The organism is Bacteroidia bacterium, assembly GCA_039924845.1.
Classification (GTDB): Bacteria; Bacteroidota; Bacteroidia; order DATLTG01; family DATLTG01; genus DATLTG01.
In genome coordinates this window covers 1-56,330 of the sequence record JBDTAC010000028.1, presented here as the reverse complement: position 1 = coordinate 56,330, position 56,330 = coordinate 1, and the positions used below count along the sequence as shown (strand labels likewise).

Genomic DNA, 56,330 nt, shown 5'->3' with positions numbered 1-56,330 from the left:
AAATCAGCATCTGCTGGAGAAATCATCACCACAGGAAACAAGCCGATATGATCCGCTAAACGCGTGTATTCTTTTTTATTCCGTTTAAATTGTTTTTTATGATTGCGTTTTTGAGCACAATAAATTTCATCGCGCTCCTTGTTCGCAACAAATGCACCTTGAATCATAAAAAAAGATTCTTCGTGGCGAATATTCTGGCTATCAATCGGATTAAAAAAACTTTTACAAAACGATAAATAATGAATGGCATCCAACAGATTTGTTTTTCCTTCTCCGTTATTGCCCGAAAAACAGTTGATTTGCGCTGAAAAAGTGAATTCCGCTTCAGCGTAATTTTTAAAATTGAGTAAGGAAAGTTTTTCTAAATACATACGAGCGCGAAGGTCGGAAAATAAATTTTCATCCTTGCAATTTTAGAAGAAATATAAAAATGAGAATAATAGATAATTAGCAAAAAAGCGATAATCCTAAGTAAATACGCTCGAAAAATTATTTTTTTGAGTTCACTTTTTAGTATCTTCGGGCTTTAAATTTTAAAAATGGAATTGAATCAATTAACTGCTATTTCGCCTATTGACGGACGATACAGAAATACAACGCAAGCTTTTTCCGACTATTTTTCGGAGAGCGCTTTGATGAAATATCGATTGTTGGTAGAGGTAGAATATTTTATCGCGCTTTGCGAATTGCCGCTCGAGCAATTAAAATCGTTTCAAAAAAATAATTTTTCGGCGCTCCGAAATCTGGTTAAAAATTTTTCGAAGGAAGATGCGCAAAAAATAAAAGACATCGAAAAAATTACCAATCACGATGTAAAAGCAATCGAATATTTTTTGAAGGAAAAGTTTGATGCGCTTGGGTTTTCGGCGTACAAAGAATTTATTCATTTCGGATTAACCTCTCAAGATATTAATAATACAGCCATTCCTCTTTCGTTGAAAGACGCAATGAATACGATTGTTTTACCGATTTTACAAGAAATAGTTTCACATCTAAAAAAGAAATCGGAAGAATGGAAACACATTCCGATGTTGGCTAAAACACATGGACAACCTGCTTCTCCAACTATTCTCGGAAAAGAAATTGCTGTTTTTGCAGAACGAATCGAAGCACAATTGGAACAATTAAATCGGATTCCGTATTCTGCTAAATTTGGTGGCGCAACAGGAAATTTTAATGCACATCATGTGACGTTTCCGGAAATAAATTGGAAAAATTTCGCAAATACTTTCGTGAATAAAACGCTTGGTTTACAACGTTCTCAATACACCACACAAATTGAACATTACGATAATTTTGCTGCTTTTTGCGATGCAATGAAACGAATCAACACGATATGTATTGATTTGAATAGAGATGTGTGGATGTATATTTCGATGGATTATTTCAAACAAAAAATAAAAGAAGGCGAAGTGGGATCGTCAGCAATGCCGCACAAAGTGAACCCAATTGATTTTGAAAATTCGGAAGGAAATTTAGGTGTTGCAAATGCACTTTTCGAACATTTTGCAGCAAAATTGCCTGTTTCCAGATTGCAACGTGATTTAACCGATTCAACAGTTTTGAGAAATACGGGAGTTCCATTGGCGCATTCGTTCATCGCGTATCGCTCGTTATTAAAGGGTTTTGATAAATTAATTTTAAATACAAGTGCACTCGAAAAAGATTTAGAAAATAATTGGGCAGTGGTAGCAGAAGCGATACAAACTATTTTGCGCAGAGAAGCGTATCCGAATCCGTACGAAGCGTTGAAAAGCTTGACGCGTTCCAATACTAAAATTACGCAAGAATCCATTCACACATTTATCGAGGGCTTGGATGTGAGTGAAAAAATAAAATTGGAATTGAAAAAAATTTCTCCGCACAATTATACCGGCATTTAATTTCAGATGAAAGTCAGCGGTTTTACGATTGTGCGCAATGCCATTAAATTTGATTATCCCATTGTAGAAGCGATTTTATCCATTTTGTCGATTTGCGATGAAGTGATTGTGGCGGTTGGAAAATCCGATGACGACACGCTTGCGCTGATTAAATCCATTTCATCTCCTAAAATAAGAATTTTAGAAACCGTTTGGGACGACACCTTGCGTGAAGGTGGAAAAGTATTGGCGGAAGAGACAAATAAAGCATTTCACGCAATTTCAAAAGACAGCGATTGGGCTTTTTACATACAAGGCGATGAAGTGATTCACGAAAAATATTTGCCTGAAATTAAAGCGGCAATGGAAAAATATAAAGACGATAAAAGTGTGGAAGGTTTGCTTTTTGATTATGTTCACTTTTATGGATCGTATGATTTTGTAGGCGATTCAAGAAGATGGTATCAAAAAGAAATTCGTGTTGTGCGAAATGATCTTTCGATTTCGTCTTATAAAGATGCGCAAGGTTTTCGGAAAAACGGAGAGAAATTAAAGGTGAAACAAATTGCGGCATCTGTGTTTCATTACGGTTGGGTAAAGCCGCCAGAGCTGCAACAAGCAAAACAACAATCGTTTCATAAAATGTGGCACGACGATCAATGGCTCGAAAAAAATATTTTTCAAGCAGCAGCATTTGATTATTCGGAAATCGATTCCTTGAAAAAATTTGAAGGCTCGCATCCTACAGTAATGAGCAAAAGAATCAGTACTAAAAATTGGAAATTTAATTTTGATCCAACGAAAAAAAAATTTTCTGCTAAGACAAAAATTATTTTTTTGATTGAAAAGATAATCGGTAAGCGTATCGGAGAGTATAAAAATTATAAAATACTTTAGAAAAAACAGAATTCAACTATCAAAATATTTTTTTCAAAAAGCTTATGTAACAAAGAGAATACTCGCTTTTCAATCATTCTTTCATCGCCTTTATGAACAAATCTTTGTTTGTAAATACTTCAAAGCATTCGATTAAAAGTTGAGATAAGGAATACTTTTGAATTCAGTGAATGGTTGTTTTTTTGAATTGGTATTAAAAAAAGTATTTCGGGTATAAAAATTTATCTTACTTTTATTGCCATTAGTCGAAATTTAATAGGCAAATTTAAGATTTAGAATATGAAGACGAAAAATATACTATCACTCATAATTTGTTTTGCGGCAATAGCGCTGAACTCTTATGGACAAGATCAGGTAAGTAGTAAATTACCTTCTGTATCCTTAGGTACGGGCATTTTGTCTTTTTATGGGAATATTGGACAAGGACAAAATTTAGGTACAGAAAATAGAATCAGAGCGGGATACAATTTAACGGTAGAAGAGCGTTTCGGTAGCTTTTTAGGAATATCTCTCAACGGAATTTATGGTACACTTGCACAAAGCCAGAGTTCGATTATTCCCTCTCAAAATATAAATTTTCAATCCCAAATTATGCAAGGCGATGTAAATTTTATTTTTCACTTTGACAATAATTTTATCTTTCACAAGAGTTCTTCTTTTGCGCCATTTTTATCAGCAGGATTTGGCTTTTTAAATTTCAATTCCTACACTGATTTAAGAGATAAAAATGGAAATAAATACAATTATTGGACAGATGGAAGTATTCGAAATGAGCCGCAAACAGCTGGAAATATTACTACAGCACAAATTATTCAGCGCGATTACAATTACGAAACAAAGTTGGACAGTACAGGCTATGCGAGTCACACTTTCTCTATCCTGCTTAGCGGTGGTGTTAAATTCAAATTAACACCGCATTTGTATGCAAATGTTTTTGCAACGTATTATCTTACTTTAACAGATAAAATTGATAACGTTAGTGGAATTACTGCCAACGATAAATATTTATATACTGGATTTTCCATTCAATATCATTTTGGAAAAAGTGAAGATGATAACGATGCTCAATATCAAGGCGTAAATTTTAGTGCTTTGGAAAATGCGGACAGTGATGGCGATGGTGTAAAAGATATAGATGATCAATGCCCGAACACGCCTAAAGGCGTTAAGGTTGATTCTAAAGGTTGTCCGTTAGATAGCGATGGAGACGGTATCCCCGATTATTTGGACAAAGAACCGCATTCTAAAAAAGGAGCAGTTGTAGATGCCAATGGTGTTACGATGTCGGATTCCTTAATTGCTGCAAGACAAAGTAGTTATGATTCCTTAGCGACACAACGCAGTCAGATTTTTGACCAAAATCCGAATATACAAACTTTACAAAGTATGGATGCGCAAGCGGCGCAAAAAAGAAGTGCAGGAGGAAATACTTCAAAATCAAAAATTCCAGCAGAGTTTTTATCTGCGGATATCAATCACGATGGATATATTTCTTCAGACGAAATCACGAAACAAATTGATATGTTTTTTGATGGAACAAATGATTATACGGTAGATAAAATTAACCGCTTAATAGATTACTTTTTTGAACAATAAAACGTTAACAAAAATTATATGATCAGATACTTCATACTTCTTTTTAACATGCTCGGGTTATTAGTTTATCATTTGTTTCTACCCGATCCGATTACAGCCACTCAAACAATTCCCACTAATGTAAAACCCGGAGATTCCTTTACTGTACAAGTTACGGTTACCAAAGGTAGTACTGGCGGTTTTGCAAAATTGCAAGAAGATTTACCAACTGGTTTTACGGCAACAGCACTCGATTCTAAAGGAGCAACTTTCTCATTTGCGGATCATTCTGTGAAATTTATTTGGATGTCACTTCCTACCGACAATTCATTTGTAGTAACCTATCAGATTACGGTTGATGCTTCGGTCTCTGGACAACAATCATTTGGCGGAAAATTATCTTATGTGGTAGACAATAATCGTCAGTCTGCTCTTATCGCATCTTCAAACATTAATGTAGCTACTGATAATGCACCTGTTGCTTCCAATGCAGATGCTACAAACGCAACTACAACAAGCACAACAACTGCGAATAATAATTCTACAAATACGACAAGTTCAGTTACCGCGAATCCAACGAATACGACAGCTACAACTTCTTCTAATTCGACAACGTCTGCGGCAAACATAACATCTGTGAGAGTAGTTCCTACAGGAGATGTATCTGGGAGTTTTACTGTTTCACTTAGCTTAAATCGTTCGAATGTTACTGGTTTCGCTAAGTTAGAAGAAACATTGCCAATTGGTTTTACGGCTACTGCAATTGATAAAGATGGAGCATCTTTTTCTTTTTCAGATCAAAAAGCAAAATTTATTTGGTTGTCTTTACCGAGTGATTCGGTATTAAAAGTTTCATATAAAGTAACTGTTGATAATTCCATTTCCGGTTCGCAAAGTATTAATGGAGTATTTGCGTATGTGCAAGATTCTACTAAAAAGTACATCATCCCAGCAAGTACGGTTTCTATTATAAATACCAATTCAACACCGATAGCAGCAAATACTTCCACGACAAATGCTACGCCAGTTGATAATTCAACAAACAATGCTTCAGCTACAAATAGTAGTACTTCTTCAAATTCAACAAATAATACATCAGCTACAAATAGTGGTTCTAATATTGTTACGTCTGCACCAAGCACAAATACTGCGGCGAATCAAATAACATCTAATAGTACACCAGCGCCCGATAATAATTCTGTTGCAACTCCAACCAATGCTACTTCCACGAACACGGTTGCGAATATTCCTTCTGGAAGTTCTGGTGTTTCCTATAGTGTACAAATAGCAGCGCTTCACAAAGCGGTTCAAACAAGTTATTTCACATCTACCAATAAAATAAAAGAAAATATTCGATTGGAAATGATGGACGGTTACACCAAATACGTGGTAGGTAATTTTACCGAATATAAATCGGCAAGAGATCACCGTGAAGATGTGCGCGGTAAAGGAATTGTTGGTCCATTTGTAACGGCTTATAATACTGGAAAAAGAATTACAGTTCAGGAAGCGTTGATGGTTAGCAATCAAAAATGGTACAAATAATTGTGGAACAAAAAAGAGTTGAGTATCGTACAAGTGCGATTAGTGGGAGTACTCCTAATGATTAGTTCGTCTATATGACAAAAAAATATTTTTTCGTACTATTATTTTTGTGTTCCGCTGTATGCGGATATTCTCAAATCAAAAACGACAGTACGAGTACAAATAAATCTGATTCTGACGACTTTGTTTTTAGGCCTACTATTGGTTTTGGAACTGGACTTTTTTCGTACATCGGACATATTTATGCCAATGAAAATCATCATTTTCAAAATCCATTGGTTGGTAGGATTGCTTACGAAATGGACGTTTCTGAAGCTTTAAATCCTTATTTCACCTTAGATTTCTATACTTTGTTTGGGAAATTAGGCGTGAATGAAAATTTACCTCAATTGGGATTGGATCGCAATTTTGAATCCCAAATTCGACTTGGTGGCCTTCATATAGAATATAATTTTGATAATTTTTTACCCAAAAAGAGAAAAGTAAGTCCGTTTATAGGTACAGGCTTTGAGTCTTTCGAGTTTTTATCGAAAACAGACCTTTATGATAAAAACGGAAATCAATATTATTATTGGCAAGACGGAAGTATCCGAAATATGGCGCAAAATAATCCAAATGCAGGCAATTCAATTATTATTCAACGCGATTATACATACGAATCAGATATTCGTACGATGAATGTAAACGGATACGGAAAATATACCGAGCAATCCTTTGCAATACCTATAAGTGTAGGTGCTATTTTCCATTTGTCGGATCGTACTTTTTTGAAAATAGGTACTACTTTGCATTATACATTTACCAATTACATAGATGGAGTAGCACCGCAAGGAAGCAAATTGAACGATATGTTTGTGATGTCTTCTTTTTCCTTGCATTACGATTTATCTTATTTAGGACGCCGCAAACGCAATGCAGGCGATACGCTGGATGCACATCATTTTGATGATGTTGATTTTTACGCCTTGGATAAAGAAGATGCTGACAAGGATGGCGTTCCAGACATTAAAGATTCTTGTCCAGGAACACCTGCTGGTGTAGCTGTTGATAAACACGGTTGTCCTTTGGATTCAGATCACGATGGCGTTCCGGATTATTTAGACAAAGAACCGAATACACCTGCCGGTTCCTTTGTAGATGCAGACGGTGTGGCGATTAGCGATTCTACTTTCAAAAAAGATTATTTGATTTACATGGATAGTACTGGAGAATTTGCTCAAGTAATTGTACGAAACCATGAGGCAATAGGTAATTTTCCAAAAGAAAGCACGGCATCCAACAAAGAATATACTGTCGAATTAGGAACGTATAAAAACGGAATTCCTACCTCTTTAATGACAAAATTATTAAGTATTAGTGATGTGAAAGTGAATAATATGCCTGATTCTACAACAGTTTACACAGCAGGTAATTATTCTAATTATTTGGATGCTGAGCGAAGAAAAAAACAATTAACAGATGAAGATAGCATCAACAATACAAAAATTGTTTCGATAGAAAACGGGATATTTGTGGACGCCACAGCAGCAACAGCTTCGATGGGTACTAATAAAGAGACGCAAAATACTAACTCAAGTGCAACAAAGGGCAATTCAAGCAATTCTTCCGCTGCTGAAAACAATAATCCGGATAAAACCTCAAAAACGTCTGTAACAAATACGGCAGAAAATACGCATCCAAAAAATAATTTTTCAGAAGGTGCAAATTCAAGTAATTCTGCTGTAGGATCAAAAACGAGTGGAGCAGTTGTTTTTCGAGTTCAACTGGGCGCATACCGAAAAAAATTATCAAAAAATGTTTTTCGAGGCGTTCCAGATTTGTTAGAAATCCGCACCGACGATGGTTTGTACAAATACATGACGGGCTCTTTCAGCACTTTTGAACAAGCGGCGCAACACAAAGTGGATATGTTGGTAAAAGGTTATCAAGGTGCATTTATTACAGCTTACAAAGATGGAAAACGTGTTTCATTGGATAAAGTAGGAGCAACGCCTGTTAAAAATGAACCCATTGAAAATCCTCAAGATACCAGTAGTTCTGCGGTAAATACAGTAGATAAAAAATTAGTGATATTTAAAGTTCAATTGGGCGTGTTTAAAAATGATCCTCCAGCTGAAATTGCCGCTAAATTCAGTCAAATTAAAGGATTGAAAAAAGAAGTAACTTCGAGTGGCTTAAATAAATACGTGGTGGGAGAATTGAATGATTACAATGCCGCCTTAAAACTAAAAAGTGATTTGGTAAGCAAATTTGGAATCAAAGATGCTTTCGTAACAGCCTTCTTTAACGGGCAATACATTACCATCCCCGAAGCTTTGGAATTGATGAAAAATTAATTTTTAGAGTCGCTTTTTTAACACTCCGAAAAATTATTTTTTTGAAAGACAAAAACAATGACAATAATTTCATCCATTAATATAAAAAATAGAAGAGCTTCGTTCGACTATTTTTTTCTCGACAAATACCTTGCGGGAATACAACTTACTGGAACGGAAATAAAATCTATTCGCGAAGGAAAGATAAACATCAACGATGCATTTTGTTCTTATATCAACAACGAATTATGGTTGGTAAATGCTCATATTGCAGAATACACAGAGGAAAAACATTTTAACCACGCACCTAAACGCAACCGGAAATTATTGTTGCAGAAACAAGAGCTCAAAAAAATATTTTTGAAATTGAAAGATGCTGGATTGACAATTATTCCAATACGTTTTTTTATCAATGAAAAAGGATTTGCAAAAGTGGAAATTGCCTTAGCAAAAGGAAAAAAGAATTTCGATAAACGAGACAGTATTAAGAAGAAAGATGTGGAGCGAGAAATTAGCAGAAAGATAAAATAAAAAAGCCCCGAATTTCGGGGCTTTTTTATGAGATTCAAATTCTAAAAACTTAGAAATGAAGGTTTAAAACGATAGAACCTGTTCCAGTTAAACCAGTATTAATACCAGTATCTACACCAAAACTGCTTGCTCCAGCTGTTTTCATTGTAGATGATTTTATGGTAGTTCCATTCCAAACTTCGTCCGTTGCTGAACCATCACCTGTGCTTGAAAACATTACACCCCAATCGTATTCAGCTCCGATAGAAATTTTTGGAAAGATGAAATACTCAGCTCCGATAATTCCACGAACGCCAATTCCAAAAGTAGAACCTGCATTGGCTTTATCTAACCAATCACCACCACCCAAATTGTTTGCTCCGCCATTGAAATTTGCACGAATTGGCGCCGAGTATGTTGCAGAAATTGCATTACCATAAGTATAAGTATCGCTAGAACCGGAAAGCATAATCATGGCTTCTCCACCATAATATCCTTGCAATCTGGTTTTCCCCATTCTTTTTTCGATACCTGCACCCAATACGATGTTGTGGTAACCATGTTTCCAAGAATCTTTTACTGTTGCTGTTGGATCAGGAGTTGTTTGGTCTAATTCGCTATATGCGTTTTGAGTAGTAGAACCCATACCAATTCTCAAAGTAGCTCTGTAAGCTGTTGTAGCATCTACATAATACTTACCTACAATGGTTTGATCTCCGTTTAACCAATTAGCAGTTGGGTTAGCGTTGGCAGTAGAAAACATTGTTCCTACATAGTGGAAAAATGGACTTGCATCAAATCCAATTGACCAATCGCCTGATTCTGGAAGAATAGTTTCTCCCTTTTTTGATGTTAAAGTTTGTGCAAAAACACTGGATGCTCCAAATGCTAATGCCATTACGATGACTGTTTTTTTCATGTTTTTTTTTTAGTTTAAAATTCATTTATTAAAACAGGACAAAGATAAAAAATATTTTTAGGCTAAGTAGTTATTAACAATACGTTTATTTTTAACACATATTTGTTAATAACTTGCCTATGGGTCAAAAAAAAGGTTAAGTTTGCAGGATACTAACTAAAAAAACAGATATGAAAAAAACAATCTTAATTGCATCAGTTTTACTGATGGGAACAATCGGTGCATCACAAGCTCAAGGACTTTATGCAGGTGTAATGGGTGGATACGGACTTGCAGCAGTAGGACAGTCAAATCCTTCTACTACGCAATCTACTACTACTAATAATAATATGCAAACAGGAGTAAACACCACCAGCAGTACAAATGGGTTTACGAGTGCGAAATCCTCTTTAGGAAAAGGGGTAAACATTGGTATTTATGGTGGTTACATGTTTAGCAAATACTTAGGCGCTGAGTTAGAAATATCTGACGTAATGGGAGGAACTTCTACGAGCACTAGTACAAACACAACTGCTACTACAACAACTGATCCTACTGGAAACGTAAGTAATTCGGCATCCAGTGATGATAATACTTACACATATAAAGGAAGCATGATTCGCATTACACCAGCGATTCGTCTTCAAGTGGGAGATGGAAACATTCATCCATATATGGTAGCCGGAATTATCATTGGCGTTTCACCAAAATATACTTCGGAGGATGTTGAAACTACTACTGCAACAGGTAGTCCAAGTACTTCATTTGACGAAATAACGACCTACAACGGGGGATCATCTATGGGATTTCATTCTGCTTTAGGTGTTAGTTATCAGTTGAACGATAAAATTTCTATTTTCGGAGAGATTTCAGCAAATTATCAAAATTATGCTGCATCCAAAGGGATTATTACTACAGCTACATACAATGGTGCTGACCAACTTCCGGGTATGACAACATCTCAAAAGGAAACAGATTATTCAAGTTCTGCGAGTACAACTACCACCAATGGTAATCCAGCTTCTCCTGCTTCTCCTCAAACAGCTGCATACCAATATCAAGCTTTCAGCTCATTGGGATTTAACGTTGGATTAAATTTTAATTTCGGCGGAGCAAGTAAATAAAAACTTGATTTCGAAGATTTATTATAAGCCAAAACAAGAAATTGTTTTGGCTTATTTTTTATTCCATTCTTTTTCTTCCAGTAATGGGACAAATTTAAAATTGCCGAATTCGGTTTTGATAAACTGATTTTCGGGATTTTTTACCACTTTAATCATTGTTTGGGTTCCGTTTTCGCCTACAGGAATCACTAAAATACCTCCCGTTTTTAATTGATCCAACAAAGGTTGCGGAATAAATGGTGCGCCTGCGGTAACCAATACTTTATCGAATGGCGCAAATGGAACTAAGCCTTTATAGCCATCTCCATAAAAAAAACGAGGATTGTAATTTAATGCGGGCAAACTATTTTTGGTGCGATCGTACAATGTTTTTTGTCGTTCGATGGTAAATACTTTTGCGCCCATTTCAATTAAAACGCTGGTTTGATAACCCGATCCAGTACCAATTTCCAATATTTTATCGCCTTTGTTTATGTCCAATAGTTCGGTTTGAAAAGCGACCGTATAAGGTTGCGAAATAGTTTGTCCGGCGCCAATCGGAAAGGCTTTATCTTGATACGCATATTGCAAAAAAGCATTGTCTAAAAATAAATGGCGCGGAACGGCTTCGATGGCTTTTAAAACAGTTTCGGATTTAATACCTTTCTCGCGTAATTCCTCTATTAATTTCTTGCGTAAACCTTTGTGGCGATAAGTATCCATTTATAAAAAATAATTTTCCGTAAGGGAACGCAAATGTAAAAAATCCATCTCGTAAAATCAGAATTTGTTTTTTTACGTTTGAAAAAATATTTTTTCGACAGCGTATTTTTATCAGAAATCCTAAAAACAAAATTGCTACTATTGTAACATGATTTCTCTTTTGGTACCTTTATTTCTTACTTTTTCTTGGCTGGATGCAGTGGATATTCTACTGGTGGCGGTACTTTTATATCAATTATACAATTTAGTAAAAGGAACGGTTGCCATCAATATTTTTATTGGAATTGCGCTGCTTTATTTATTGTGGATAATTGTGAAAGCACTGAATATGCAGCTTTTCAGCACTTTGTTGGGTAAATTTATTGACGTTGGCGTAATCGCTATTATCATCGTTTTTCAACCCGAATTAAGACGTTTCCTTTTATTTATAGGCACCAGCGAGTTTTTCGGAAAAAATCAAACTGGAAAAAAATTTTTCAGTATGCGCTGGAAAAATAAAAAACACACTACGCCTTTGGATATCACATCGCTGGTGAAAGCGTGCCAAAATATGGCGGAAACAAAAACGGGTGCCATCATTGTTTTAACAACCAAATCCGAATTAAAATTTTACGCCAATACAGGCGATTTTTTAGATGCGAAAATTTCTGTGCGAATGATTGAAAGTATTTTTTATAAAAATAGTCCTTTGCACGACGGCGCTATTATCATTACAAACAACCGTATTCAAGCCGCCAGATGCGTTTTACCAGTGTTAGAAAATGTTGATTTTCCTGCACATTTAGGAATGCGTCATCGTGCTGCCGTTGGTATTACTGAAAATTCAGATGCCTTGGCGATTGTAGTTTCCGAACAAACTGGAGAAATATCTTTCGTAAAAGAAGGCGAATTAAAATACGGAATTACGTCAGAGCAACTAAAAGGTTTGTTGGAAAAGGAATTCGATTAAAAAAAACCGCTAAAAAGCACGTCCGAAAAAATAATTTTTTGAAGCCTCTATTTTGAAAAATTATTTTTTGTAAAGTCCATCTGCTCTCGTAGGTGCCGTTTTAATTCCTGTAATCATCGCCGAACTAAAACCTTCGTGTTCCATTTCGTTTAATCCAGCAATGGTGCAGCCGGGCGGTGACGTTACTTTGTCAATTTCACTTTCAGGATGCGCGCGATTCAACAATAAACCTGTCGTACTCAAAGCAGTGGATTTTTGAAGATGTTACTCGTGTTCTTAAATAACATTTTTCAGTTTCTTGAAATCAAATTCCGGTATTTTACAGACTTTGCACAAATCGCATTTGTTGTATGTAATCCAGTGGTCGCGTTCGTTGAAGGGATATTTGTTGACATAAGGACGCAGCGTAATTTTTTGCTTTATCCATAAATTAGTTAGTGCCGGATTGGTGAGGTAGTATTTTAGAATCCGTCCTGAGTGTTGTAACATATCATCTTTGAATATCGGAAATCTTGAAATGAGCCTGACGCAGACTATATCGAGATTTTTTTCTAAGGTCAATTCTTCGAAAACTTCTACATCCACACCATAACCGATTGATAACAGATCACCTCCCCAAGGCTTTTCAAGATTTATTGCCAATAAAGATGCTTTTATAGTTATGATTAGTCTGTCTGCTGACGTTGGCTTGTCTGTGCGCTTTACTTTCAATTCATTTCCATCAGGAAAAATGTGAAAATAATTTTCTTCGGCAATATCTTTAAAACGAATGCTGAAAAAAACATCTTGAATAACATTGGGATGATATAGCCGCTTGTTATTGTTCATGCATAATTCCAGCTCTTTTATGAGAGTTGGAATTTTATTTTCTTCCATCCATTCAATGCTATTGGCTTGTTTGATTTCATCGCTGAATACTTCATCCACTTGTTTATAAATTGTTTCATCATCACTTTTGTGATAGTCAGATATCGGATGAAATGTTTTGTGAATAAAATAATCTCCGGGATAAGTAACTGGAAATTGGATGTGTGTTTCTTTATCAAAATTGTCGCGATAATATTGCTCTATAATGCCGCGCGGAAATTTGATATTGTTGATCCAGCGGTTTTCATCACTCAGTAGTACAAAGCCAGGTGCAAACGGAATGGCAATTTCGGGCTGCAGGTATTTCGTAAACTTACAAAAGTTGTCGGCAAAAAATTGTTCTCTGATACGAGCCACTTCTTCATCATTTTTACCTGGATAATGGACTTTATTTGGGAAATAGCCAGCACCACTCCATCCGGAGAGAAGGAAATCAATTTTCTTCCAACGTGATTTGATTTCTTTCAACAGGAAGTCAACCGCTGTTTCGTGGTTGGAATTAAGTGCATCATTGATGTTAACAACGACATAATTATCACATTCAACCACAATAACACTTTCCATTGAATAACCCAAGTAAGTTATTTTAACATCTTTGTGCTGATACGTTTTGAAGCTGAGTGCTTCTGTAATATGTTGAAACTTTAGATGTTTTAAATAACTGACAATGCCTGCCCGCCATTGGAAAGGAAAAAAGATGTGTGCATCCTTGTTGATTTTTCTTAATGACTTGTTATTAAAATGGTCTTCGTGGCCGTGACTAATGAGAATAACATCTGCATTTACAACGGGAGCGATGTCATGGGGTTGTGGATATAAATACCATTGATTTTGATAAGTAGAGCCTGTAATCCAGGGGTCGAATGCAAGAACTGTTCTACCTGTATTAATTACAAAACAAGAATGAGAAATATATTCTATTCGCAAGTTGGGTTTATTAAGATTTAATAAAAACAGATGCTATAACGAGGAGTTTAATAAAATATTGCGTATAAACTATTTTTTATAAAGCCCATCCGCTCTCGCAGATGCCGTTTTAATTCCTGTAATCATCGCCGAACTAAAACCTTCGTGTTCCATTTCGTTTAATCCAGCAATGGTGCAGCCTCGCGGCGACGTTACTTTGTCAATTTCACTTTCAGGATGCGCGCCATTCAACAATAAACCTGCCGCACCCAAAGCTGTTTGCATCGCCATTTTTAGTGCTTCATCTGCATGGAACCCAATTTCAACACCGCCTTGAGAAGCGGCTCTAATAGCACGAAGAAAAAATGCGATTCCGCAGGCACACAAAGCCGTTGCGGAGGTCATTAATTCTTCTTTTATAATCGCTGTTTTTCCTACCGAATCAAAGAGTGATTGGGCTAATTCAAGTTGTTCTTTATTTGAATTGTTTGATGCGATACACGTCATGGATTGATTGATGGCAATAGCTGTGTTCGGCATTGCGCGTACAATATTTAATTTTTTTTCGAAGTGATTTTCGATGTCAGAAATAGTAACGCCAGATACGACTGAAATAATTAATTGTTCTGAACGAATGTGATTTTTTAATTCATTCAATAAAATATCTAACTGTTGTGGAAGTACTGATAATACAATGATTTTAGCGTCTTTTACAGCTTCATAATTATCGCTTGTAACTTCAAATCCGGATTGCTTTATTTTTTCAAGAGCAATCGTATTTCTACGTGTTAAAATGATTTCGTCTTGTTGGAATTTCTTCGCATTAACGAGACCTTTGGCAAGCGATAAGCCAATATTACCGCCTCCCAGAATAGCAATTTTTTTCATGATAATAAGTATAAATTAAATGAGAATATTGAATGATATTGGAAAATTAAATTCGGAAAGCTGCGCGTAGCAAGAAAATAGAATTATACCCAAAAGGGCAATTTTCCTTTGGGAGAAAAGGAAATAGTCTTCAAAGAAGAAAGTATAGAAATCAAAAAAATATTTTTGCGATACATTTTTTCTGCATTTTTACTTGCGACAACAAATGTATGCTAATTTCGCTTTTGAAAAAATAATTTTTTGAAGCCTCTATTTTGACGAAGAAAAAGCACACCATTTTATTTCTTTCCAGTTGGTATCCCAATCGATTGTTTCCAGCATTGGGAAATTTTGTGCAAAAACATGCGGAATGCGTTGCATTTTACTCCAATGTGGCCGCACTTCACGTGCGCTCCGATTCGGAAATGAGTTCAGTTTACGACGTGGTTCAGGAAACTAAAAACAATGTTTTTACAGTAAATGTTTATTACAAAAAAAACAATTTTTTACCTGGATTATCCACCATTATAAAAGCACAGCGTTATTTAAAAGGACATTTTATCGGCTATAAAATCATTAAAAAACATTTCGGTAAACCGGATTTAATTCATCTAAATATCATCAATACGGCAGGAATTATTGCGCTATTGTGGAAATTTTTTTTCAAAATTCCCTATATTATAACTGAACATTCAACATCCTTTTTAGATCAGAATCAATACAAAAAAAACACATCTCATTTTTTCACAAAAATCTGTGCGGCTTATGCCGAAAGGGTTTGTCCGGTTTCGGAAGATTTGGCAAATGCGATGAAAGCAAAAGGCATGAAAGGAATTTATACCGTCGTTCCGAATGTTGTGGATACGCAATTGTTCCAAATTTTTGGAGAAAAACAAAATATAAAATTTCAATTTATTCATATTTCCACATTGAAGGAGGAGCAAAAAAATATTTCTGGAATTATTAGAACAGTTGCAAAATTATCGTTGCAACGTTCGGATTTCGAATTGCATATTGTTCACGAAAATGAAAATGCGTTAGAAGCAAAATCGCTATCAAAAAAATTTAAAATACTCGATGAAAAAATATTTTTTGAAGGACCAAAATCTACTTCAGGAGTGGCGGAAATTTTAAGCAAATCGGATTGTTTATTGCTTTTCAGTAATTATGAAAATTTGCCTTGCGTGATTGTAGAGTCGATGGCTTGCGGAATTCCTGTCATATCAACAAATGTAGGTGGAATTTCAGAGCATGTAAACGCTAGTAACGGAATTTTAATTGAGCCGAAAGACGAAGAAAAATTGCTAAACGAGATGAATGAAATGATGGAAAAATCGAAAAAATATTCTGCTGTAAAAATAAGAAAATATGCTATTGAAAATTTCAGTTATGAAGCTGTTGGAAAAAAATTTCAGGAAATTTATCAGCAAATAAAACCGCTTTGAAAAAATAATTTTTCGAAGTCGATTTTATCTTACCTCAGCAAAGCCACGTTTCCGCGCTGTTCCACAATTTTATAATTGACCAAAGTTGCTTTTACATAATATGAAAAAACAGCTGTGTTCATTGGCTTTCCTTTGTAAGTGCCATCCCAACCAATTCTTGGATCGGTACTTTCAAAAACTTTTTCTCCCCATCGGTCGAAAATTAAAAAATCCATGCTAAGCAAACAATTGCCACGCACGTACAACACGTCGTTTTCTCCATCTCCATTTGGCGAAAAAGCGTTGGGAACAAATAGTTGTCCACAATTTACATCTACTTTTACTAATATGGTATCGAAGGCAGTACAACCATTTGAATCAGAAATCATAGCAACATAAAATGTGCTTGCCATAGGGTTTGCTTTCGGGTTTTGACACGTGTTGCAATCTAATCCAGCAGAAGGTGTCCATAAAAAATTAACACCACCCGTGGCAATCAATTGTACCGTTTCACCAATATTGATGGTGGTATCTTCTACCCCCGCTTTCTCGCCTACAATTCCAACTTCTACAAAAGGTGCAGGTTCTGATTTTACGGTTACAGAATCTTTTACAAAACAATTTCCGTTGGAAACAGTAACGGTATAAATAGTGGTGGTTGCTGGGGTTGCTATTGGATTAGCAATAGTAGTACTACTCAATCCCGCTGCCGGACTCCATGAATAGGTTGTACCACCACCTGCTGTCAGTTGTACTGGTGCGCCTGAGCAGGAAACAGTATTGGAACTCACAGTAGGAACAGGAATAGGATATACGCTTATCTTTGTATTGATGGAATCATAGCAAGAACCATTGGAAATAAGCACCCAGTAATTAGTAGTGGTAAAAGGTGTTACATTAATGGAAGGTGTAGTAGCTCCTGTATTCCAAATATAATTTGTGCCTCCACTTGCTATTAGTGTAGTAATAGCTCCTTGGCAGATAGAAGTATCACCGGTAACGGTTCCTACAGGAGATGGATTAACGGTAACGGTTGCACTTGTTGTACTAAAACAAGTTCCATTAGATACAGCAACGGAATAGGTTGTGGTAGTTGTCGGACTTACTGTAATAACTGCAGTAGAAGCACCAGTACTCCAAGTATAAGCAGATCCTCCGGAGGCAGTTAGTGTAATGGTTTTACCGCTGCATATAGTAGCACTTGAAGGAGTTATAACTGCTGTCGGACTGGCATTTACAATTACATAACCTGTTTTTGTAAGCGTATTTGATCCACTTCCGTTTGTGGCAGTGAGGCTTACATTGTATGTGCCAGGCGTATTGTAAACAACTACAGGGTTTTGTAAGGTGGACGAGTTGGGAGTTCCCCCGGCAAAAGTCCAGCTCCAACTGGTTGGAGAGTTAGTAGATAAATCTGTAAATGAAACACTTTGTCCCGCACAAATAGTTAAAGGCGTACCTGAAAAATTAGCAACTGGGATAGCTGTAGAACTTAGCGTAACACTATCTATGGCAACGGAAGGATCAACACCAGCTGCCGTAGCGGTGTTTTGCCAATTGAATCCGATTTGAACACTTGGGTTGTTATTAGCACTTGCAGGTAAGGCAACTGAATAATAAGTCCATTTTCCTTGTACTCCACACAATGCAGTTATTGGAGGACTTACAAGTGTCGTCCAAGTTGCTCCATTAAAGTAACAAACGGATGCATAATCGCTTCCAGCAAATCCTCCCATCATATAATTAAATGCTAAGGTTATGTTGGTTTTTCCAGTGCAATTAATTACTGGAGAAGTAGCTCGTTGATTGGAAACAATCGTAGCTCCATCTCCAGCGTCGTACGCTGCACCACAATCTCCTGTTGGGCAAAAAAGAGAGGCTGCTGGAGAAGTACTAACATTTGCGATGTGAAGCGAGGCATCACTTCCGCTGGTTCCACAAGCACCTCTTCCTAATCCTGATTCTGTTTCACTTACAAACCACGTATTTGCCGAAGTTCCATTGGTGCCAGTTGAAACCATTGTCCATGTTCCATTTGGGCTAGTAAAAGGTAGGGTGCAAAGACTTACACACGCAGAGGTATAATCTTCTGTCCAAAAAACTTGGGCAAATGAAGTGTTTCCAATTATCAAAAAAAACAACGTAGATAAAAAAAATGTCCGCGAAAAAGAGAATGTATATTTTCTCATACTTTTTGTTAGGTTAATGACCTCGCAATAATAGGAAATATTTAGATACGAAGCAATTTCTATTTAGGAAAAATATTTTTATAGCTTTCAAAGATTGCCAACTCTAATTTATAATGATTTTTTTTGTAATGATTCCGCTCAAGGTTCGAATTTCTAAGAAATAAATTCCTTGAGAGTAAGTTGATAAATCTATTGTTTGAAGTTCCTGAATGTTTTTATCGGCAACAGCTTGATGAAAAATAATTTGTCCTAAAACAGTATAAACATTTATGTTCTGAACCGTTTTTTCCATCCCATTCGCAAATTCTAAATTAAAACTTCCTGAAGTAGGATTCGGATAAATGGAAATATTTTTTTCATCAGTGCCGGTACACGTAATATTTATTTCGTTAAAAGAACGCGAATCTCCGTCAAAATCGGTTTGGCTAAGCCGATAATAGAGAGGAGCGTTCGATGCGGGATTTATTTCTGTAAATGTGTAATTTTTTATTTCGGTAATGTTGCCTGCTCCTCTTATTTTCCCTGCCAATTGCCAAGTTGCGCCATCTGTTGTACGTTCAATGCTGAAATAATTATTATTGGTTTCGCTGGCGGTACTCCAATTAAGTGTAACGGTATTATCCACACAATTACCTGTGAAATCTATTAAATTAATGGGAAGCCCTTTGGCTGCACTTAAGGTTACATTGTCTATCGCAACAGAAGGGTCGGTACCTAAACCATCATCATTGTTTACCCAACGGAAACCAATTTTTACATTTGCATTATTGTTGGCACTTGCTGGTAAAGCAATTGAATAAGCTGTCCATTGTCCTTGTCCACTTCCGCAAACTACTGTTTGTGCAGGAGTAGCAATTTGTGTCCAAGTAGTTCCGTCATAATACCAAACGGTTGCATAATCGGAACCGGCTTGTCCATTTTCTATGTAATCAAAAGCGAGTGTAATGCCTGTTAATCCTGTACAATTAATGGTGGGTGATTCCGCTCGCTTATCTGTTTTAACACAAATGCCCAAGCCACACAATCCTCCTGCATCGTAAGAAGCTCCTGCGTCTAATACAAAACCATCATGGGCGCCAATATGCAAACTGGCAAGTGTTGCCGTGGCACTGGCAGGTTTGCAGCCCGTGCCACATACTCCCGCAGTATGCCCATTTTCAGCACAACTTACATACCAACGATTGGCTTGTGCTGCATTTGCACCTAATGAAGTATTATCTGTCCATGCGCCATTTGTACCAGCATAAAAACTAACATCACAACCAGCTGTACAACTGTTATTAAAAGTTTCCGTCCAAAAAACTTGCGCCTTCAGTTGAGTGCTAAAGATTAAAAACAAGAGCAGGGTTGTAATTTTTGACATCATTGAAATTAATTAATTGATAATCAGCTATACAAATAGAATCTTTATTTTTTAGAAAAGCAAATAATTTCTCGTTAGACTTTAAACAAAAATTAAATTATACTTTTTCCATCGTTTCTTTTTCGATGTAAAAAATATATTTTTCGATGTTTTTGTAACCCATTTCCGTTAAAGCATCGGCATATTTTTCAATTTGTTTTTCGTATTTTTCCGATACTTCACCTGTTTTATAATCCATTACGATGGTTTTGCCTTTTTCTAAAATGATTCTGTCTGGTCTATAAACAGTACCATTTCTCAAAATAATTTCCATTTCGGATTTAATAGTTAATCCTTCTTGAAAAAATATTTTTACGTGCGGGAGTTGCAACATTCTGTTTAATTTTTCTTCGAGGATCTCTAATTCTTCCTTCGATAGCAAGGCTTTTGTTGCTAATTTTTTTATTGCTTCTGGAATATCGTTTAGCGTTTTAATTTTCGAAAGCGCATAATGCACCGCAATTCCGTAATTTTTTCTGTTATTATTGTCATTTGTACTGGTTCTTATTTTAATATTTTCACGCCAATTTTGAGTATTGAATGAAGGAATCGGATACAAGTCGTTTGAAAAATTATTTTTTTGAACCTCATTTTCTGAGATGAAATTTCCATATTCATAAACGGTTTTATCGCTTTGCCATTGGTTTGTTTGCTGTAAATAATATGAAAACATATCTGCTATGTTTTTAATTTCTTTTACGTTTTCCTTACCAGAAGAAGTAAGTACAAAAAGTTTTTTTTCAGCGCGAGTTAAAGCAACATAAACGAGATTCAAATTATCGAGTAAAATTTTATTTTTTTCTTCGATGTAATTTTCTGCATAAGCTGTTTTTTCAAGCTTTTGAGAAACCGGAAGAATCGCTGCCGACAAACCTTCTAAACTATTTTTTTCGTCGATATCTACCCAAATTTCATTTTTGTTTTCGCTCAAATTCCAATTTGCAAAAGGAAAAATAACGGCTTTAAATTCCAAGCCTTTCGAATGATGAATTGTCATGATATTTACGGCTTCGCTTCCTTCCGAAACAACTATGGATGGCTGATTTTGCTCTTCTTCCCACATTTCGATAAATGCTTCAATTGTGGCATTTTGTTGGATCGAAAATGTAAAAACTTCTTCCAGAAAAAAATGTACGTAAGTATTATTTTTTGCAATAAAACCTGGCTGACGAATAATCTCTTCGCACAATTCATACAAAGGTAATTTCAGGAGAAAATTTCGGTTTAAATCGAATCCGTTTTCCGATAAAAAATGAGAAAAATTTGCTTCTGAAAAAATAGTTTTTGAAATAGTTTCATGGAAATTATTTTTCGAATTCTTTTCCAATATATAACACAACATACTTGTTTTGCTGATGGTATCGTTCGAATTTTGTAAATAATTAAGTGTTGAAAAAATAAAATTTACGTCGCTAGATTTTTTTAATAAAAGAGAATCGGACGAAATAATGTTGATTCCTTTTTCATTCAAATACTGCGCGATGAGGCTTCCGTGCTTGTTTTTCCGAACCAATATCGCCACTTCGCTGAACGGAATTTTTTGTTCTTGAAGTTGCAAAATCAATTCATATATGCGCTCCAAATTTAACTCGTCAAACGTTTTTTCTTCTTTTTTCAGAAATTCGATCGACACAAAACCACCTTCGTTTTTTTCGTCAAATTCTTGTTCTGAATTTTTATAAACACCTTGATAATTCTCAGAAAGAGTAGTGGAAAGTGTTTTGAAAAAATCATTGTTGAACTGAATAATTTCTTTTTTACTTCTAAAATTTTTCTTTAAAAAACGTTCCTCGTAACCTCTTATCAAGGCTTTTTCGCGCTGCTTTAACAATAAAATATTTTCATGCTGAATGTGCGGCAAATCAGAAAACTGTTTTACATCGCCTCCGCGCCAGCGATAAATAGCTTGTTTCCCGTCGCCGACAAGCATGTTGAACTGATTTTCAGAAAGGGAATTTTCAAATAAAGGCAATAAATTCCGAAATTGAATGACGGAAGTATCTTGAAATTCATCAATCATGTAATTCGTATATTTTTCTCCCAAACGTTCATAAATAAAAGGAACTGGCTGTTCGGAAATTTCTTTCGAAATAATTTTTCCGAATTCAGAAATATGCACAATGTTATTTTCTGTTTTTATTTCTTCCAATAATTTTTCCACTTCACTCAGCAAAGCCATGGAATACATATTTTTTTGCAACAAACTGTATAAGAAAATTGTTTCTAAATCCCTTTTAATGAGTTCTTGAATCTCTGAATACGCTTGCGTAATTTTATTTTTTATGGATTCAAAAATTATTTTTTCATCTGGTTTTGCAGTATTTGAAAACCATTTGTCTTGCTCGATTGTTTTCGTTACATAACTGTTCGGTTCACAATTATCAAGTTCAATTTTTTTATCAGATAATTTCTTGAAATAGCCATAAATTCCACTGTTTTTATAATAAAAAACATCTTCATTTAATTGCTTTTCTTGGATTAATTTAAAAGCTGAATGTGCTATTTCTTGGAGTGAATTTTCAAACTTTTTAATGTCAAATTCAATCTTTTTTTTGATCGAAAAAAAATTTTCGAGCGGGGTATTTTTTAATTTTTCAATAAAGACTAAATCATTTTCTCGAAATAATTTTTTTGAAAATTGTAATAGGTCCTTTTCGATGTGCCAACTTTTTTCTTCGCTCGCTTTTGTTTCTGCAAAATCAAGCAATATTTTACTAATTAAATCGTCTGTCCCAGCTTTATTAATGAGCTTATTAACGGCAAGCGAAAGAATTTTTTCATCATTCATTTCGATTTCAAAATCAGTTGAAAGTTTTAAATCGCGTGCAAAGGCGCGTACAATTTTATGCACAAAACTATCAATAGTACTGATGCCAAAATCAGAATAATTATGTAAAATACTTTTTAATAAAAGTGTTGATTTCTCATTAATTTCCGACACTTTTAATCCGGTTTCCTCACACAATAATTGAAGCATCATTTTGGAACTTTCGGAAATCTTATTTTCATCGCTAAGCGAAAATTCTCTTAATGTTTTCAATACGCGCTCCTTCATTTCGGAAGCGGCTTTATTGGTAAATGTGATGGCAATTATTTTTCTGTAAGACGTTGGAGGTACTGTATTATCAAGCAATGCAAGTCGTAAATATTCTTTCACCAAAGTGAACGTTTTTCCCGATCCAGCAGAAGATTTATAAACAATAAACGACATTTGGTAAAGATATAAATTATTTGAAACGTTTATTTTAGCACTTCAAACATCGCTGTTGCTTTCAATAAACATTCTTCGTATTCCTGCTCTGGCATTGATTTTTCAGTAATAGCTCCGCCAGCCATAAACGATAAATAATTATTTTTTTCATTGTACAAAATACTTCGAATAACCACGTTAAAATCAACATCTCCGGAAGGCGTAATGTATCCGAGAGCACCAGAATACAAACCTCTTTTGGTACTTTCTAATTCTTCAATTAGTTGCATCGCTTTTATTTTTGGCGCGCCAGTCATCGAGCCCATCGGAAAAGTATTTTTTAAAATTTTCGTAAAATTTACTTTTTCAGAAACAGTTGCACTTATTGTCGAAATCATTTGATGCCAATAACTAAATGTGTAAATGCCGAAAAGTTCTTCCACTTTTACGCTTCCGCGAGATGCTATGCGTGATAAATCGTTGCGAACTAAATCTACAATCATCACATTTTCGTTGCGTTCTTTTTGGTCGTTGAAAAGATTCTTTTTCAATTCTTCATCTTCTTGTTCATTCGCACCGCGCTTTATAGTTCCTTTTATTGGTTGAGAAATTAGTTGGTTTCCAATACGCTTTAAAAACCTTTCCGGACTTGCTGATAGCAAATATTTATTTTCTAATTTATAAAATACAGAAAATGGATTAGGAGCAATTTTAGTTAGCTTTTCATAAATCTCTGTCGGATTTATGTGTGCATTTTCTGCATAAAATTCTTGACAAAAATTAAGTTCATAAACATCGCCTCTGCGAATGTGTTGCTGAATTATTCGAACCGTTTTTAAATATTCTTCGCGATTTATTCTTGATTTTATTTCGAGTTGCTTTTCATTCTTTGAAAAATTATTTTTTTGAAGAGCTGAAATTTCATTGAACAAATCAGCCACTTTTTTATCCGAAAAATTATTTTCCAAAAATCCAATTTTCAAAATATTTTTTTCGAGTATAAAAATAAATTCTGGCTGAAAAAAATGGAGTAGGGGAAAGCCCAAAAAATCAGGATTATTGGAAGTTAAGTCTTCTATTTCATTTTTTAAATCGTAAGATAGAAATCCGAAAAGCCAATCTTTTTTTTCGTCGTGAAACTTCTGTAATGCATTAAAGCATTCGCCTTGCGAAGGAGTAATTTCTGCAACAGCGCCCACGGCAAGACTAAAATCAAATGAAGAATAATTTTTTGTTAGAGAATCGTTGCTATTTAAATAACATACTTTATCGAATTGCTGCGCCCATTGTAAGAGTTTTAATTTAAACTCCGGAACATTTTGTAAAGTATGAGTACTGAATTTTCGCACAGACAAACTTACGAATTAGAGGTAAAAAGAAACGCTCGAAAAAAATATTTTTTCGAGCGTCAAAAATTCTATTAAAACTAAGCTAAAACGGATCGAGAAATAACGATTTTTTGTACTTCGGAAGTACCTTCGTAAATCTGCGTTATTTTCGCATCACGCATTAAACGTTCCACGTGATATTCTTTCACATAGCCATATCCACCATGAATTTGAACAGCTTCCGTTGTTACCCACATCGCCACTTTCGATGCAAAAACTTTTGCAATTGCGCTTGCTGCGCCATAATCCAAATGTCTGTCTTTTAGCCAAGCTGCTTTCAAACACAATAAGCGCGCGGCTTCTATCTCCGTTGCCATGTCGGCTAATTTGAATTGTATTGCTTGATGTTCTGAAATTGGTTTACCGAATGCTTTCCGCTCTTTGGAATAGGCCAACGCTAATTCGTAAGCTCCTGCTGCAATTCCGAGAGCTTGAGAAGCAATTCCGATGCGTCCGCCAGTTAAGGTTTGCATCGCGAATTTGAATCCAAATCCATCTTCGCCAATTCTATTTTCTTTCGGAACTTTTACATCAGTAAACATTAATGAATGCGTGTCGCTTCCGCGGATTCCTAATTTATTTTCTTTCGGTCCAACTACAAATCCGGGCATTCCTTTTTCAACAATAAAAGCATTGATGCCGCGATGCCCTTTTTCAGGATGTGTTTGCGCGATAACGAGATAAACAGAAGCAGAACTTCCGTTGGTAATCCAATTTTTTGTGCCATTCAATAAATAACAATCGTCTTTTTCAACAGCCGTTGTGCGTTGCGAAGTAGCGTCCGATCCAGCTTCCGGTTCCGACAAACAAAACGCTCCGATAATTTCGCCTTTTGCTAAACGCGTTAAGTATTTTTGTTTTTGTGCTTCTGTTCCAAATGTTTCCAAACCCCAGCAAACAAGCGAGTTATTTACTGACATTACTACTGAAACAGATGCGTCAATTTTTGAAATTTCTTCCATTGCCAACACGTACGAAATTGCGTCCATTCCGCCACCTCCGTATTTCGGATCAACCATCATTCCCAGAAAACCTAATTCTCCCAATTGTTTTATTTCTGCCGCAGGAAATTTTTGATGTTCATCACGTCCTATTACGCCTGGTTTTAATACATCATTAGCGAAATCTCGTGCCGCTTTTTGAATCATTAAATGTTCTTCTGATAATTGAAATTGCATAACTCTTGTGTTTAAAAAATATTTTGCAAAGATAATTAAATATGCAGAATTAGTTGAGGATGAAAAACGCTCTCAAAAAAATATTTTTTTGAAACACAATTGAATCAAATTTCTTATTTCTTTTTAGTCGTAGTTTCTACGGAAGCAATTATATGCATCGGCTTAAAATAGCTGCCCAATTCAATAACAATGTGCCAAGTTCCATCGGCAGGAATAGTAAATAGAACGGGTGATTTTTCTGTATGTCCGCCCATGTAGCGGTGCGTGTGATGATCTTGATATTTTAAAAAATCGAAATGATGCAAGAGCATTATCTTTGCTGGTTTATCAAATTTTACCGTAACCACCGTGCCTTCGTGTGCCTTTACGATTTGGTGTAAGTATTTCATAATTTTGGAGTTTTAGAAAGATTATTTTTAAAAGAAAAGAATCTGATTATAAATGTATTATAAAAATATCGCAAAGTCAAATTTTATTATTATCCTATGAACTTTAACGAATTAAAATCTTTTTTGGATGAAAAAGTGGAAAAATACAATGCCTCCTTTTTTATTGAAAGTGATCCTATCAGCATTCCACATCTTTTTTCGAAGAAGGAAGACATTGAAATTTCAGGATTTTTAACTGCTACCATTGCTTGGGGAAAGCGTAGCATTATTATTAATAATGCCAATAAATTAATGCAATTAATGGATTTGGAGCCACATCAATTTGTGATGTCCGCGCAGAAAAATGAATTAAAAATGTTGGAAAAATTTGTGCATCGAACATTTAACGGAATGGATCTTATTTATTTTATAGTTTCGCTTCGAAACATTTATCAACAGCATCAAGGACTCGAAAATGCGTTTGTAAAAAATTTAAAAAAGACAGATGAAGATTTGGAGAACGCAATTATCGGCTTCCGAAAATTATTTTTTCAAATCCCTCATCCCGAAAGGACAGAAAAACACATTTCGAATGTCGAAAAGAATGCTGCTGCGAAACGTCTCAACATGTTTTTGCGTTGGATGGTTCGGAAAGATAAATGTGGCGTGGATTTCGGGATTTGGAATAAAATTAAAATGAGTCAATTATCTTGTCCTTTGGATGTACATTCGGGCAATGTGGCGCGTAAATTAAACATTCTCAAACGCTCTCAAGACGATTGGAAAGCAGTCAAAGAATTGGATGCTTTTTTGAGACTATTAGACGCGAAAGATCCTGTGAAATATGATTTCGCCTTGTTTGGCTTGGGCGTTTTCGAAGGCTTTTAAAAGCCTTCGAAAAAATAATTTTTCAAATACAATATTTCGTAAAAAGCACCGCACTGTATATATACCGTCGAATATTTTAGTACTTTTGTCGAAAATAATTTTTCAAAACCCAACCCAAAAAAAATTCAAAACTCAAAAACATGAAAAAAATCGCAATCGTTGTATTACTCGCAATGCCCTTTTTACACGCTTGCAAAGGTGGCGGAAGCGGCTCCAATCCACTGGCAGATAGCTTGAGTGAAGCCAATAAAAATTTAGAATCATCTGTGAATACAAAGGATTCTATCAACAAAGCCTTTGTCAATTCCTTTAATGTGATTGAAGATAATTTGGATAAAATAAAGGAAAAGGAAAAAATTGTTACTCTGAATTCGAAAGACGGAGAAACTGCGAAAAGTAAGCAAGACGAGATTGTGGATGAAATAAAAGCCATCAACGATTTGATGATAAAAAACAAAAGAGAAATTTATAATTTACGTAAAAGATTAAAAAGTTCTAATAGCAAAAATGAGGAATTACAAAAAATGATTGAACATTTGACGGAACAGTTGTCGGAGAAAGACGATGAAATTAATTCGTTGAAAGATCAATTATCGAAAGCAAACAGTTCATTAACAGATTTGATGAAACAATTTAGCGACAGTGTGGCGGAAATTCAGGAAGAGAAACAAGTAATTAACACTGCTTATTACGCTTTTGGAACCGCAAAAGAATTGAAAAAACAAGGAATTATTGTGAAATCTGGCGGAATAGTTGGCATCGGTGGAACAGAAACTTTGAAATCGGATTTCAATAAAGATTATTTTACAAAAATCGACATCACTAAAAATACAGCGATTCCGATGTATAGTAAAATAGAAAATATTGTAACCGTTCATCCTTCTGGATCTTATAAAATTACAGGAAACGCTAAAGTGGATACCTTAAATATTATAGATTATAAATCTTTTTGGAGCGCTTCTAAATATCTTGTTGTTGTTGTAAAACAGAAAAAATAAAATTATTTTTAAACGGAAACGTTTTTGAAAAAATCCTATCAATTTTGGTAGGATTTTTTTATTTATTAAAAATGCACTGTTTATAATTGTAAAAAAAAAGACTTTTAATTATCCGATCAAATGTGCACTTTTGGTCGATTTTAAAATGTAAGAATGCAAAAATCATATCTCATCATTGGTGTTTTTGCTGTTGCTTTATCTTGCAATCAACGGGATAACGTGCAACAATCGGTAGCTAATTATAGTCCAGCGAATACTATGGTTGCGGCTTCGCAACCAAAAGATACAGTTAGTGCATTACTCGAAAAATTAGATGCCAAAGACAAAACACATCAAATAGATTCTTTTTTTACAAAACTTTCTCAAAAAAATCATTTTAACGGTGATGTGCTTGTAGCGCAAGAAGGACAAATTTTGTACGAAAATTCTTTTGGCGTCGCCGATCGCAAAACAAAAGATTCTCTAAAAATACAATCCGATTTTCAGTTGGGTTCCGTATCAAAACAATTTACAGCGGTTGCGATTATGATGTTGAAAGAGCGCGGAAAATTAGATTATTCAGATACCATTCAGAAATTTTTTCCTGAATTTCCATATCCTGGAATTACCGTACAAATGTTGTTGACGCATCGTTCAGGTTTGCCCAATTATTTGTATTTCTGCGATCAATATTGTACCAGCCGAACCGGCGCTATTTCCAACATGGATGTCATTCATCTCATGACGCAACACAAGCCCGAAAAATATTTTAAACCCAATCGTCGTTTTCAATACAGTAATACTGGATATTGTGTATTGGCGGCTATTGTAGAGCAAGTTTCTGGTATGCCGTTTGCAGATTTTATGAAGAAAAATGTGTTCGATCCTTTGCAAATGCGCAATACAATGGTTTTTAATTTGCCGAACGACACGCTGATTCCGAATCCCACAACAGGCTACGATAAAAACGGACGCAAAGCAGGTTTTGATTATTTGGATGGAGTAGTGGGCGACAAAGGAATTTATTCCAATTTGGGCGATTTGTTTAAATGGGATCAGGCATTGTACACCAATAAACTGATTAAACAATCTACGTTACAAGATGCTTTTCAGCCTTATAGCAAGGAGTTTAGAGGAGATAAAAATTATGGTTTCGGTTGGCGGATTTTAAAAACCGACGAAGGAAAAGTAGTTTTTCACAGCGGTTGGTGGCACGGTTATAATTGCGTTTTTATTCGCCGATTGAGTGATAAAAGTACGATTATTGTATTGAGCAATCATATCAATTGGTGTATTAATGCTTCTCGCAATTTACTTAATGTCCTTAGTGAAACAAAAGATACCACGAGTTTGGATTTGAACGATTGATTTTTTTAGTTTGTAAGTTTAGAAGTTCGTAAGTTCAAAAAATATTTTTTACTAAACACATTTCGCAAAATACCTATTAATAAAAGCGTAGCGATATATAACGCTTAACGAGAAGGAGTAATTTTCACCGAAGTCATTGATAGCGAACCGCCAATCGGTTTATCATTAAAAAATGTTAGTTCTTCGTTTTTTTCCTTCAACGCCAATGCGTAAATTAAAGGTAAATAATGTTCTGGTGTTGGAATTGCCAATTCAAAAGCTTTTCCTTGTGATTGGAAATGGATTAACTTTTCAAAGTCGTCCTTTAACATATACGTTTTCATTTTTTCACTCGCTTCTATTGCCCAATCATAAGCGAAAGGTTGTCCTTCTAATTTATCCCAAGCAACTAATCTCAGATTGTGAACCATATTTCCGCTACCAATAATTAATACACCTTTATTTCTTAAAACAGATAATTGTTTTGCTAATTCAAAATGATATTGTGCTGGTTGAGAATAGTCAATACTCATTTCAATAACAGGCACATCTGCTTTTGGATAAAGATGTTTGAGTACACTCCAGGCTCCGTGATCGAGTCCCCAATTTTCATCTAAACCAACAGTTGTTTTCGTAATAATTTCTTTTGTTTGTTTTGCCAATTCAGGACTTCCAAGTGCTGGATATTGCACTTCAAAAAGTTTTTTGGGAAATCCACCAAAATCATGAATTGTTTTTGGATGTTGCATTGCCGTAACAAAGGTTCCTTTTGTTTCCCAATGAGCCGAAATGCACAAAATAGCATTGGGTTTTATCAATTCTGATCCTAATTTTCGGAAGCCGGAAACAAATTCATTTTCTTCTATTGCATTCATCGGACTCCCGTGTCCGAGAAATAAAACAGGTGTTTTATCGCTGTTGCCAAATGATTTTGTTAAATTATTTAGTGATTTTAATGTCATTGTTGCAAAGCTGAAAATTATTTTTTTCGTCCAACAAATCGAATTACCGAACCTTTTCCAATGTGGTATAATCCTTCATTTAAGTCAACTTCTTGTTCAACTAATTCTATCATTTCAAAATTACTGAAATCAGTTTTAATTTCATCAATAGAAAACAAAGTAGCAATGTCTTTCGGACCGCCAACTTTTGGATTTTTACTATTATAGTCTAAATGTTTTTTACTGAAAGCTTCAAAAATAATAATCCCGCCAGGCTTTAAGTAAGTCGTTATTATTTTATGATAGTCTGATTTTTTATCGGCAGGGAAATGAGCATAAATTAAAGCAATAGCATCAAATTGATTGGCTTGATAACTGAGCGTTTGAAACTCTCCAACTTCGTAATTAATTTCAACTTTATTTTTTTCTGCCAACTGAAATGCTTTCTTTTTTCCTTCAATACTTTGATCAAATGCGTGAACTTCCCAGCCGAGCGTTGCCGCAAAAACACCATTTCTACCTTCTCCATCCGCAGGAAATAAAATTTTCCCAACAGGAAATTTAATAAGCTGCTCTTTCAAAAATTCATTAGCTTTTTCGCCATAAGCGAATTCCTTTGCACCATAACGCTCGTTCCAAATTTCTTTCATTGTTTTATTTTTTAAATAATCATCCTTGAAATTTAACTAAAAATATAAAAAACGAAGGTAGCGCTTTTAAAAATATTTTTTCGGTATGGAATTTCTAAAATGAAATGAGGAATCCAAGCCTTGAATTTTTGTTTCTTCTTTCATTTGTTTGTAAGACAAAGGAAAGAAGAGTTTTCCTTACACAGATTCTGAATCAAGTTCAGAATGACGGCACATCTGATACCAATTAATGAGCTTCGAAAAAATATTTTTTCAAAGCTCATTTTACCACTTTAAAATTTCCAAAATAACAGATTCATTCTTTTTTTTACCTTTGATTTTTAAATCAAATTTTTATGGCAAAGAAAACGACAAAATCAAGTTCTATCTTGAATGCAAAATCGCATACTTTTTTAGAAAAATACTTGAACAATGCTTCTCCTACAGGCTTTGAAGCGGAAGGACAAAAAATTTGGTTGAATTATATTTCGCCTTATATAGATGAACATTTTGTAGATACTTACGGAACGGCTGTAGGTGTTATTAATCCGAAAGCGGAATACAAAGTGGTGATTGAAGCGCATGCCGATGAAATTTCTTGGTTTGTACATTACATCACCAAAGATGGTTTTATTTATGTACGCAGAAACGGTGGTTCCGATCATCAAATTGCGCCTTCGAAACGTGTAAATATCCATACAGATAAAGGAATCGTGAAAGCAGTTTTCGGTTGGCCCGCTATCCACACACGCGATGCCTCAAAAGAAGAAGCTCCAACTTTAAAAAATATTTTTTTAGATTGCGGTTGTATCACCGATAAAGAAGTGGAAGCATTGGGCGTTCACGTGGGTTGTGTAATTACGTACGAAGATACTTTTATGGTATTGAACGATCGCTATTATGTGGGTCGTGCATTGGATAACCGCATGGGCGGTTTTATGATTGCAGAAGTAGCGCGTATGCTGCACGAAACAAAAACAAAATTGCCTTTCGGATTGTATATTTCTAATTCTGTTCAAGAAGAAGTTGGTTTGCGTGGTGCCGAAATGATTACACAACGTATCAAACCGAACGTGGCGATTGTTACAGATGTGTGTCATGATACACAAACTCCGATGTTGAATAAAATTGCAAGTGGAGATTTACATTGCGGCAAAGGACCCGTTTTAACTTACGGACCGGCTGTTCAAAATAATTTATTGAAATTGATAATTGATACTGCGCAGAAAAATAAAATTCCGTTTCAGCGCGCAGCTGCTTCCAGAGCAACCGGAACGGATACCGATGCATTTGCATATTCTATTGGGGGCGTTGCTTCTGCATTGATTTCATTGCCTTTGCGTTATATGCACACCACTGTTGAAAGCGTTCATAAAGACGATGTGGAAAATGTGATAAAACTTATTTTTCAGACCTTGCAAAATATTAAAAAGAACCACGATTTTAATTATCTGAAATAGTTACATAAGTTTTTATGTCGAAAAAAAGAGGTTCGAAAAATTAATTTTTCGAACCTCTTTTTTTTAGGAAAATCCACTTTCAAAAAAATAATCTTTTGAAGAGAAAATAGTTCACTTCTTAAAAACTATAATAAGGAGAAATCATGAGGTAAACAATTACGCCGGAAAAGGTTACATACAGCCAAATGGGATAGCTCCAGCGCACAATTTTTTTATGTTGCGGAATTTGATTGCTCAGTCCTCTGAAAAAAGAAATTAATACCAAAGGAAGCACAACTGCTGCCAACAAAATATGTGTAATTAAAATCACATAATAAACGTAGCGAATATTTCCGGCTTGAAGCATTTCTGCTGCATCCAAAATACCATCGTGATTGAGATCTCCGTAGCGCGTTTCCACACCAAATGAATGGAACAAAACGTAGGAAAGCAAAAACAGCACAGAAAGTGAAAAAGCAGTTAAATTAATTACTTTGTGAATGTGTATTTTTCCTTGTTTGATAAAATAGAGGGAAAATAATAAAAGCACGAAACAAGTTCCGTTGAGGCAAGCATTTAATTTCGGTAAAATTTTTATCCATTCTGGAATGTGATTGGCTTTTGGTAAGGCGAATAAAATAGCTACTAATAAAAAAACGACTGCAGAAATGACGTAAATGAATCGTAAAATTTTTTTATCAGTCATCGAGTGCGTTTTTTTTTGGTTTTCGATGGACAAAATACTCATCAATTAACACGTGTGTTTCGTCAATTAAGCGATTTACATCAGTAACGCTTGTTCCTGTATAAATACCGCGTATGTGTTTGCTTTTATCTACTAAAACCAATTTATTGCTAAGTGAAAAACCATCGGAATCTTTTACAGAAAGTAAATAACCATCTTTTTGAAGCGCGTACATTTTTTGTTGATCACCGCGAATAAAACTCCAAGTTTTGGTATTGGCATGCACTTTTTTTGCAAAGGCAGAAAGCGCCGAAACGCTGTCTCGCAAAGGATCTATAGAAAAAGAAATAAATAAAATAGAATCGTAGCCTTTAAATTGTTCCTGAACTCGTTGCATTTCGGCAGCTAAAGCAGTTTCGTTTTTTCCTCCATTCGTGTAAAAAAAATCAGCGATATAAATGGTACCCAAAAATTTTTTTTCTGAAACGGAATCTCCGAATTGATTGATGCCATTAAAAGGCGGAGCACTGTAATAAACAGTGTCCGTTTTTTCTTTTCCATTAATAGTAATTGTATGAGGAGTTTTTGTCCCGAAATAACCGAGTCGAATAAAATTCGTTTTTCCAGTAGATAATAAGATGAATAAAACGGGTGGGAATAATAATATTCCGCCTATCAAAAGTCCTTTTTTTGACAAAACTTAAATTTTTATTTACTCTTTTACAGCCGCTGTTTTTTCTATCAGATTTGCTTTATCGCTCGGCTCACGATGTTTCATACAATAAGAACCTTCGATGATAATCAATGTAATCAAATACAAGATAAATACCATGTACGGCACAAGCACTATTCTTCGCATTGGCGTTACTTCGTGGCCTAAGTGCATGAAACTGTAAACGATGTAATAGGCTTTAAAAACAGTGAAGAAAATGAAAATTATTTTCTGTGCTAAGTCGCTGAAATGTTCGTTATAAATACCTACGGATAACTCGATAATGGTTACAACGAGCAATACCCAAAATACTTTCCATAAGGTCTTTCTAATTATTTGACCTTCTTCTTCGGAGTGTTGAGCAAGTTTTTCGTATTCTGGAAAATCATCGTGAAATTCTGACATATCTTTTTGGTGTTAAATGATTAGCTAATTAATAGACACTATTTTTGAAAAATTATTTTTATAACAGATAAAAGAAGGTAAATACAAATACCCAAACTAAATCCACAAAATGCCAGTACAATCCAGCTTTTTCAACCATTTCGTAGTGTCCACGTTTTTCATATCTTCCTTTCCAAACATTCAAGAAGATAATAGTGTTGATGACAACACCACTAAAAACGTGAAATCCGTGGAATCCAGTAATGAAGAAAAAGAAATCAGCAAAAACGGGTAAGCCGTATTGATTGTGATGCAAATTGGCGCCGTGTATCATAATGGTTTGCCAAGCACCGTTTTCAAAAACAGTTTTCGTAACACCATTTTCAGGACCAGTAATAAAATGATACCATTCCCAAGCTTGGGAGCCCACGAAAATCAATCCACCGATAATGGTTAAAAACATCCATTTCATCACTTCTTTTTTCTGAAGTCGTTGTCCTGCTTCAACGGCAAGTACCATGGTAACAGAACTCATAATGAGGACAAATGTCATAAAACCCACATACGCCAATGGAAGTGGATGATGTACAAATGGAAATTCGTTAAATACGTTACCCGGAATAGGCCATACATCAGGATATTTATGGCGCATAAATCCGTACGCACATAATAATCCAGAAAAAGTTAAGGCATCGGATACGAGGAAAAACCACATAAACATTTTTCCATAGCTTGCTCCTAATGGAGATACGCCTCCGCCCCATCCAGAGGGCTTTTCATGACTGTGAACTGTTGCTTCGCTTGACATAAAATCAGTAATTATTAATTAATTTTTGGTAAAATTTTTTGCAAGTTTAACGAATAAAATACAAAAACAGAAATAAATATACCCAAAGTGCATCTAAAAAATGCCAATAGATGGCACACAACTTTAAACCCAGCATATTTTCAGCACTGTATCTATTCAATAAAGATTTAGTTAGCACCACAATTAGGCAGATAAGTCCGCCAATTAAATGCAATAAATGCAATCCGGTTAATACATATAAAAAAGAACCAGCGGCGTTGCTTTTTACGCCTGTAAAAAATATATTGTTGGCGATTAAAATATGCCACGCTGCAAATTGTGAAAACGTAAATGCGATACCGAGTAAAAAAGTAATTCCAATGGCAATTTTTAATTTTTGTAATTGATTTTGTTTTGCGGCCATTACTGCCCAATTCATGGTGGCGCTGCTGGTTAAAATAATAGCAGTACTTAGCCAAAATAAACTTGGTAATTCAAAATGCAACCAACTGCCACTCATTTGGCGGATAACGTAACCGCTGGTGAGTCCGGCAAAAAGCATGATAATACTCACAATACCCAGCCACATAAGGGCTTTCATTGCTTTTTCTTTTAATGCTTTTTCTTCTGTTTCCAAAGGTAGTGTAGCTTCCATTTCAAAAAATTATTTTCCAAACATAATTGCTAATTGTACTAAGGGTAAATAGGCAAACGATCCGAACATTAATTGTTTCGCTGCTTTTACACTGCATTCTTTGTATAAATTATACGCTTGCCACAAAAATAAAATTCCGCAAATTAAAATAACAATTCCCGAAATAGTTCCTGAGAGACGAAAAAATACAGGCGTTAAACTTATCGGCAACAAAAATAAGGTATAAACCAATACCTGAAACGCGCTGCTTTTATCTCTTCCGCCAGAAGGCAACATTAAAAAGCCTGCCTTTTTATAATCGTCGTCCAATACCCAGGCAATTGCCCAAAAATGGGGGAATTGCCACATAAATTGCACGAAAAAAAGTATCCATGCGTAAAATCCTATTTCTCCGAAACCTGTTGTTGTTGCAACGTAACCAAGCATTGGAGGAATAGCTCCCGGAAAGGCGCCAACAAAAACGGCAAAAGGTGTTTTGCGTTTCATCGGCGTATATACTACCGTGTATAAAATCAATGCCAATGCGCCCAAAATGCCGCTCATCGGATTCATATAAACCCATAAAATAATAATCCCAGCAATTCCCATTATGGAGGCGATGCAAACAGCTTCGGTAACACTCATGCGGTTTTGCGGCAGCGGGCGATTAGACGTGCGTGCCATTAATTTATCTAAATCGCGTTCGATAATTTGATTGAAACCATTGGAAGAACCTGTTACTAAAAATCCACCAAGAATAAGTAAACCTAAATTTGTCCAATTAAGCGGAATGTCTGCGGCGTGGCACCCAATTACAAATCCTAAAGCTGCTGAAAAAACAACCAAGGAAGCCAAACGCAATTTCATAAAATGAGCGTAATCAACTATTTTGCTTGTAAAAGTTGTTTCTTTTTCCAACGGATATGTCTTATCTGCCAACAAATTGTGTAGTAATCGTAAAACGAGATTGCAATTTTACCAAAAAATTACGAATAGCAGAACAGAAAATTATTTTTCTATCTAAAATAAATTGTTGAAAAGCTTTCTTTTTAGTTGATTTTAGTAATAAAATCAATGTCAAAAACAGTTCAAAAAATTATTTTTTTGAAGCGCTTTTAAGTGATGGAATGTACGGCAGGGCAAGAATTTTTTTTGTGGATAAGCAGGTATTTTAATCCGATTTTTAATTCGAAAGCCTTATTTTTAATGTAAAAATTTGAATTGTAAGCGCGCGTCAAATCGGGATTGTAAAAGGCTTCCGTAAAAAATTTCAATTGTCCATAACTCACAAATTCGATGCCGGCACCTACAGCCCAACTTACGTGAAGTGCACTAAAACCGCCGATGACATTCGGAAAAACTTGCGCTTGTTTTGATAAAGCATATTCCATTCGCGGACCAATCAAAACATAAGGAATGATGCGAAATAACTCGTAACGAATTTTTAGATAATTATTAAAGGAAAGATAATTGATGCCATTTTCATAAGTATGTACGCGATGCAAGGTATCTGTAATCTGCTCTTCCACACCTTTTTGATTGTATTCGAATTCTGTTTCCCAACGAAAAATATCGTCGTTAAAAAATTCCGCGAAAATACTTCCGTTGTAACGAAGTCGGTATTTCTCAATAGTAGCAGGTTCTTCGACACTCCACTTTTGAGTGGAGTACGTGATTCCTCCTGTAATGCCAATACTGTTTAAAATTTGTGCATTGGAAGAAACACTGAAAATCAGTCCGAAGAAAATCGTTAAAAAAAAGTATCCAAAAAAATATTTTTTCGTCGTCATTTTTTATGCGCTAAAAACTTCCATTTCACGATTTACTTTTTTTACCAAACCTTGCAATACTTTGCCAGGACCGACTTCTGTAAAAGAAGATGCTCCGTCTTTTATCATTTGTTCCATTGTTTGCGTCCAACGCACCGGAGCGGTAAGTTGCGCAATTAAATTGAGTTTAATTGTATCCGGATTTGTTTCCGCCTTTGCCGTAACGTTTTGATAAATCGGACAAATCGGAGTATGAAACAAAGTGGCGTGAATAGCTGCTTCCAACTCTATACGTGCAGGTTCCATTAATGGTGAATGAAATGCACCACCAACAGGTAAAACCAATGTACGCTTTGCTCCTGCCGCTTTTAATTTTTCGCAAGCTTCGTTAATTCCTTTCAAAGAGCCTGAAATAACAAGCTGTCCCGGACAATTATAATTTGCAGGAACGACAACTTCATCTGTAATTTCGGCACAAATTTTTTCAGCAATGGAATCATCCAATCCTAAAATTGCCGCCATAGTAGAAGGTGTTTTTTCGCAAGCTTTTTGCATCGCCAAGGCGCGTTTCGAAACCAAAATTAAAGCGGATTCAAAATCCAAAGTTTTGTTCGCAACAAGCGCAGAAAATTCGCCTAAAGAATGTCCGGCGACCAATTCTGGTTTAAAATTTTCGCCCAAAGTTTTAGCGAGAATAACAGAATGCAAAAAGATGGCAGGCTGTGTTACTTTGGTTTGTTTTAACTCTTCTTCGCTTCCGCTGAACATGGTATCCGTAATACGAAATCCAAGAATTTGATTAGCAGATTCGAATAATTTTTTTGCCAATTCGGAACTTTCGTAAAGTTCTTTTCCCATGCCTGAAAATTGAGAACCTTGTCCGGGAAAAATAAATGCCTTCATAAAAATATTTTTTTGAATTTAATAATTGTAAATATCCGTAAAAATAAAAAAGGAAACGATTGAACATTTCCTTTTTTATTCACAAATTATTTTTGAAAAAATTATTTTCTACCTCCGAATATTCTCAACAATGCCAAAAACAAGTTGATAAAATCCAAATACAAACTTAATGCTCCGAAGATGGCTAATTTAGCGGCTGAATCGGTTCCGTTTTCGACAGTTGAACCGATTTTTTTCAATTTCTGAACATCATAAGCAGTTAATCCGGTAAAAATTAAAACGGCTAAAAAGCTGATGAGATAATCCATTCCAGAACTTTTCATAAATATATTTACCACACTTGCGATAATAATTCCGATTAATCCCATAAACATTAATGAGCCAAATTTTGTTAAATCCGTGCTGGTAGTATATCCTACAATGCCCATCAAACCAAACATTCCAGCCGAAACAAAAAAGATAGAAGCAATGGACGCTCCAGTATAAGCTAAGAAAATAAAACTTAAACTCATGCCCATTAATATGGAAAATGCGATGAATAAAAGCAGTAAAACTGGATAAGAAAGTTTATTAATGCCAAACGACATCAACAAAACAAAACCAATGGGTGCAAACATAACAATGTACCCGAGCGGTGTCATTCCTGTATTAGTTATTAGCATTTGCAATAGCGATGCGCTGTGTCCGAAAAGATAAGCCACCACGCCTGTTGTAACGAGTGCAAAAAACATCCAAGAAAATACACTTGCCAAAAATGTTTTCGACATAGCTCCTGATTCTATCGGAGCTGGCTCGGAAATGTTGAAATTAAATCCTGAATTCGTATCCATTATTTTATTTTTTTAAGGGTTTGAAAAAATATTTTTTCGAATTGTTTTTACGATACAAAAGTACAATTTTTAATGCAATTTAGAACCAATTAAGCTGATAAATTCTTTTCGAGTAGGATCTTTTAAAAATTCACCCGTAAATGCAGAAGTGGTAGTAACGGAATTTTGTTTTTGGATGCCGCGCATTTGCATACACAAATGCGAACACTCAATAACCACAGCTACTCCGAGCGGTTTTAATGTTTCCTGAATGCAATCTCTGATTTCGGTTGTCAAACGTTCTTGCACTTGTAATCGTCTGGCGAAAGCATCCACCACACGCGGAATTTTACTCAATCCTACAATGTGTCCGTTGGGAATATAAGCTACGTGCGCCTTTCCGAAGAAAGGTAAAATATGATGTTCGCACAAAGAATACACTTCAATGTCTTTCACAATTACCATTTGCTGGTATTTATCAGTAAACATAGCAGACTTTAATATGTCAGCCGGATTTAAACAATGTCCGCTTGTCAAAAATTGGATTGCTTTTGCAGCTCTTTCAGGCGTTTTTAGCAAACCTTCGCGCGAAGCATCTTCACCGATTGTTTCAATAACTGATTTATAATTGTCCGCCAATTTTAAGGTTTTTGGAACATCGTATTCATCCAATTTCTTATATCCGCTCATCTATTTATCTTCTAAAAAGAGTGTTTGAAAAAATATTTTTTCGAGTGTATTTATTTCCCGAAATATTCTACGTAATTATTTTCTGTTTCGTGCAATTTTACGCAATGCAACTTACAGCCTAATTTATTAATGGGAGTTTCTAATTGTTCCCAAATGGCAATGGAAATATTTTCGGTAGTTGCCATTTTATTTTTCATAAAAGACACATCCAAATTTACATTTTTATGATCCATCACATCCACCACGTATTTTTTTATAATTGTGCTCAATTGTTTTAAATCCGCTACAAATCCGGTCTCTTTATCCGGATCACCTTTGACGGTAACAAAAAGTGTATAATTATGTCCGTGCCAATTCGGATTAGCACATTTTCCGAATATTTCGATGTTTTTTTCATCGTCCCAATTCGGATTGAAAACCTTGTGGGCGGCATTAAAATGCTCTCTGCGTGTGATGTAAACCATAGTTAAAAAATTGGCTGCAAATATAAGAGGAAATAATAATATAAATCCTTTTTATTTTACAGATTTTTTTTGAAAAAAAACCGACTCTTCACAGAAAAAATCATTTGTATCTTCACGAAAACTTATTTTTTTGAAAGGCTTTTCTTTTAACATTTTTTGAGTTTGAAAAATTATTTTTTTGAAGACGTAAATGTCATGATGAAGTCGATTGGTACATCTGCACATCTTTAAACTTTTAAATCAATTTTTCATTTCCTATACATTTTTAGTAGCTTTGCCGAGCAAAAAACGCAGCGTGTATGAATAAACTTTCCGACAGAATTAACAGCTTGTCTGAATCGCAAACCATTGCCATGGCAAGGAAAAGTCGCGAATTGATTGCGCAAGGCATTGATATTATCAGTTTAAGTTTAGGCGAACCTGATTTTACCACTCCGCAACCAATAAAAGATGCAGCCAAAAAAGCGATTGATGATAATTTCAGTTATTACACGCATGTTTCGGGCTATTTAGAGTTGCGCGAAGCCATCGCTAAAAAATTTAAACGCGATAATAATTTGGAGTATACCGCCGATGAAATTGTGGTTTCTACCGGCGCCAAACAATCCATCGCCAATGTGGTGTTAAGCCTTATAAATCCAGGTGATGAAGTATTAATTCCCGTTCCCTATTGGGTGAGTTATTTAGAGATTATCAAATTAGCCGAAGGAAAAACGGTGCTTATTCCTGCTTCCATTGCTACTAATTTTAAAGTAAATGCTGCACAAATTGCCGCAGCCATTACGCCCAAAACACGCTTAATGATTTTTAGTACGCCCTGTAATCCAACAGGAACGGTATATACAAGAGATGAATTGAAAGCGATTGCTGAAGTAATTGTGCAACATCCGGACGTGTACATTATTTCGGATGAAATTTACGAACACATTAATTTCGTTGGCAAACACGAAAGTATGGCACAATTTGATTTCATCAAAGACCGAGTGATTACTGTAAACGGAGCTTCAAAAGGTTTCGCGATGACGGGCTGGAGAGTGGGTTATATTGGCGCACCAAAATGGATTGCGCAAGCCTGTGATAAAATGCAAGGACAAATTACTTCTGCTACGTGTTCCATCGCTCAAAAAGCCGTTCACAAAGCAGTTGAACTGGATCCTTCCATTACTTTTCCGATGCGCGATGCCTTTAAAAAGCGCAGAGATATTGTGTTGGAAAAGATGAACGAAATTCCGGGATTTAAAACCAATTTACCCGATGGTGCTTTTTATGTTTTTCCAGAAGTAAGTTATTATTTCGGAAAAAAAAATGGAACATTTATCGTAAACAACGGCACCGATTTGTGTTTTTATTTATTGGAAAAAGCCCACGTAGCCATCGTTCCTGGTGCCGCTTTCGGCGATGATAACCATGTGCGATTTTCCTATGCTGCTTCCGAAGAAAAATTAATCGAAGCCTTAAAAAGAATGAAACAAGCTCTTTCAGAACTCATCTAAAAAAATATTTTTCCATTGACAACACACGCACTCAACAGTCTTTTCGATTCCTTTGATGATTTGAACGTACTCATCATCGGAGATGTGATGATTGATTCCTATTTATGGGGAAAAGTTAATCGTATTTCGCCGGAAGCTCCCGTTCCGGTCGTTACCATTCAAAAGAAAGAACATCGCTTGGGAGGCGCAGCCAACGTGGCTTTGAACGTACAAGCCTTGGGCGCAACGCCTATTTTATGTTCGGTAATTGGCGTGGATGCACAAGGACAATTGTTTCTTGATTTATTGAAAAAGCAAAAATTAAGTCCGAAAGGAATTTTAAAAAGTAGAAATCGTATTACCACTGTAAAAACAAGAGTTTTAGGTAACAATCACCAATTATTACGAATTGATGAAGAGATAGAATCAAACATCAGCAGCGTGGAAACCGAACAATTACTTTTCCGGATTTCCTATTTAATCATTCACGAGAAAATTGATGTTATTATTTTTGAAGATTACGACAAAGGCTTGATAACAGCCGATTTGATTAGCGAAATTGTACGCATCGCGAAACAAAAAAATATTCCTACAGTAGTAGATCCGAAGAAAAAAAATTTCCATCATTACAAAGGAGTTTCTTTGTTTAAGCCCAATTTGAAAGAATTAAAAGAAGGTTTAAAAAACGATTTCAATCATTCGAATATCAAAGAATTAAAAAAAATCGTAGATCAATTTCGTGCCAAACAAAAAATTGACACTGCACTTATTACCCTTTCGGAGCAAGGAATTTACGTCAATAATAAAAAAACAAAAAAACTAATTCCCGCTCATATCCGCAACATTGCAGATGTTTCGGGTGCTGGCGATACTGTTATCAGCGTTGCGGCACTTTGCGCAGCGATGGATCAAGATGTGGAAACCGTAGCAACTCTTTCCAACCTCGCAGGCGGTTTGGTGTGTGAGCGCGTAGGCGTTGTGCCGATTGATAAAAAACAATTATTGAAAGAAGCCATTATTTTGTTCTCCGAAAAATAATTTTTCAAACACCATGAACGCAGTCGTTACGCCTTACAAAAACAGTGAATCTGGAAAGAAAGAACAAGTAGCACAAATGTTTAATGCCATTGCGCCGCGTTACGATTTCCTGAACAACTTGTTATCATTGGGCATTCATATTTTATGGCGAAAAAAAGCGATTCGTTTATTGAAAAAAAAATCGCCGAAACGGATATTAGATATTGCAACCGGTACAGCTGATTTTGCTATTGAAGCAACGCGTTTACATCCTGAAAAAATAATCGGAATTGATATTTCCGAAAGTATGTTGAAATTCGGAAAAGAAAAAATTACGAAAAAAAAATTAACAGATTTAATTGATTTACAATTAGGAGATTCTGAAAATTTAATTTTTGAAGATGCTTATTTTGATGCAATTACAGTAGGTTTTGGCGTTCGTAATTTTGAAAATTTAGAAAAAGGATTGAGTGAAATTTACCGCGTTTTACAAAAGGACGGAATGTTTGTGGTGCTTGAATTTTCAAAACCTACAGCATTTCCAATAAAACAATTGTATGAATTTTATTTTTTGAAAATTTGTCCGCTGTTGGGAAAATATTTTTCGAAAGACAAAGCAGCGTACAATTATTTGCCCGAATCGGTAAATGCTTTTCCTGCTGGAAATGCTTTTTTAGAAATCATGCAAAAAATAGGTTTTAAAAACACCTTGTGTTACCCATTGAGTAAAGGAATTGCTTCTATTTATGTTGGAGAAAAATAAGGAGCTAAAATATTATCTGTTTTTCTACGTTACACAAGCTAATTTTAGTGAATAAAAAATTGAATTTCCAAAAAATAATTTTTCTTATTGGTATTTGTTGCATCAGCGGAACGCTGATGGCACAGGGCGATCCGCATGGTGTCGAAAATTTGCCGAAATACGAGAACGAAGTATTACACTTCGGATTTAGTTTGGCTGCTAATTCCACCAATTTTATTATTCAAGAAGCCAATATGCCCAGTAATGATTCTGTCCGTTCCGTGCTTGCATCGCCTGAATTGGGCTTTAATCTCGGCATCATTTCGGATGTGCGTTTGCAACGTTATTTGACCATTCGCTTTTTACCAGATTTGTCTTTTTCACAGCGCGATTTAACCTATCAAATAGATGGAAAAAAAGATACTCTTCAATGGGTAAAAAAGGTAGCTTCTACTTTTTTGGATTTTCCGATTGATTTAAAATTACGATCTGCTCGGTATCAAAACGCTTCCGCGTATATTCTGGGCGGTTTTAAATACATTATTGATTTGGCTTCACAGCGAAATGCCACGAATACTGAAGATCCTCGGACACAAATTGTAAAATTGGTAAAACCCGATTGGGGCTACGAATTTGGCGCTGGCGTTGAATTTTATTTACCTTATTTTAAATTCGGAATTGAAGGGAAATTATCTACTGGAATTAACAATGTTTTGGTTAATGATCATACTGTTTTTTCCAATTCCATTGAGCAACTCAAATCCAAAGTTTTCCTACTTTCTTTTACTTTTGAAGGCTGATTTTATTCGAAAATGATTCAAGAAATTAATATTGTCCTTTCTCCTCGCGAAGCAGACGATGAAAGCATTCTGAAAAAAAAAATTTCGGAAGACACCGGTTTCGACCTCGAACAAATAAGTGGGTATAAAATATTAAAACGCTCTATCGACGCGCGTTCTCGAAACATTAAAATCCAACTTAAATTAGAAGCTTATATTCAAGAACCGCTTCCCGAAAAAAAAATTTTCAAAACGGATTATCCCGATGTATCGGGAAAAGAAAGCGTATTAATTGCTGGAGCCGGTCCAGCTGGACTTTTTGCCGCTTTGCGCTTGATCGAACTCGGTAAAAAACCCGTTATCATTGAACGCGGAAAAAATGTAAAAGATCGCCGCCGCGATTTAGCCGCGATTCACAAACAACACATCGTACATCCCGATTCCAATTATTGTTTTGGAGAAGGCGGCGCTGGTACGTATTCTGACGGAAAATTATATACGCGTTCCACCAAGAGAGGCGATGTTTCTAGGATTTTAGACATTTTTGTAGCACACGGCGCCAACGAAGATATTTTAGTCAATGCGCATCCGCACATCGGCACCAATAAGCTTCCGAACATCATCGCAGCCATGCGCGAAACGATTTTAAAAGCAGGTGGCGAAATTCATTTTAATACACGTATCACCGATTTCATTTTGAAAAATAATTTTTTCAAAGGCATTCAAACGCTTTGTGGAAAAGAGTTTTTGGCAGATAAAATTATTTTAGCAACCGGACATTCCGCCAGAGATATTTTTGAAATCTTGCATCGAAAAAATATTTTTTTGGAAGCAAAACCTTTCGCGATGGGCGTTCGTGTGGAACATCCGCAAAGTCTAATTGATTCTATTCAATACCATTGTTCGGAAGAAGAAGTAGAAAAAACGCGTACGCATTTGCCAGCAGCGCCTTACAGCCTTGTAGCGCAAGCCGGCGGAAAAGGCGTTTATTCGTTTTGCATGTGTCCAGGTGGAATTATTGCGCCTTGCGCCACAGCGCCAGAACAAGTAGTAACCAATGGTTGGTCGCCTTCCAAACGCAACAATCCTTTTGCGAATTCAGGCTTAGTAGTGAGCATTGACGTATCCGATTTAAAAAAGTACAGCGAACACGGTGCTCTGGCAGGAATGTATTATCAACAAGAATTGGAAAAAATGGCTTTTGAAGCAGGTGGAAAAACACAAACGGCTCCAGCACAACGTTTAATGGATTTCATTCAGAAAAAAAATTCTGCAACACTTCCAATTTGCTCGTATCAACCGGGAATAAAATCAGCTTCTTTACACGAATTATTACCTCATTCCATCAGCTCAGCTTTACAAGAAGGATTAAAAATATTCGGACAAAAAATGCCGCGCTATTTAACCAACGAAGCCGTTATTGTAGGCGTAGAAACCAGAACCTCATCGCCTGTAAAAATTCCGCGCGATAAAGAAACACTCGAACATCCTCAAATAAAAGGATTTTACCCTTGCGGAGAAGGCGCAGGCTATGCAGGAGGAATTATTTCCGCTGCCATTGACGGCGAAAAATGCGCTGAAGCGATTTCCAGAAAATAAAGGTTTTGCATTATTAGATTTATGTGCTACATTTGCGCCCGCATTTAGGCGATTAATTTTGTTTTATTGTATAAGTTCGGGGCGTAGCGTAGTCCGGTCATCGCGCCTGGTTTGGGACCAGGAGGTCGCAAGTTCGAATCTTGCCGCCCCGACAACACTTTTAGCTAATTCGTAAATGAGTTGATTTGAAAATTATTTTTTCAAATTTTTGTTTGCACGATTAGCTATATTTTTTTGGTTCCGTAGCTCAGTTGGATAGAGCAACTGCCTTCTAAGCAGTAGGTCAAGCGTTCGAATCGCTTCGGAATCACTACTCAAATGCACCACTTACCGACTTTAAGATTGTAGTCATTTTTTATTTGCATACAATTTGCATACAAACAGGCATCTAAAAGTTTTGTTTGAGATTCAATCTTTTCACAGAGCTTATAGAACCTAAAAACATAAACGGTTTATGGTCGTTTTCTATATGACAACTTTCATCGCAATATATGTTGAAGGTTTTACTCATTGGCAATACACTTGTTGGGCGTGTTAAATTTCTTCGTCAAAAATGTCAAATCCTTTTGGTATTCGCCTATTTAAAAATCTTATTCCAATATACATGTACAAAATTCCAACTAAAACAAAAATCTTCGCTATAAATAGAGTTGAATCAATTTTTTTGTCAATATTATTAATGGTATTGAAGTCCAAAAAGTAAGGTAAAAAGATTAAAATAGCTCCAGTAAAAATAGATGCCCATCCCATAATTTTCAAATTTGTACGACTTTTGAAATTAGAGCCTTTATTTGGTTGAAATAATAAATTAAGAAATGGAAGTCTGAAAGTGAGTAACCCTTTTCTAATAACCTCTTTTACTGATTTAATAGACCCTTCTAATTTCACGTCACTACTAAAATTTCCAGTATAAGCTATTTGAACAACTATACCTTCCTCAAAATCAAAGAAATCAAATTGTATTAAAACTGATTTCTTGTCTTCTTCAATTTTTATTTTAAAATCATTTGCAACATTTTTTTGAAATATAATTTCAGCATCGAGAATATCAAATTTATTCTTCACTGTAATTCTTAAAGGATTTATATGCGCTATATCTGTATATTCAATTGTATCCCTGCCATCATTCCAGATAGCAATTTTAGTTATTGATAGGTTCTCAATTTTTTTTCCGGAATATAAAATTTCTACAGTCTCGATTTTTTTAATGCTTTCACGAATGAGATTTATAGTTCTAACAATATAAATCGGTATTTTAGTTTTTTTGCTTTTAAAATAGAAATAAAAACTAAAAATTATTCCTAAAATAGCCAATATTAAGAATACAAAATTTAATATTGGGTTTCCGCTAAACCAGTTATTAATATTATTAAGCAACTCTTGCATTTTGGTTTTGAATTAATTACGCCCAACTTGTATATTGGTCTGACAAAATGAAACCTATATAACCGTTTTTGAGTAGATAGGTTTGAATAGAATCAGGCTTAGACGGAATCAAATATATCGTTTTTTCATAAATCACCAAATTGAGAATTAATGTTTTGTAAATTCATTGTATTAATATGGGTGATGGGACAATTAATATTTTTCGGGAAGGGTATATTTATAACAACACTGAATAGGAGCAAATTGACAAAGTATTTCTTGGATTGGATAAAACATCAGTAAACAACTCAAGTTTTAAATTTTTTAAATATTCTAATTCCGTATCGAAGGATATTTTTGCAAATATTTGGCAAAAGAAAAGCCTCCCTATTGGAAGGCTTTTCAAAACAAAAATATTTTTTACTTATAAGTTAAATGCTAAACCAAGAGTACTTGTTACTAATCCTATTGGCATAGTTGATTTAGTTGTATAAGTTTTGGTGTAGTTGAAAGATGTACCTGATTGGTATGTGCCTATTTGTGCATCTGAATATCCTGCGTAGCAAATGCTTGCGCCAGTATAAGCTACGTTAAAAGTTAATCCAATTTTATCGCTTAAATTATATTTTAAACCAGCTCCTAATTGGTAACCAAAGCCGATTCCTCCATTACCGCTTACTGTTTCAGTATCAAAATAACCATTAATAGTTTCAGTAGGCATATTGGCTGTAACAAGTCCAACTAAAACGCGAATATTTACTTTTAATTTATTGCTTGCAGGTAGAGAAAGAAATGGACCTGCCAAATATTGACCTACATTATAACCTTTTGATGTAAAAGTTTCATCATAATTTGCAAGTCTATTCTCCGACATAAAAGTGGCATTATCAAAGGAATTCATATTCTCGCCAATGTAAACCATCCCGCCAATATTACCTGAAAATAAATAACTAGCTGTTACATCAAAATGGAATCCTGTTTGTGCATACATTCCGTAATTTCCCGTTCCCATTGGCAATGCAGCGCCAGCCGAAACACCAAGTGTAAATTTGTTGCCGTTGTTACTGTTATCTGCTTTGGAAGTATAAATAATACATAAAGCTACCACTAATGTGAGAATTTTTTTCATGTTTTTAGACTGTTGGTTTAATAATCTATATGATAAAGATATAAAAAAACGCAAACTGTTAACAGTAAATAATATTGTATGTAAAGGAATTGTAAAACTTCGTTGTCCCCTTAAAAATAAAAAGCCCCATAAGTATAAACTTACAGGGCTTTTTCCTTTTAATAAGCGGTCCGGACGGGACTCGAACCCGCGACCCCGTGCGTGACAGGCACGTATTCTAACCAGCTGAACTACCGAACCAAAATTCTTTAAAGAACCAACCTTTAATTAAAAGGAGTGCGAAAATAGTTTATTTTTAATTCTCTGCAAAATTAATTCGTAAACTAATTGGATTATTCTTTGAAAAATTATTTTTTGGAAGCCCTTTTTTTAGTGCTACAAAAATTATTGCATTCTTGTCCTTTTCAGGAGATAGGGAAGTAAAACTTGCTCAAAACCCTTGCTAATATCGGCTTCTACAAAATCAATGTGGTATTGACCGCAGCGTAACATCAATTCTTTTTTATATGCCGCCAACGTTTTAACATAATTTTCCTTTACTTTATTGGGATGCACTTTAATATTTTCGCCTGTTTCAACATCAATAAAACTATACGGGCGGTTTTCAAATTCAAAATCAATTTCCGTTGATTTATCCACCACGTGAAATAAAACAACTTCGTGTTTATTGTGTTTTAAATGTTGCAAAGCCTGAAAAACGTTTTCGTTCTGATCTTTTGAATCCATCATATCGCTAAAAATAATTACCAATGAGCGCTTGTGAATGGATTCTGCAATTTGATGGATGGCGCTGGCAGCAAAGGTGTTTTTGCGTTGCGGTATTTTTGCCTCTTCAAAAATTAATTTTTCGAGTTCTTGAAAAAGAATTTTATAATGTACCGGACTTGATTTTGCTGCGGTGTGCTGCTCCATCGTTTCCGAAAAAACACTTAAACCAACAGCATCGCGCTGTTTGCGCAATAAATAAGTGAGTGCGGCAGCGCAATAAACCGAAAATTTTAGCTTGTTGAAAAAATCCTTTTTTCCCTTTTCTGGCAAAGGATATAGCATCGAAGTAGAATTGTCAATCAGGATTTGACAACGTAAATTGGTTTCTTCTTCGTAGCGTTTTACAAATAATTTATCAGTTTTTCCGAATAATTTCCAGTCGATGTGTTTGGTGGATTCGCCTTTATTATACAAACGATGTTCGGCAAATTCAACCGAAAATCCGTGAAAAGGACTTTTATGCAAACCTGTCATAAAGCCTTCCACAACTTGTTTGGCGATTAATTCGAGGTGCGAGAAATGTTGTACTTTTTGATAATCAATTTTGTTTTCCAAAAGCGTTTGATTAGCAATTTTTGGATGAAGAAAAAACGTCTGACAATTTATTTTTAATCGTCAGACGTAGAAATAATTTATTTCAATTGTGCGTCAATTTTACCCGCAAGCACTGATTTTGGAACGGCTCCAACTTGTTTGTCCACAACTTGTCCGTTTTTAAAAAACAAAATTGTTGGAATGTTACGTATTCCGAATTGTGCGGAAATGTTGGGATTGCTGTCCACATCTACTTTTCCGACTACTGCTTTTCCTTCGTAATCTTTTGCTAATTCAGCCACTACGGGACCAACCATGCGGCAAGGTCCGCACCATTCTGCCCAAAAGTCTACCAATACTGGTTTGTCTGATTTCATCACCAACTGTTCGAAGTTGGCATCTGTGAGTTCTAAAGCCATTTTATGTTTTTTTAGTTTGTAAATTTATTGTTTGAAAAATTATTTTTTTGAAGGTGATAATCTGTCTTCTTAAATCAAAGTCTTTGCCAAAAAAAATGTTGAGCCAAATTGTCAGTTTTATTAATTTAAACGGTAATTCAATTCCGAAATTTCGTCTAATTTTTTGATTAGTTCATTAGTGATGTCAATTTTTATTTTTTTAGAAGGCATTTCAATGGAAATATTTTCCGCTTTATCGTACACCACAAATCTCACGTTGCATTTTCCTTTCTTTTCAGAATCAAAAAGTGTTTCCATTTGATGGATAAAATTATCTGATAAATCGTTTAAAGACAATTGAAAGGTAATACTTTTTAGCATTTTATCCTTAATTTCATTGAGTAATTGAATGGAACTGATTTTAAATTCCAATTGCTCGGAATTATTCCAACGTTGTTCCACTTTTCCTTTTACAAACACAAATGCTTCGTTTACTAAAAACGAACGAACGTTTAAATATTCTTTTGAAAATACAGCAAAATCGTGCGTCGAATCGTAATCTTCCAAGCTAAATGTGCCGAACATATTTCCAGTTTTTGTGGTTTTATGTTGTGCATTTCCGATGATGCCTGCGATGCAAATTTCTTTTCCGTTTTTAAGTTTTTGCAAATCTGCCAAATCTGCCATTTTATGGGTACAAAAACTCATTTCTAATTTATAATCATCCAAAGGATGCCCAGAAATATAAAAACCAATTACTTCTTTCTCCGCTTTCAAGGACTGAATATTTCCCCAAGGTTCGCAAATCGGAATAATCGGTTCTGGAATTTGTGTTTCTACCGCATCGCCGAAAAGGCTGTTTTGATTGCTATTTTGAGAATCTTGAAAAGCAATTCCGTAGCGAATTATTTTTTCTAAAAAAGTAGTGTTGTCTTTTTCAACAACAAAATATTGCGAACGATAAATATTCGGAAAGGAATCCAATCCGCCTGCATAGGCAAGACTTTCGAACGTTTTTTTATTGGCAGATCTCAAATTAACTCTTCGCACTAAATCAAAAATATCTTTATAAGCTCCATTTTTGCGTTCTTCTACTAAGGCTTCTACGGCGCCTTCTCCAACACCTTTCACAGCACCTAATCCAAACCGAATTTCTCCTTTTTTGTTCACTGCAAAACGATAATGGCTTTCGTTTACATCAGGTCCTAACACTGGTATTCCCATGCGTTTGGATTCCTCCATGAAAAACGTGATTTTGTCAATATTGCTTAAGTTGTGCGTGAGAACCGCCGCCATGTATTCCGCCGCATAATGCGCTTTTAAATACGCTGTTTGAAACGATACCAAGGCATAACACGTGGAATGTGATTTATTGAACGCGTACTGCGCAAAGGCTTCCCAATCCACCCAAATTTTTTCGCAAATTTTTGAATTTAATCCATTTTTAGAAGAGCCTTCGATAAATTTGTTGCGCATTTTATCGAGCGTGGCTTTGTCTTTTTTTCCCATCGCTTTACGCAACACATCGGCATCGCCTTTTGTAAAGCCACCTAATTTTTGGGAAAGCAACATCACTTGTTCCTGATAAACCGTAATTCCGTAGGTTTCTTTGAGGTGTTCTTCCATTTCTGGAAGATCGTACGAAACGGCTTCTTTACCATTTTTACGCGCAATAAAATTCGGAATGTATTCGATGGGTCCGGGACGATACAAGGCATTCATCGCAATTAAATCTTCGAATTTATCAGGTTTTAAATCCTTCAAATGTTTTTGCATTCCTGCAGATTCAAACTGAAAGGTAGCGTTGGTTTCGCCGCGCTGATAGAGCTCCAACGTTTTTTTATCATCTAAAGGAATCGTATCTAAATCAATCGTGATGTCGTGATTTTGTTTAATCAATACCAAGGCATCTCGCATAATAGTCAGCGTTTTCAAACCTAAAAAATCCATTTTGATAACGCCGGCATCTTCAATTACTTTTCCGTCGTATTGAGTGATAAGCAAATTGGTTTCTTTAGATGTAGCAACTGGAATAATCTCACTTAAATCTTTCGGAGCGATGATAATTCCTGCTGCATGAATACCTGTTCCGCGTACCGAACCTTCCAGTATTAATGCTTCTTTCAACACGCGCGCTTGCAAATCCGTGCCTTTATGAATGGCGCGTAATTTTTTTACATTTTCAAGATCATCTCCATTCAAACCTTCTTTTTCTTTCAAACTTTTTTCGCCGTCGATAGGAGCGAGGAGCACTCTTTGTAATTCAATTCCTGGTCTGTCTGGAACTAATTTTGCTAAAATATTGGCTTCTTGTAATGGTAAATCCATTACGCGAGAAACGTCTTTGATGCTCATTTTCGCCGCCATTGTACCGTACGTTACAATTTGGGCTACTTGATTTTTTCCGTATTTTTCAACTACATAATCAATTACTTTTTGTCTGCCTTCATCATCAAAATCAGTATCAATATCGGGCATTGATTTTCGATCAGGATTTAAAAAACGTTCGAAAAGTAAATTGTATTTAATCGGATCAATATTGGTAATTTCAATACAATATGCTACAGCAGATCCAGCAGCAGAACCTCTTCCTGGACCAATAAGGACACCCAGATCACGACCTGCTTTAATGAAATCTGCTACGATTAAAAAGTAACCCGCAAAGCCCATTGTTTTTACGGTGAAAAGCTCAAAATTTAATCGTTCCTCAATTTCAGGAGTTAATTCTTTGTAACGTTTTTTTGCACCTTCAAAAGTGAGGTATTTCAAATATTCATCTTGCGATACAAAACCTTCCGGAATTTTAAAATGCGGCAAAAGGATGTCCTGCTTGAGTTTCAGCGGACTTATTTTATCAACTATTTCATTGGTATTGTCAATCGCTTCCGGCAAATCGCTGAATAATTGCGACATTTCACCAGTTGTCTTGAAATAAAATTGATCGTTGTAAAACGCAAAACGCTTGTCTTTTGCAAACGTATCATCGTCCGAAAACTCTTTCATGGTGGGCGTACTCTGCTTTTCGCCGGTATTGATACAGAGTAAAATATCGTGCGCATTAAAATCTTCGCGATCCACATAATGCGAATCGTTGGAAGCAATAATTTTAACGTTGTGTTTTTTTGCCAAATTCAACAACGTTACATTTACTTTATTTTGTTCCGGAATATCGTGTCGCTGAATTTCCACGTAATAATCTTCACCAAAAATATCAAGCCACCATTTGAATTCTTCTTCTCCTTCTTGTTCGCCTTTTTTCAAAATTGTTTTCGGAACAGAAGCGCCGATGCAGCAAGTGGTTGCAATTAAACCTTTGTGGTATTTCAAAATTAATTCTTTGTCAATACGCGGATATTTCCCGTACAAACCTTCCATATAACCGAGCGAACAGAGCTTTGTTAAATTGCGGTAACCCTCGGCATCCTTGGCAAGCAGCAGTTGATGGTAACGTACATCTTTATCGTCTTTTGTAAATTGCTTTTTATGACGATCCTTCACAACGTAAAACTCACAACCAACAATTGCCTTTATTTTATCAGGGTTTTCGGGTGTGTTGTGTTTCCCTGCTTCCGCTACAAATTTAAACGCACCAAACATATTTCCGTGATCCGTAATGGCGATAGCGCGCATATTATCGCTTACTGCTTTTTTGTATAAAGCAGAAATCCCTGCGGCTCCGTCAAGCAGTGAAAATTGAGTGTGTACGTGTAAGTGCGAAAATGAAGGCATCAAAAAAATAATTTTTCAAACATAGTAAATTTACTCCATTTTGAAGGATTTTAAACGGATGTTGATAAAATAAATTATTACCGCTTGATTTCTAATTGAGAAGAAATTATTAACATCGAAAAAATAATTTTTCGAATGTGTTTTTTAGGCTTCTGAAAATTTATTTTTTGAATATTTTTTAGACAAATAAATTATTCCGATTATTCCGACAAGAAAAAATAGCGGCGAAATTAATTGTGCTTGCGTAATTCCATGTCCGAAAATAATGTATTTCGTGTTTACGCGTATCAATTCAATCAGAAAGCGTTCCATTCCATTAACCATCAAATACACACAAAAAAGTACGCCCGGAACTTTTATTTTTTTTCGGATTGACCAAAGAAAAAAGAAAAGTAAAAGTGCCATCGTGGTTTCGTAAAAAGGTGTCGGAAACACTGGATTTGCGAGTTGCATACAATGATCGCCCACGCATCCTGGAATCGGAATTCCCACATCATTTACGTTATGCGGATAATGATACGTCCACATCCAATCGGGCAAAAAGCTGAGTGCATGCGGTTTTGGTGCTAAATTGTCAATTCCCCAATCACCATCTCCCGCAACCTGACAGCCAATGCGACCAATGCCATACGACAATATAAGTGAAGGTGCGCAAGCATCCACCACGTGCAATAATTTCAAACCTTTTTTATGCGCATACAACAACACAAAAAAAGTTCCGAAAATCAATCCGCCGTATATGGTTAAGCCACTAAACGAAATAAGTGAAGCGATTGGATCGCGCAAAAAATCACCCCAATTTTCTAAACTGTTAAATATTTTTGCGCCTGCAATTCCTGAAATAGCTGCGATAAGCGTCATGTTCCCTACTTCCTGAAAAGGATGAACAGTTTCTTCTACCCAAACAGGTTCCGGCAATTTTTCTTTTTCTTTCTCGTAATATTTTAAATAAGCAGAAATAATTCCGCCGATAATTGCGCCTAAAAGATTCCCTTTTAAAGAAAGTAAATAACCTTGTGTATCTTCTGTAAATGCTGAAAAATTTAAGGCAACATAAAGCAATTTATATCCAACAATAAATCCCAGAAAAAAGGAAACAATTAATTCAGAAGTTTTTACTTTTTCTCCTTTTAAAACGCGAACAATATTTGGTTTTACCAAACCTTCTTTTTCTTTTCGCTTTAATTCTTCGGCGAAAAAATAAGCTGCCAAAATAAATGCAAGCGCTACAAAAAAGCCGAAACTTTTTATCATTTCGAGCGGTGCAAAATGAATTCCGAAAAGGTCTGCAAAAAGATCGTAAAGAGATGGATACATATTTGTTTTTTTAATGAATAGAAACGGGAATCATTTCAGGAATATCAATCAGTACAGCTCCATCCGAATCAATAGAAGAAAGCGTTATTTTTTTTATTGTATTGATGAGAACTGCATCAAACGGATGTTTTATTTTCACATAATTTTCAGTAAATCCATACATAAAACCGTTTTTATTTTCGGCTTCAAACAAAACAGAGAATTGTTTTCCAATTTGCTGTTCGTAAAAATAATGTTGCTTTTTAGCCGACAAAATTCGTAGCATTTTATTGCGTTGTTTCCGAACAGAAATAGGCACGGTTTCTTTTATTTCGAGCGCATCCGTATTGTCTCTTTCGGAATACGTAAAAACGTGTAAATAGGAAATATCTAAGTCGTTTAAAAAATTATACGTTTCCATAAAATGCTCGTCTGTTTCACCTGGAAAGCCAACAATAACGTCTACTCCAATACAACAATGCGGCATCAAGGATTTTATTTTTCGAACACGTTCTACATACAATTCGCGCAAATAACGGCGACGCATTTTTTTTAAAATTTCGTTGGATCCAGATTGTAAAGGAATGTGAAAATGCGGTACAAAATGTTTGGACGAAGCCACCAATTCAATAATCTCATCTTTCAATAAATTGGGTTCGATAGATGAAATTCGAATGCGTTCAAGTCCTTCAATTTTATCTAATTCTTTTGCTAAATCAAAAAAACATTTTTGCGTCGTTGAAAAATTATTTTTTCCGAAGTCGCCAATGTTTACGCCCGTTAAAACGATTTCTTTCACACCATGTTTTGCAATTTCTTGCGCATTTTTCAATACATTTTCAATACTATCGCTACGACTGCTGCCGCGCGCCAAAGGAATGGTGCAAAAAGAACAACTGTAATCGCAACCGTCTTGCACTTTCAAAAAAGAGCGCGTCCGATCACCAACAGAATAAGCCCCTTTGAAGGAATCTACTTCATTTATATCACAAGAATAAATAGCTGCAATCTCTTTTTTATCAATGTTATCAAGATATTTCAGCGCATTAAATTTTTCGGAAGCGCCCAACACCAAATCTACACCTCGCATTTTTGCTACTTGTTCGGGTTTTAATTGCGCGTAACAGCCCGTAACTACAATAAATGCATCGGGAGATTGAGCCAAAGCCGAATTCACAATTTGGCGGCATTCACGATCTGCATTTTCAGTTACAGAACACGTATTAATCACATACACATCCGCAGATTCTTTAAAATCAACCTTTTTGTAACCATTTTGCTGGAAATC

At 35.4% G+C, this 56,330-nt stretch carries 48 protein-coding genes, 3 tRNA genes and 2 pseudogenes; 20 read left to right on the top strand and 33 right to left on the bottom strand.

The annotated features are described in order from the left end of the window. The coding region (locus ABIZ51_03440) for an AAA family ATPase (GenBank protein ID MEO7087828.1) at positions 1-371 on the bottom strand (371 nt) is incomplete at its 3' end. Between the two features lie 168 nt (positions 372-539). Here ABIZ51_03440 and purB point away from each other — a divergent pair. The 6 genes and pseudogenes from purB (at position 540) to smpB (ending at position 8,725) form a co-directional block, all read left to right on the top strand. Next, positions 540-1,883: an adenylosuccinate lyase gene (gene purB, locus ABIZ51_03435; protein MEO7087827.1), complete on the top strand. Its 1,344-nt coding sequence runs from the start codon at positions 540-542 to the stop codon at positions 1,881-1,883. Positions 1,884-1,889: 6 nt separating this feature from the next. Beyond that, on the top strand, positions 1,890-2,759 hold the full coding sequence (locus ABIZ51_03430; GenBank protein ID MEO7087826.1) for a glycosyltransferase family 2 protein: 870 nt from the start codon (positions 1,890-1,892) through the stop codon (positions 2,757-2,759). Positions 2,760-3,038: 279 nt separating this feature from the next. Then, entirely contained in the window at positions 3,039-4,355 is a 1,317-nt protein-coding gene (locus ABIZ51_03425; GenBank protein ID MEO7087825.1) for a thrombospondin type 3 repeat-containing protein, read from the top strand. A 48-nt stretch (positions 4,356-4,403) separates the two neighbouring features. After that, entirely contained in the window at positions 4,404-5,879 is a 1,476-nt protein-coding gene (locus tag ABIZ51_03420; GenBank protein ID MEO7087824.1) for a hypothetical protein, read from the top strand. Between the two features lie 977 nt (positions 5,880-6,856). Next, a pseudogene (locus tag ABIZ51_03415) lies at positions 6,857-7,030 on the top strand (thrombospondin type 3 repeat-containing protein). A 1,242-nt stretch (positions 7,031-8,272) separates the two neighbouring features. Continuing rightward, positions 8,273-8,725: an SsrA-binding protein SmpB gene (smpB, locus tag ABIZ51_03410; GenBank protein ID MEO7087823.1), complete on the top strand. Its 453-nt coding sequence runs from the start codon at positions 8,273-8,275 to the stop codon at positions 8,723-8,725. A 49-nt stretch (positions 8,726-8,774) separates the two neighbouring features. On the opposite strand, the gene ABIZ51_03405 is transcribed toward smpB, so the two are convergent. Continuing rightward, a complete protein-coding gene (locus ABIZ51_03405) occupies positions 8,775-9,623 on the bottom strand; it encodes a hypothetical protein (GenBank protein MEO7087822.1) in 849 nt (282 codons plus the stop codon). Between the two features lie 170 nt (positions 9,624-9,793). Between ABIZ51_03405 and ABIZ51_03400 the strand changes: the two genes are divergently transcribed. Continuing rightward, a complete protein-coding gene (locus ABIZ51_03400; GenBank protein MEO7087821.1) occupies positions 9,794-10,726 on the top strand; it encodes a hypothetical protein in 933 nt (310 codons plus the stop codon). Positions 10,727-10,777: 51 nt separating this feature from the next. Here the strand turns inward: ABIZ51_03400 and ABIZ51_03395 are convergent, their stop codons facing one another. Continuing rightward, entirely contained in the window at positions 10,778-11,428 is a 651-nt protein-coding gene (locus tag ABIZ51_03395) for a protein-L-isoaspartate(D-aspartate) O-methyltransferase (GenBank protein ID MEO7087820.1), read from the bottom strand. Positions 11,429-11,576: 148 nt separating this feature from the next. Between ABIZ51_03395 and cdaA the strand changes: the two genes are divergently transcribed. Next, positions 11,577-12,377, top strand: coding sequence for a diadenylate cyclase CdaA (cdaA, locus tag ABIZ51_03390; protein MEO7087819.1), 801 nt, complete (start codon positions 11,577-11,579; stop codon positions 12,375-12,377). A 60-nt stretch (positions 12,378-12,437) separates the two neighbouring features. On the opposite strand, the pseudogene ABIZ51_03385 reads toward cdaA, so the two are convergent. From ABIZ51_03385 to proC, 3 genes and pseudogenes are all read right to left on the bottom strand, one after another. Beyond that, a pseudogene (locus ABIZ51_03385) lies at positions 12,438-12,626 on the bottom strand (pyrroline-5-carboxylate reductase dimerization domain-containing protein). 27 nt (positions 12,627-12,653) lie between these two features. Then, positions 12,654-14,171 carry an MBL fold metallo-hydrolase gene (locus ABIZ51_03380; GenBank protein ID MEO7087818.1) on the bottom strand — a complete coding sequence of 506 codons (1,518 nt, stop codon included), beginning with the start codon at positions 14,169-14,171 and terminating at the stop codon, positions 12,654-12,656. A 69-nt stretch (positions 14,172-14,240) separates the two neighbouring features. Continuing rightward, positions 14,241-15,038, bottom strand: a complete 798-nt coding sequence (gene proC / locus ABIZ51_03375; GenBank protein ID MEO7087817.1) for a pyrroline-5-carboxylate reductase — start codon at positions 15,036-15,038, stop codon at positions 14,241-14,243. Between the two features lie 254 nt (positions 15,039-15,292). Between proC and ABIZ51_03370 the strand changes: the two genes are divergently transcribed. Beyond that, positions 15,293-16,462, top strand: coding sequence for a glycosyltransferase family 4 protein (locus ABIZ51_03370; GenBank protein ID MEO7087816.1), 1,170 nt, complete (start codon positions 15,293-15,295; stop codon positions 16,460-16,462). A gap of 29 nt (positions 16,463-16,491) precedes the next feature. On the opposite strand, the gene ABIZ51_03365 is transcribed toward ABIZ51_03370, so the two are convergent. The 6 genes from ABIZ51_03365 to ABIZ51_03340 all read right to left on the bottom strand — a co-directional run bounded on the left by ABIZ51_03365 (position 16,492) and on the right by ABIZ51_03340 (position 26,177). Next, positions 16,492-18,573 (bottom strand): PKD domain-containing protein, encoded by a 2,082-nt coding sequence (locus tag ABIZ51_03365; GenBank protein ID MEO7087815.1) that lies wholly within the window; start codon positions 18,571-18,573, stop codon positions 16,492-16,494. 160 nt (positions 18,574-18,733) lie between these two features. Then, on the bottom strand, positions 18,734-19,993 hold the full coding sequence (locus ABIZ51_03360; GenBank protein MEO7087814.1) for a T9SS type A sorting domain-containing protein: 1,260 nt from the start codon (positions 19,991-19,993) through the stop codon (positions 18,734-18,736). Positions 19,994-20,090: 97 nt separating this feature from the next. Continuing rightward, a complete protein-coding gene (locus tag ABIZ51_03355; protein ID MEO7087813.1) occupies positions 20,091-23,243 on the bottom strand; it encodes a UvrD-helicase domain-containing protein in 3,153 nt (1,050 codons plus the stop codon). A gap of 29 nt (positions 23,244-23,272) precedes the next feature. Beyond that, positions 23,273-24,571 (bottom strand): anthranilate synthase component I family protein, encoded by a 1,299-nt coding sequence (locus tag ABIZ51_03350; GenBank protein MEO7087812.1) that lies wholly within the window; start codon positions 24,569-24,571, stop codon positions 23,273-23,275. 77 nt (positions 24,572-24,648) lie between these two features. Next, the gene (locus ABIZ51_03345; GenBank protein MEO7087811.1) at positions 24,649-25,788 is read right to left on the bottom strand and encodes an acyl-CoA dehydrogenase; all 1,140 of its coding nucleotides are present in this window, start codon (positions 25,786-25,788) and stop codon (positions 24,649-24,651) included. 113 nt (positions 25,789-25,901) lie between these two features. Beyond that, positions 25,902-26,177, bottom strand: coding sequence for a DUF1883 domain-containing protein (locus ABIZ51_03340; GenBank protein ID MEO7087810.1), 276 nt, complete (start codon positions 26,175-26,177; stop codon positions 25,902-25,904). 96 nt (positions 26,178-26,273) lie between these two features. On the opposite strand from ABIZ51_03340, the gene ABIZ51_03335 reads away from it, so the two are divergent. The 3 genes from ABIZ51_03335 (at position 26,274) to ABIZ51_03325 (ending at position 29,389) form a co-directional block, all read left to right on the top strand. Next, a complete protein-coding gene (locus ABIZ51_03335) occupies positions 26,274-27,044 on the top strand; it encodes a TIGR02757 family protein (protein MEO7087809.1) in 771 nt (256 codons plus the stop codon). A 140-nt stretch (positions 27,045-27,184) separates the two neighbouring features. Next, positions 27,185-28,042, top strand: coding sequence for a hypothetical protein (locus ABIZ51_03330; protein MEO7087808.1), 858 nt, complete (start codon positions 27,185-27,187; stop codon positions 28,040-28,042). A gap of 153 nt (positions 28,043-28,195) precedes the next feature. Beyond that, positions 28,196-29,389, top strand: a complete 1,194-nt coding sequence (locus ABIZ51_03325) for a serine hydrolase domain-containing protein (GenBank protein MEO7087807.1) — start codon at positions 28,196-28,198, stop codon at positions 29,387-29,389. A 104-nt stretch (positions 29,390-29,493) separates the two neighbouring features. On the opposite strand, the gene ygiD is transcribed toward ABIZ51_03325, so the two are convergent. Together ygiD and ABIZ51_03315 are read right to left on the bottom strand one after the other, a co-directional pair. Then, positions 29,494-30,330 carry a 4,5-DOPA dioxygenase extradiol gene (gene ygiD / locus ABIZ51_03320; GenBank protein ID MEO7087806.1) on the bottom strand — a complete coding sequence of 279 codons (837 nt, stop codon included), beginning with the start codon at positions 30,328-30,330 and terminating at the stop codon, positions 29,494-29,496. A gap of 17 nt (positions 30,331-30,347) precedes the next feature. Beyond that, on the bottom strand, positions 30,348-30,959 hold the full coding sequence (locus tag ABIZ51_03315; GenBank protein MEO7087805.1) for a class I SAM-dependent methyltransferase: 612 nt from the start codon (positions 30,957-30,959) through the stop codon (positions 30,348-30,350). 335 nt (positions 30,960-31,294) lie between these two features. Here ABIZ51_03315 and ABIZ51_03310 point away from each other — a divergent pair, with 335 nt between their 5' ends. Continuing rightward, a complete protein-coding gene (locus ABIZ51_03310) occupies positions 31,295-32,398 on the top strand; it encodes a M42 family metallopeptidase (protein ID MEO7087804.1) in 1,104 nt (367 codons plus the stop codon). A gap of 118 nt (positions 32,399-32,516) precedes the next feature. Here the strand turns inward: ABIZ51_03310 and ABIZ51_03305 are convergent, their stop codons facing one another. The 11 genes from ABIZ51_03305 to ABIZ51_03255 all read right to left on the bottom strand — a co-directional run bounded on the left by ABIZ51_03305 (position 32,517) and on the right by ABIZ51_03255 (position 40,214). Then, positions 32,517-33,083, bottom strand: coding sequence for a DUF420 domain-containing protein (locus tag ABIZ51_03305; GenBank protein MEO7087803.1), 567 nt, complete (start codon positions 33,081-33,083; stop codon positions 32,517-32,519). Continuing rightward, positions 33,076-33,759: an SCO family protein gene (locus ABIZ51_03300; protein ID MEO7087802.1), complete on the bottom strand. Its 684-nt coding sequence runs from the start codon at positions 33,757-33,759 to the stop codon at positions 33,076-33,078. Before ABIZ51_03300 ends, ABIZ51_03305 begins: the two co-directional genes overlap by 8 nt. A 15-nt stretch (positions 33,760-33,774) precedes the next feature. Continuing rightward, positions 33,775-34,179, bottom strand: coding sequence for a cytochrome C oxidase subunit IV family protein (locus tag ABIZ51_03295; GenBank protein MEO7087801.1), 405 nt, complete (start codon positions 34,177-34,179; stop codon positions 33,775-33,777). A 58-nt stretch (positions 34,180-34,237) separates the two neighbouring features. Further along, complete coding sequence (locus ABIZ51_03290; GenBank protein ID MEO7087800.1) at positions 34,238-34,966, bottom strand: cytochrome c oxidase subunit 3; 729 nt, start codon at positions 34,964-34,966, stop codon at positions 34,238-34,240. 46 nt (positions 34,967-35,012) lie between these two features. After that, entirely contained in the window at positions 35,013-35,600 is a 588-nt protein-coding gene (locus ABIZ51_03285; GenBank protein ID MEO7087799.1) for a cytochrome c oxidase subunit 3, read from the bottom strand. 9 nt (positions 35,601-35,609) lie between these two features. Continuing rightward, positions 35,610-36,518 carry a heme o synthase gene (gene cyoE / locus ABIZ51_03280; GenBank protein ID MEO7087798.1) on the bottom strand — a complete coding sequence of 303 codons (909 nt, stop codon included), beginning with the start codon at positions 36,516-36,518 and terminating at the stop codon, positions 35,610-35,612. 176 nt (positions 36,519-36,694) lie between these two features. Next, entirely contained in the window at positions 36,695-37,369 is a 675-nt protein-coding gene (locus ABIZ51_03275; GenBank protein MEO7087797.1) for an outer membrane beta-barrel protein, read from the bottom strand. Between the two features lie 3 nt (positions 37,370-37,372). Beyond that, positions 37,373-38,251, bottom strand: a complete 879-nt coding sequence (gene fabD, locus ABIZ51_03270; protein MEO7087796.1) for an ACP S-malonyltransferase — start codon at positions 38,249-38,251, stop codon at positions 37,373-37,375. Positions 38,252-38,352: 101 nt separating this feature from the next. Next, positions 38,353-39,081, bottom strand: a complete 729-nt coding sequence (locus ABIZ51_03265; GenBank protein ID MEO7087795.1) for a Bax inhibitor-1/YccA family protein — start codon at positions 39,079-39,081, stop codon at positions 38,353-38,355. Positions 39,082-39,150: 69 nt separating this feature from the next. Continuing rightward, complete coding sequence (folE, locus tag ABIZ51_03260; protein MEO7087794.1) at positions 39,151-39,750, bottom strand: GTP cyclohydrolase I FolE; 600 nt, start codon at positions 39,748-39,750, stop codon at positions 39,151-39,153. A 50-nt stretch (positions 39,751-39,800) separates the two neighbouring features. Beyond that, positions 39,801-40,214: a 6-carboxytetrahydropterin synthase gene (locus tag ABIZ51_03255; GenBank protein MEO7087793.1), complete on the bottom strand. Its 414-nt coding sequence runs from the start codon at positions 40,212-40,214 to the stop codon at positions 39,801-39,803. 299 nt (positions 40,215-40,513) lie between these two features. On the opposite strand from ABIZ51_03255, the gene ABIZ51_03250 reads away from it, so the two are divergent. From ABIZ51_03250 to ABIZ51_03220, 7 genes are all read left to right on the top strand, one after another. Then, positions 40,514-41,707: a pyridoxal phosphate-dependent aminotransferase gene (locus ABIZ51_03250; protein ID MEO7087792.1), complete on the top strand. Its 1,194-nt coding sequence runs from the start codon at positions 40,514-40,516 to the stop codon at positions 41,705-41,707. Between the two features lie 15 nt (positions 41,708-41,722). After that, on the top strand, positions 41,723-42,724 hold the full coding sequence (locus ABIZ51_03245) for a bifunctional ADP-heptose synthase (GenBank protein ID MEO7087791.1): 1,002 nt from the start codon (positions 41,723-41,725) through the stop codon (positions 42,722-42,724). 13 nt (positions 42,725-42,737) lie between these two features. After that, the gene (gene ubiE / locus ABIZ51_03240; protein ID MEO7087790.1) at positions 42,738-43,466 is read left to right on the top strand and encodes a bifunctional demethylmenaquinone methyltransferase/2-methoxy-6-polyprenyl-1,4-benzoquinol methylase UbiE; all 729 of its coding nucleotides are present in this window, start codon (positions 42,738-42,740) and stop codon (positions 43,464-43,466) included. A 59-nt stretch (positions 43,467-43,525) separates the two neighbouring features. Next, positions 43,526-44,245 carry a porin family protein gene (locus tag ABIZ51_03235; GenBank protein MEO7087789.1) on the top strand — a complete coding sequence of 240 codons (720 nt, stop codon included), beginning with the start codon at positions 43,526-43,528 and terminating at the stop codon, positions 44,243-44,245. A gap of 12 nt (positions 44,246-44,257) precedes the next feature. Next, entirely contained in the window at positions 44,258-45,823 is a 1,566-nt protein-coding gene (locus ABIZ51_03230; protein MEO7087788.1) for an FAD-dependent protein, read from the top strand. Between the two features lie 77 nt (positions 45,824-45,900). Continuing rightward, positions 45,901-45,975 (top strand) — tRNA-Pro (locus tag ABIZ51_03225). 84 nt (positions 45,976-46,059) lie between these two features. After that, positions 46,060-46,133, top strand: a tRNA-Arg gene (locus tag ABIZ51_03220). 224 nt (positions 46,134-46,357) lie between these two features. Here the strand turns inward: ABIZ51_03220 and ABIZ51_03215 are convergent. The 8 genes from ABIZ51_03215 to mtaB form a co-directional block, all read right to left on the bottom strand. After that, a complete protein-coding gene (locus ABIZ51_03215; protein MEO7087787.1) occupies positions 46,358-47,209 on the bottom strand; it encodes a hypothetical protein in 852 nt (283 codons plus the stop codon). Positions 47,210-47,612: 403 nt separating this feature from the next. After that, entirely contained in the window at positions 47,613-48,317 is a 705-nt protein-coding gene (locus tag ABIZ51_03210; protein MEO7087786.1) for a hypothetical protein, read from the bottom strand. A gap of 166 nt (positions 48,318-48,483) precedes the next feature. Continuing rightward, a tRNA-Asp gene (locus tag ABIZ51_03205) sits at positions 48,484-48,557 on the bottom strand. A 144-nt stretch (positions 48,558-48,701) separates the two neighbouring features. Continuing rightward, positions 48,702-49,640, bottom strand: a complete 939-nt coding sequence (locus ABIZ51_03200; GenBank protein MEO7087785.1) for a DUF58 domain-containing protein — start codon at positions 49,638-49,640, stop codon at positions 48,702-48,704. A 77-nt stretch (positions 49,641-49,717) separates the two neighbouring features. Continuing rightward, positions 49,718-50,038 (bottom strand): thioredoxin, encoded by a 321-nt coding sequence (trxA, locus tag ABIZ51_03195; GenBank protein ID MEO7087784.1) that lies wholly within the window; start codon positions 50,036-50,038, stop codon positions 49,718-49,720. Positions 50,039-50,158: 120 nt separating this feature from the next. After that, entirely contained in the window at positions 50,159-53,746 is a 3,588-nt protein-coding gene (gene dnaE, locus ABIZ51_03190; protein MEO7087783.1) for a DNA polymerase III subunit alpha, read from the bottom strand. A gap of 144 nt (positions 53,747-53,890) precedes the next feature. Continuing rightward, on the bottom strand, positions 53,891-55,063 hold the full coding sequence (locus ABIZ51_03185) for a prolipoprotein diacylglyceryl transferase family protein (GenBank protein MEO7087782.1): 1,173 nt from the start codon (positions 55,061-55,063) through the stop codon (positions 53,891-53,893). Between the two features lie 10 nt (positions 55,064-55,073). Next, on the bottom strand, positions 55,074-56,330 hold a 1,257-nt coding region (gene mtaB, locus ABIZ51_03180; GenBank protein MEO7087781.1), incomplete at its 5' end, for a tRNA (N(6)-L-threonylcarbamoyladenosine(37)-C(2))-methylthiotransferase MtaB.

Bases quoted from the DNA above. Each gene is read 5' to 3' on its own strand.
- purB (MEO7087827.1), top strand. From the start codon at position 540: ATGGAATTGAATCAATTAACTGCTATTTCGCCTATTGACGGACGATAC.
- ABIZ51_03430 (MEO7087826.1), top strand. From the start codon at position 1,890: ATGAAAGTCAGCGGTTTTACGATTGTGCGCAATGCCATTAAATTTGAT.
- ABIZ51_03425 (MEO7087825.1), top strand. From the start codon at position 3,039: ATGAAGACGAAAAATATACTATCACTCATAATTTGTTTTGCGGCAATA.
- ABIZ51_03420 (MEO7087824.1), top strand. From the start codon at position 4,404: ATGCTCGGGTTATTAGTTTATCATTTGTTTCTACCCGATCCGATTACA.
- smpB (MEO7087823.1), top strand. From the start codon at position 8,273: ATGACAATAATTTCATCCATTAATATAAAAAATAGAAGAGCTTCGTTC.
- ABIZ51_03405 (MEO7087822.1), bottom strand. From the start codon at position 9,623: ATGAAAAAAACAGTCATCGTAATGGCATTAGCATTTGGAGCATCCAGT.
- ABIZ51_03400 (MEO7087821.1), top strand. From the start codon at position 9,794: ATGAAAAAAACAATCTTAATTGCATCAGTTTTACTGATGGGAACAATC.
- ABIZ51_03395 (MEO7087820.1), bottom strand. From the start codon at position 11,428: ATGGATACTTATCGCCACAAAGGTTTACGCAAGAAATTAATAGAGGAA.
- cdaA (MEO7087819.1), top strand. From the start codon at position 11,577: ATGATTTCTCTTTTGGTACCTTTATTTCTTACTTTTTCTTGGCTGGAT.
- proC (MEO7087817.1), bottom strand. From the start codon at position 15,038: ATGAAAAAAATTGCTATTCTGGGAGGCGGTAATATTGGCTTATCGCTT.
- ABIZ51_03360 (MEO7087814.1), bottom strand. From the start codon at position 19,993: ATGTCAAAAATTACAACCCTGCTCTTGTTTTTAATCTTTAGCACTCAA.
- ABIZ51_03355 (MEO7087813.1), bottom strand. From the start codon at position 23,243: ATGTCGTTTATTGTTTATAAATCTTCTGCTGGATCGGGAAAAACGTTC.
- ABIZ51_03345 (MEO7087811.1), bottom strand. From the start codon at position 25,788: ATGCAATTTCAATTATCAGAAGAACATTTAATGATTCAAAAAGCGGCA.
- ABIZ51_03340 (MEO7087810.1), bottom strand. From the start codon at position 26,177: ATGAAATACTTACACCAAATCGTAAAGGCACACGAAGGCACGGTGGTT.
- ABIZ51_03335 (MEO7087809.1), top strand. From the start codon at position 26,274: ATGAACTTTAACGAATTAAAATCTTTTTTGGATGAAAAAGTGGAAAAA.
- ABIZ51_03330 (MEO7087808.1), top strand. From the start codon at position 27,185: ATGAAAAAAATCGCAATCGTTGTATTACTCGCAATGCCCTTTTTACAC.
- ABIZ51_03325 (MEO7087807.1), top strand. From the start codon at position 28,196: ATGCAAAAATCATATCTCATCATTGGTGTTTTTGCTGTTGCTTTATCT.
- ygiD (MEO7087806.1), bottom strand. From the start codon at position 30,330: ATGACATTAAAATCACTAAATAATTTAACAAAATCATTTGGCAACAGC.
- ABIZ51_03315 (MEO7087805.1), bottom strand. From the start codon at position 30,959: ATGAAAGAAATTTGGAACGAGCGTTATGGTGCAAAGGAATTCGCTTAT.
- ABIZ51_03310 (MEO7087804.1), top strand. From the start codon at position 31,295: ATGGCAAAGAAAACGACAAAATCAAGTTCTATCTTGAATGCAAAATCG.
- ABIZ51_03305 (MEO7087803.1), bottom strand. From the start codon at position 33,083: ATGACTGATAAAAAAATTTTACGATTCATTTACGTCATTTCTGCAGTC.
- ABIZ51_03295 (MEO7087801.1), bottom strand. From the start codon at position 34,179: ATGTCAGAATTTCACGATGATTTTCCAGAATACGAAAAACTTGCTCAA.
- ABIZ51_03290 (MEO7087800.1), bottom strand. From the start codon at position 34,966: ATGTCAAGCGAAGCAACAGTTCACAGTCATGAAAAGCCCTCTGGATGG.
- ABIZ51_03285 (MEO7087799.1), bottom strand. From the start codon at position 35,600: ATGGAAGCTACACTACCTTTGGAAACAGAAGAAAAAGCATTAAAAGAA.
- ABIZ51_03275 (MEO7087797.1), bottom strand. From the start codon at position 37,369: ATGACGACGAAAAAATATTTTTTTGGATACTTTTTTTTAACGATTTTC.
- fabD (MEO7087796.1), bottom strand. From the start codon at position 38,251: ATGAAGGCATTTATTTTTCCCGGACAAGGTTCTCAATTTTCAGGCATG.
- ABIZ51_03265 (MEO7087795.1), bottom strand. From the start codon at position 39,081: ATGGATACGAATTCAGGATTTAATTTCAACATTTCCGAGCCAGCTCCG.
- folE (MEO7087794.1), bottom strand. From the start codon at position 39,750: ATGAGCGGATATAAGAAATTGGATGAATACGATGTTCCAAAAACCTTA.
- ABIZ51_03255 (MEO7087793.1), bottom strand. From the start codon at position 40,214: ATGGTTTACATCACACGCAGAGAGCATTTTAATGCCGCCCACAAGGTT.
- ABIZ51_03250 (MEO7087792.1), top strand. From the start codon at position 40,514: ATGAATAAACTTTCCGACAGAATTAACAGCTTGTCTGAATCGCAAACC.
- ubiE (MEO7087790.1), top strand. From the start codon at position 42,738: ATGAACGCAGTCGTTACGCCTTACAAAAACAGTGAATCTGGAAAGAAA.
- ABIZ51_03230 (MEO7087788.1), top strand. From the start codon at position 44,258: ATGATTCAAGAAATTAATATTGTCCTTTCTCCTCGCGAAGCAGACGAT.
- ABIZ51_03215 (MEO7087787.1), bottom strand. From the start codon at position 47,209: ATGCAAGAGTTGCTTAATAATATTAATAACTGGTTTAGCGGAAACCCA.
- ABIZ51_03210 (MEO7087786.1), bottom strand. From the start codon at position 48,317: ATGAAAAAAATTCTCACATTAGTGGTAGCTTTATGTATTATTTATACT.
- trxA (MEO7087784.1), bottom strand. From the start codon at position 50,038: ATGGCTTTAGAACTCACAGATGCCAACTTCGAACAGTTGGTGATGAAA.
- dnaE (MEO7087783.1), bottom strand. From the start codon at position 53,746: ATGCCTTCATTTTCGCACTTACACGTACACACTCAATTTTCACTGCTT.
- ABIZ51_03185 (MEO7087782.1), bottom strand. From the start codon at position 55,063: ATGTATCCATCTCTTTACGATCTTTTTGCAGACCTTTTCGGAATTCAT.